Consider the following 57,671-nt stretch of genomic DNA (forward strand, 5'->3'; position numbering starts at 1 on the left):
GGATAAAACATTCACTATTAGAGTATTATTATAGTAAGTTCCTTGATTTATTTTAAAATTATATTTGATGAATAACCTTAATATTAATCCGAAAGTACTCCCCGCTAAAATATGAATAAATGCAAATTTATCCAAAATCTACATTTTTATCCAACCTTTTGTAGTCTTGTTAGGGTGATCTATAAATCGATTTGTTGCCAATTCTACTCTTGCCCAAACATCTCTCTCATTGACAACCCATTTACGTAAAATTGATAATGATTCGCCAGAGTTTAGAACCATTAATTTTTTAGCATGAGTTCTCGGATAAGAATAAAGTGAACAACTTCCATTCAATATTATTTCTTTTGAATTATTAAGAACATTATATTCATTTAAATTCCTTTGAATTCCCCCTGCAGGAAGAGTTATGGGGCCAATTAAAGCAAATCCTATTAAACAAATATTTTTTATCATATTTTTTATCATATATCTAATGTTGCTATATCTAGATTGGCACTATGAGTTTCTATAAATTCTCTTCTTGGTGCTACTTTATCTCCCATTAGAATATTAAATATTCGATCTGCTTCTAAAGCATCTTCTATTTCTACTTTTTTCATCATTCTTGTCTCAGGATTCATGGTTGTATCCCATAATTGTTTTGGCATCATCTCACCTAATCCTTTAAATCTTTGGATATTGTAGTTAGCTTTTTCTCCAAAGTCTTCAATGGTTTTTTTCAATTGACCTTCGTTATAACAATATTTATGATTTTTACCCCTTTCCACTTTATATAATGGCGGACAGGCAATATATATGAAACCTTTTTCAACCAGTTCTCTTTGATATCTATAAAAAAACGTTAGTAGAAGTGTTCTTATATGAGCTCCGTCGACATCAGCATCAGTCATTATCACAACACGATGATATCTTAGAGAATTTACATCAAACTCTTCACCCTTAATGCCAAGGCCCAAAGCAGTTATTAGTGATTGAATTTCTGTATTTTTATATATTTTAGTATCATCAGTTTTTTCAATATTTAATATTTTGCCTCTCAAAGGCAAAATTGCTTGGAATTTTCTATCTCTTCCTTGTTTAGCTGAACCTCCAGCAGAATCACCCTCAACTATATAAATCTCTGAGCCTGAAGGATCTCTTGAGCTACAATCTGCCAATTTACCAGGCAAAGTAGAGCTCTCAAGAACACTTTTTCTCCTTACTAAATCCCTTGCTCGTTTCGCTGCCTCTGCTGCATTAAAAGATTGAATTGCTTTTTCTAAAATCAAATCGAAAACATTAGGATTGAATTCCATATATTTTGTTAGTGATTCGCCTATGAGCGAATCCACTATTCCTCTTACTTCAGTGTTTCCCAATTTTGTCTTAGTTTGTCCTTCAAATTCTGGATCTGGAACTTTTACAGATAACACGACAGTCAACCCTTCTCTGATATTTTCTCCTGATAAATTTTTGTCAACTTCCTTTCGTTTACCTCTTTTTTTAGCAATGGCATTAAAGGTTCTTGTCAATACTGTTTTTAAACCTTCTATATGTGTGCCTCCGTCAATAGTTCTGATATTATTTGCAAATCCTAAAATGTTATCTGAATATACATCTGAACACCATTGAAGAGCTGCCTCTACATAAACATTATCTTTTTGAGAGTCAACATAAATAATCTCTGAATGAATCGATTCCTTTTCTTTATTGATATATTGAACATACTCTTTAATGCCACCATCATATAAGTAAATTTCTTCTTTGAAAGAACCATCTGGTAATTTTTGTCTCTCATCTATAAATATAATTTTGACGCCGCCGTTAAGATAAGCTAATTCTCGTAATCTTGAAGATAAAAGAGCATAATCAAATTCAATCCCATCAGTAAAAATAGTTGTATCTGGCTTAAAACAAATTATCGTACCTTTTCTTAAAGATTTATTCTGCTGCTTCTGAGTTTTTAATTCCCCTTTTGTTATACCTCTCTCGAATCTTTGAGTAAACTCACTTCCTTCTCTAAAGACAGTAACATTAACCCACTCACTTAAAGCATTAACCACAGAAATACCAACACCATGTAAACCACCGGAAACTTTATATCCACCACTGCCAAATTTACCCCCTGCATGAAGAACAGTAAGCACAGTTTCTAGAGCGCTCTTTCCAGTTCTTGGATGTATATCGGTAGGGATACCCCTTCCATTATCAGAAATGGAAGCTGATCCATCATCTTTGAGAACTATTTCAATTTGATCACAATGCCCAGCTAGTGCTTCATCTACTGAATTATCTACTACTTCATATACTAAATGATGCAACCCCCTTGGACCGGTCGAACCTATGTACATACCTGGTCTTTTACGAACAGGTTCTAACCCCTCTAAGACCTGTATCTGTTCAGCACCATAATCATTAGAGATTTTATTAGATCTTTTTTCCTCACTCATTTAATATAAGAATAAATAATAAAACTTTTAAAATGTTATTTTTAAAAGGCCTTTCATTAAATTTACCATCGGTATAAGAGAAAGGCTTGAAGTAAATGCAAAATTTAATCACTTTAATTATATGAATCAATTATTTCTTTTCAAGAGTCACACATGCTTCCTTCAAAACCACTAGTAATAGTTTTAATCGGGCCGACAGCAAGTGGCAAAACTGAGCTAGCAATAGATATCGCTAAATATTTTAATATCCATATACACAATGTAGATTCTAGACAAATTTATAGATTTATGGACATCGGCACAGCTAAACCAACGAAAGTTCAACAAAGAGCTATAAAGCATTTTTTAATAGATGTTGAAGATCCCTCAGTAAAAGTAAATGCAAAGCAATTTCAAGAAATTGCCACAAAATCAATAAATCGAGAATTAAATCAGAAAAAAACACCCTTTCTAGTTGGTGGTAGCGGATTATATATGAATTCAATAATAAAGGGATTTTTTGCACCAGATGTTCCTCCTCAAAGTTTTCTGAGGTCCCAATTCGAAAAATTAGGTCAAGAAAAATGTTGGGAACTTCTAAAAGTTTGTGACCCTGAATTAACAAAAACAATTAATTATGCCGATCAAATAAGAACCATAAGAGGTTTAGAAGTCTTTTATGTAACTGGTAAAAGAATGTCATCTCAAAGATTCCAAAACCCTCCTCCATGGAGAATCTTAGAATTGGGTATAAATAGAGTAGATTTAAAGGAAAGAATTTTCAAAAGAACAAAAAACATGTTTGAATTTGGAATTATAGAGGAGACCAAAAATATCATTAATCAATATGGATCGACTTTGCCTTTACTAGAAACGATTGGATATAAAGAGGCAAAAAATGTAATCAAAGAAAATTTAACAATTGAAGAAGCTATTGAATTAACAACAACTAAAACAATCCAATTTGCTAAAAGACAAAAAACATGGTTCCGTAATAAGAACAATGCAATATGGCTTAACAACAAAAACCTACTAAAAGATGCAATAATTAAGATAGAGTATGCTTTAGGTTAACTTTATAAAGTATTAGATCATGTTCATCATCAAAAAATCATTTTAAGAAACTGAATGCCACCACGTCCACGCTTTGATCGCCGAGCTCCCGTTAGAGAGCTCCCAAATATTAACGAAAGAATAAAATACCCTCAATTAAGAGTTGTTGATTCAGATGGAAAACAATTAGGAGTAATAGATAGAATCAAAGCATTAGAAATTGCTAATCAGAGAGAGCTAGACCTAGTTTTAGTCAGCGAAAAAGCTAATCCACCTGTTTGTAGGATTATGGATTACGGAAAATATAAATTTGAGCAAGAAAAGAAAGCAAAAGAAGCAAGAAAAAAATCTCACCAAACTGAAGTTAAAGAAGTAAAAATGAGATATAAGATTGATAAGCATGACTATGACGTAAGAATAGGGCAAGCTGTTAGATTTTTAAAAGCAGGCGATAAAGTCAAATGTACTGTAATTTTTAGAGGCAGAGAAATTCAACACTCAAATTTAGCCGAAACACTTCTTTTAAGAATGGCTAATGATTTAGAAGAGCAATCAGAGGTTCAACAAAGGCCAAAAAGAGAAGGTAGAAACATGATTATGTTTTTAAGTCCCCGAAAAACACCTTTAATTAAAAAAGAAGAAGATGCAAAAGAAAATAATTAATCTACAAGAAATTCACCCAAAGATTATGACAGATGTTAAAGTGCCACCTAAGGTAATTTAAGAACTAAATTAGGTATTTTCTAAAGTGAGATTCCATATTCAACAAGAAATTGATATTCCGGCTTCGATACAGTTATACAATCAGATTTGCTTTGCAATTGCAGCCAGATATTATCCTCCTGGACACCGTTTGCCAAGTACTAGACAATTAGCGATGCAAACAGGGCTTCATCGTAATACTATCAGTAAAGTTTACAGACAACTCGAGATGGATGGTGTTGTTGAAGCTATAGCAGGTTCAGGTATTTATGTAAGAGACAACCTTAAAAAAAGTGATTTTAAAAAATCTTTTAATTCAAAAAACAACTCTAATCGAGCTCCTGATCAAGAAGCAAAAAAAGCAATTGATAAATTAATAAAACTTGGGTGCACTCTGCAAGAAACACGAAATTTTTTAACTTACGAAATTGATTGGCGTATAAAATGTGGGTCAAGAATATTAGTAAGTACTCCAAGGGAAGATATAGGTGCCTCCATGTTAATTGCAGAAGACCTCTCTCCAAAAATCAATGTCCCAGTTGAAGTTATTCCCATGGAGGAATTAGAAAAAGTTCTTTGCAACTCAAATAATGGAACAATTGTTACAAGTAGATATTTTTTGCAGCCTTTAGAAAAACTAGCAAAAAAATATAGAGTAAGAGCCATAGCAGTTGATTTGAGCGACTTTCAGAAAGAATTAAAGATAATAAAAGAATTACAACTTGGTAGTTGTGTTGGCATTGTGAGCATTAGTCCTGGACTATTAAGAGCAGCAGAAATTATCATACACAGTATGAGAGGAAGTGACATAGTACTTATGACAGCTATTTCGGATAACAGCAGTAAATTACTTACTCTTTTAAAATCTTCAAATTATGTAGTCTGCGACGGACCTAGTTTATCGGTTGTTGAAAATGCTCTTATCAAAAACCGTTCCCAACTAATGAGAATGCCACAAATTATATGTGCAAAAAATTACTTAAGTATCGAAACAATAAATCAATTAAAAACAGAAATAGGAGTGATTAATTAACTATGTTGAGAAATTTTAGATCGGACATTGAAATAATAAGAGAAAGAGATCCAGCAGCAAGAGGTATTTTAGAGATTTTCCTTTGCTATCCTGGTTTCCAATCAATTGTAATGCATAGATTAACTCATAAATTATGGCTATTAAAAGTACCTTTAATTCCTAGAATATTAAGTCACTTGAATAGATTATTTACTGGAATAGAAATACATCCAGGTGCAAAAATAGGGAAAAAAGTTTTTATAGATCATGGGATGGGAGTTGTGATTGGTGAAACAGCTGAAATTGGCAACAATTGCTTACTTTATCAAGGAGTTACTTTAGGGGGCACTGGCAAAAGTCATGGGAAAAGACACCCAACTTTAATGGAAAATGTAGTAGTAGGAGCAGGAGCAAAAGTCCTCGGTTCAATAATAGTTGGGCCTAATACTCGCATTGGGGCAGGTTCTGTTGTTGTTCGTAATGTAGAAGAAAATAGTACTGTTGTTGGCATCCCTGGAAGAGTAGTTCATCAAAGTGGTGTCAAAGTTAATCCACTAGCACACTCTGCGTTACCAGATGCTGAAGCCAGTGTCATTAAAAACTTAATGGATAGAATTGATCAACTCGAGAATCAAGTTCTTAGATTAAATAAAACCTTAAGAACTTTAGTGAAAACAGAATCTATGGATATTACAAAAATCGGTGATGCACAAAATATAAAAGACAAAGAAATAATAGAATTCTTAGGAGATAATTAAATTAATTTCAACTCTTAGTTTCTTTTTCACTTTGCGGTTGAAACATAAACATTGAATAAATAACATTCCTTCTCATATTTGTCATCATTTCAAGAAACATATCATAACCTTCATTTTTATATTCAATTAAAGGATCCTTCTGACCATAACCTCTTAATCCTACAGATTCTCTTAAAGAATCCATCGATTGAAGATGTTCTCTCCATAAATTATCAATTTGTTGAAGAATAAAAAACCTCTCAGCTTCTCTCATTAAACCTGGACGAAATTGCTCTATTTGAGCTTCCTTCAAATCGTATGCGATACGTAATTGCTCTTGAAGATAATTTTTTAATTCTTCAACTGATAGAACACTAACATCAGTTGATTTGAGATTATTTAATAAATAAATAAATTCTTTTACTTTAGAAATCAATTGCTCAATATCCCATTCTTCTGGAGGTAAATCAGGATTTATATAAGCTTCTACAATTTCTTCCATTGTTCTATCTCCATATCCTAAAACTTGTTTCTTCAAATCACTACCTTTTAAAACTCGTAATCTCTCATTATAAACTGCTTTTCTTTGGTTATTCATTACCTCATCATATTCAAACACTTGTTTTCTAATATCATAATAATAAGTTTCAACCTTCTTTTGAGCACTTTCTAAAGATCTAGTAAGCATTCCTGACTCAATAGGCATATCTTCATCTACCCTAAAAGCATTCATTAAATTTGCTACCCTGTCACCCCCAAATATCCTTAATAAATTATCTTCCAAGGATAAAAAGAATCTAGTACTTCCTAGATCTCCTTGTCTCCCTGCTCTTCCTCTAAGTTGATTATCAACTCTTCTTGATTCGTGTCTTTCAGTTCCAATAACATGAAGACCTCCAGCTTTTCTTACATTTTCCTCTTCATGAACTAATACCTTTTCATATTCATTTTTTACATCTGACAAAGCATCTCTAAGAGATTGTATGAGTTTATCCTCAGTAGGTGCCTTTTCAGCAGCAGTAGCAATTCTATCGTCTAATTCCAAAATAGTTAAAGTTCTCTCTCCCCAACTCTTAACAAGTTCATTAGATAATAAAGATAATTTTCTTGTCGTATCTTCTCCTAACTGACATGGGAAAAGACTGGCTCCGCTACTTTTACTATTCTTATTTGAAATTGACTCACTCTTTGAAGCAAAACCTCCACCAGCTTTTGAACTTCTTTGTTGGGGTATCGGTGGCTTATGCTCATTATCTGGTTTAACAAGTAATGGCATTAAAGTTTCTTTTAATTTTAACCTTGCCATATAATCACTATTACCACCAAGAATAATATCAGTACCTCTTCCAGCCATATTTGTAGCAATGGTTACAGCGCCTGATCTTCCTGCCTGAGCTACGATTTCTGCCTCACGTTCAACATTTTCTGGCTTCGCATTTAGTAAATTATGAGGGATTTGCTGTTCAAATAAAAGCGAACTTAATAACTCACTTTTCTCGACACTTGTTGTACCCACTAAAACAGGTCTGCCATTCCTATGTATTTCTGCTGTTTCATTAGCGACTGCTTTCCATTTTCCTATTTCTGTTTTAAAGACTTGATCAGCCCAGTCTTGTCTCTTCCTAACCTGATTAGTTGGAACAACTGTTGACTCTAACTTATAAGTTTTTTCAAATTCCACTTCTTCAGTCTTAGCAGTCCCTGTCATACCAGCTAAACCTGGATACAGCAGGAAAAAATTCTGATAAGTTATTGATGCTAATGTCTGAGTCTCAGGCTGAATTTTGAGACCTTCTTTTGCTTCGATTGCTTGATGTTGGCCATCACTCCATCTCCTTCCCGGCATAACCCTTCCTGTAAATTCATCAACTATTACTGCTTCGTCTTTCTTAATGATATAGTTTACATCCTTCACAAATAATTCTTTAGCCTTTAAAGCATTAGTAATATAATGCGCCCATGGATCTTGAGGATCATATAAATCATTAACCTTGAGTGACTCCTCACATTTAGCAAATCCTTGATCAGTCAATATACAACTACGTTGTTTTTCATCAACTTCATAATCACCCTCAGGATCAATACCATCTTTACTCAACTCTTTTGCCTTAATTAGAGATAAAGCTAATTCTGCAGCTTTTTGATATTTTTCTTGAGGTCTTTCAATTTGACCAGAAATAATCAGAGGAGTTCTAGCTTCATCAATTAAAATTGAATCAACCTCATCTATCACGCAATAATTAAATTTTCTTTGAACTACTTCTTCAATCTCAGTAGCCATATTATCTCTCAAATAATCAAAGCCTAATTCAGAATTGGTGGCATAGGTTATATCACATGCGTAATTTTTTTTTCTTTCAGCAGGACTCATGTCTTGCTGAATTAAACCTACAGATAATCCTAAAAAACGATGCACTTGTCCCATCCACTCTGCGTCTCTTCGAGCCAAGTAATCATTAACTGTCACCACATGTACACCTTTACCAGTTAAAGCATTTAGATAACAAGGCAGAGTGGCAACAAGAGTTTTACCTTCACCGGTTTTCATCTCAGCAATTTGCCCCTCATGAAGAACCATTCCACCAATTAATTGGACATCAAAATGACGCATTTCTAAAACTCTTTTACTTGCTTCTCTAACAATCGCAAAAGCTTTTGGTAATATTTCTTCTAATTTTTCATTTTGTCTTTTGATATTTATTTCTAATGAAACTTTTGATTTAAGATTATGAGTCTCATTTCTTAATTCGTCATCAGTAAGTATTGATACTTCTTCTTCTAATAAATTTATTTCTTCAACTATTGGTTGATATCGCTTTAACTTTCGTGTATTTGGATCTCCCAACAAAAGTTTTAGCATGATCGTTTGTCCTCTAAAAATTAATCCTATTACAAACATTATAAATTAGTACGTTACAACTAAATGAGTAAATCTTATATCTCTTTATTTTTTTAAAAGTTATCGATTAAGGTATTTAAGTCAAAATTCCCAAATAAGATATTACATTTATCTCAAAATTCTATAATCTCACATTAATGAACAAAGTATTTTTAATTAAGCATTCTAAAGGAGCTCTTGGATTGAGATTGTTTGGATTAGGTCCAAATCTTAAGCCCACCAACGGATTATTTAAACTAAAGCAATTTTTACATCGTAATACATTTTGGGCTAAGGATAGAACAATTAATGACCTGAAGAAATGTCTTGCTAACAGCGATATCATTATTAGTATATGGTCTAATAATCAACCAGTTGGCTTTGGGAGAGCCTTATCAGATGGTATCTACAGAGGTGTTTTATGGGATATAGTAATCGATCAAAATCATCAAGGAAAAGGCTACGGAAAAATGATTGTGAAAAATATTTTAGAGTCAAAACAAATTAAACATACAAAGAAAATTTATTTAATGACTACGAGCAAAAAATTATTCTATTCTCAACTTGATTTTAAAGAAGTTAACTCTCAAACTCTTTTAGTACGCGAAATATAAATTTCTTTTAAACTATAAGCCATTCTAAAACCAAATAATTATGTATGACATTTCTTAAACCCCTAAAAGTAAGTAGGGATCTTAAGATTTTATTTTTAAAAATTGAATAAAAAAATAACTAGACTAACCAATTAGTACTCACTGAAATTCACTATTAAGGAATAAATCTAAAGATTTGAGATTAATTTCCTTTAAAAAGTTTTTCAATAATTTAGAAATTTTTTTATCAAATTTCAATTTAAGATATAAATTTTGAATAAAGCCATCTTATGAATGGGCCTAAAACAGGTAGTGGGCCAAATGTAGGACCACAAAAATCAAAATAATCTCTATGTTCTTTTATTAATCCATTTTTTGAAAATATTAAACGTGTAATGCCCGGATAAATAAATTCTTTACCCATTATCTTTAAACCCATAGTCCACTCTATGAATCCACAATCCTCATTGATTGAAATTGCATGAGTTTCTAAAAAAATATCATCACATCTTTTAATTAACTTTTCTTGAGCCGCAATATATGCATCTAATCCTCTTGTTTCCTGAGTAGGGTCAATGAAGGTAATATCATCGTTATAGAATTCTGCCCATTTTTGTTTAGAAGGAGCATCTTGCCCATAAGGCTTATTAAATAATGCTTTTAATTCCTCTATAGAAATAGTTTTTGTCATATTTAAAACAGGATCAATTTCATCTTACACATTTTAAATAAGTTAATGACATGAATAATTTTTTTATTTTTTCTATTGATCATTATTAGGATCCCAATAACAACCTCTATCAATGCCAAAGTAACCTTTTGGTTTTTCATTCATAGAGGGATATTTCCAAAATTCATTATAAAAATTCATAAATACTGGTTCTTGGTCCCATCTCTTACCCTTGATTCCAAACATTATTTGAGTTGCGCCACCTAAATGGATACTTTTTTTTCCTAACTTTTTAATTCTTGAAGCCAAAGGAAAGCCATACGCTCCACAACCAATTAAAGCAATGTCAAAATCTGTTTGACAAGTTTCTTCTGTTAAGGCATCTAATGTTTCAAACCAATTCGAAAACCTATAACTATCACCGGGAAGTGTTTGAGGTGCTTTTATTAATTTCAATTCGAATTTAGGAAGAACTTTTTTATCTTTGAAAATATTAGAACGGTTTTGTTTATATTGATCGTAAATACTTTCCGTAAAAGGATGGACTACTAATACTTTTAATCCTTCTAGGGCTTCAGACCAAGGATTATTTGATAGATAAGGTTCAATACAATCTAATTTGCAAACCTGCGCATTTGGCAAATACTTTTGATATTTAGACTCACCTTTAACCCAAGAGGCTAATAGATCAACACTCTTCATTGAAGAAATCATTTCCTCTCTAAACAAACCAATATTTTTTTGGGTAACTGGATAAAACCCAGATTGTCGATGAATATCATTCAAAAGACAATTTTTAGAGAAAGGATATCTCAAAGTTAAAGACCATTCATGTAATTTTTCTAGTGAATTCATTTTTAGAAAATTTTCATAGTGAATGAGAGTATCAATCTCTGTCCAACCAAATCTTCCAACCATAAAAGGTTCATGTGATTTGATAAACTTAAAAATTATTTTGTTTGTATCAGTCCTAGATAATTTCTTAGGTTGAATATCAATCAATCTTTGATAATTAGAATATGTATATAACTCGGACCTTATAAATGGCTTAGTCAAGAGCTTGACAATAAATCTTAGAGATTTTTTTATTAACCTCTTTAGTAATTTAATCATTGGTAGATAAGAACCTAAATCAATAAAATATACTTACCTTATTATGGTGTAATAATTTTATTCTATTTACTTTTCATAGGAGATTTTAAGTTCAATTGATTTATTTGTTGGAGTTAAATTTTTTCTTAAAAAGATACCAATTCCAAGCAGTCCGTATGATGCTTTCTAAATCTTGGAATTCTGGTTTCCATAACAATTCCTTCTTCGCTTTTTCAGGCGAGGAAATAAGTACAGGGGGATCGCCTTGCCGTCTTTTGGATTGTAATATTCTAATTTCTTTCCCAGTAACTTTTTTTGAAGCATCTATAACTTCCATTATTGAATATCCTTTACCATTTCCAAGATTATAAATTGATAAACTTTTATCATTCATTATTTTATTTAAAGCCAAAACATGAGCTTTTGCTAAATCACTTACATGTACGTAATCTCTTATACATGTGCCATCAAATGTTGGATAATCAATACCATTAACCTTTAAAAAACCCTCTTTATCAGAAAGAGCCTCAAGTACTAAAGGAATCAAATGTGTTTCTGGATTATGATCTTCACCAATGTCCCCATTAATGTCCGCGCCTGCAGCATTGAAGTAACGAAGTATGGATACAGGCAGCTCATAAGCTTTGTGATAATCAATTAAAATTTTCTCCATCATTAATTTACTCCTTCCATAAGGGTTGATCGGATTCTGTGGAGTCCTTTCAATTATGGGGATTTCGGCTTCTAGAGGTATCCCATATGTCGCACAAGATGAGCTAAAAACAATCGGGATTGGTTGAGAGTTTCTTTTTTTGGAATCTTCCAACAAAGCCTCTAAGAGGCTGATTGTTTCTACTAAGTTGTTTTTATAGTATTTAGCAGGGTCAACAACAGATTCCCCCACATAAGCGTAAGCAGCAAAATGCATAATCCCCTTTATATCTTTACCTCTAGTTAGGGGATGTTCTCCTGAAAAAAGTTTTTTTAAAAGTGGCTTGTCGCCTACTTGACCAATTACTAAAGGAACTGCTAAGACATCCTCGACAATATTTCTATGACCATAAACTAAATTATCTAGTACGATAGGTTCAAAACCTTCATTCTGAAGTTCTCTTACAGTATGAGAGCCAATATAACCTGCACCTCCAGCAACTATTACAGTAGACATATATCAACCTGTCTTTAACATAATTTTTGAAAAGCGGATGAAGAGATTCGAACTCTCGACATTCTCCTTGGCAAGGAGATGCTCTACCACTGAGCTACATCCGCACAACTCTATTATTTTATCTTAAAAAAGGAATGAAATGAACATAATCTTACTTTTTTTGAAACTAATTTAAATTTTTGATTAGAGAACCCATTTCTATTGCCTGTAAAGCATAATTCCAACCAAGATTATTTTTTATACCAGCTCTTTCTAAAGCCTGCTGCATACTATCAGTCGTTAAAACACCAAAAATAATTGGAACATCATAATCATATGAAACTTGCGCAATTCCCTTACTTGCCTCAGAAATAACAACATCATAATGAGAGGTTTCTCCTCTAATAACAGCTCCAAGAGAAATTAAAACATCGTAGTTTGATTTTTTCAAAAGTGTTTTCGCTGCTATTGGTAGTTCGAATGATCCAGGTACCCAGACTATATCAAGTGTTTCACTTGTTTCTGAGGTATCTAAACCATGCCTTTTCAAACAATCAAGGCAACCAGATAATATTTTATTAGTAATTAAATCATTAAACCTTGCAACAACTATGCCCACTTTCAAGTTTGAAGCAGTAGTAAAAGATCCCTCAAAGATAGCCATTAAATTTTCTTCGTTATATAACTAGACTCTCATGAAAAGGTATTAAGTTCAAACTAAAGATGAAACAATCCCTGTAGCAAAAACTAAAACCACCCAAACTGCAGCAATAGAATATATTTTTCTTCTACTTTCTTTCTGGCCTTCTTCAGTAGAGGGTTGAGTTACATATAAAACAGGAACTCCAACTACTGCAATAAGAGAAGAAAATAAAAGAGCATTTACAAAGAAAAAATTAACTGCCTGCATGATTAGACTTACTTTTGAAATATTATAGATACTATGATCTCACGAAAATGAATATTTTTGGAGAAAATTTACATACGTTTAGTCAGTTATAAAATGCAAAACTAAAATTAGTCCCTAATATCTATTTATAAATAATAAAAAAATGCAAGACGAAACTATAATTCAGAAAGAATTATTTGCAATCAATAATGAACTTAAACTTCCAAAGAGCTCGAGTAAAATTTCTGATAATTTATCGACTGAAGAATTAAAAAAAGAGTCACAGAGAAGGCCGAGACAAAGAAAAAATGCCACCAATGTAATTAACAAATTCAAGAATGAGTTACATAATAAAAGCAGGGATAATTGCATTAATGAAAAATCTTTCAGTTATAAAACAGTTGAAAAAGAAAAATTAACTCCAATTCTCAAGCATTATGTAAAATTAAAAGAAGAAAACAGCGATAGATTGTTGTTATATAGATTAGGTGACTTTTTTGAATGTTTTTTTGAAGATGCTGTACTTATATCTAACCTATTAGAAATAACATTAACCAGCAAAGATGCTGGGAAAGAAATTGGGAAAATCCCTATGGCGGGGGTCCCTCATCACGCAATGGAGAGATACTGCGCAGAGTTAATTAAAAAAAATAATTCGGTTGTTATTTGCGATCAGTTAGAAAAAAGTACTGGAAATTATGGTACACCATTAAAAAGAGGAGTAACAAGAATAATCACCCCTGGAACTGTAATTGAAGAAGGTATGCTGGTTGCGAAAAAAAATAATTGGATAACAGCAATCCACTTATCAAAAAATATTTCTGAAAATCTAGATGAATGGGGTATTTCAAGAGCAGATGTGAGTACAGGAGAGCTATTAACAATGGAAGGTAAATCACTTCCAAAGTTATTCGATGAACTTGTTAAGTTAGATACATCAGAGATCATAATTGGAAGCAATGAAGAGAAAAGTTTATTAGAAGAACAAAATGAAAACATCACATATACCGTTACGCAAGAGACTTTTTTCAGTATTAATGAAGCAAGTTCAACTATAAAAAACTATTTCCAAATTCTAAGTCTAGAAGGTCTAGGGCTCAAAAATTTAAACAATGCGACCAAAGCACTTGGTGGCCTACTAAATTATCTAGAGAAAATCAATCCTTCCAATTTAGAGAACGATTCTTCTCTAAGAATTTCTTTAGATTTCCCACAAATACAATTTCCAAAAGATCATTTAATTATTGATTATCAAACTCAAAAAAATTTAGAAATAAAAAATACACAACGAGAAAACAATTATGCAGGTTCGCTTCTTTGGAGTATTGACAAAACATATACCTGCATGGGCGCAAGATGTTTAAGAAGATGGATAGATTCTCCATTATTAGATATTGATGAAATTTGTAAAAGACAAAATATTATTTCAAACTTTTTAGAGTCTAAAAAGTTAAGAATAGATACCCAAAATATACTTAGAGCAATGGGCGATTTAGAGAGACTTTCGGGAAGGGCATGCGCTGGTCATGCAAGTCCAAGAGATTTGATAGCAATATCTGAAGGCTTAAAAAAATTACCTAAATTAAAGTCAATTGTTAATTTATTTAAGTATAAAATCCCATCTTGGACGGATCAATTAAAGAATGTTGATAATGAACTTCTAGAATTAGCAGATCTAATAAGTTTCAAACTTGTAGGAAATCCCCCTTTAAATACTAGTGAAGGCGGAATTATCCATGATGGAGTTGACAATGTACTAGATGGCTTACGTAATTTAATCGACGATTACTCAGATTGGTTAAATGAAGAAGAATTAAAAGAAAGAAAAATTAGTAAAATCTCGAATTTAAAGATTCAATTTCATAAAAACTTTGGTTATTACATTTCAATAAACAAATCAAAAGTTAATTTAGCACCAGACCATTGGATTAAAAGGCAAACTCTTACTAATGAGGAGAGATATGTAACTACAGAAATAAAAAATAAAGAAAGTAAAATATTTCAAGTAAAAAACCGGGCAGCGGCAAAAGAGTATGAATTATTTTGTGAGATAAGAAATCTTGTAGCTTCAAAAACAAAAAAAATTAGATCCATCGCAAAATCTATAGCGTGTATAGATGCATTACTCGGTTTATCCATTACATCATTAGAGAATAATTTCATAAAACCTACTCTTTTACCCATTCAAAATTCAACGACCCAACAAAGTACAGAAATTATTAAAGGACGGAATCCCATCGTTGAACAATTATTAACTAATAAAGAATTTATATCTAATGATATTTTGTTTAATAATAAGCAAAAATTAATAATATTAACTGGTCCAAATGCTAGTGGAAAAAGCTGCTTTATTAGACAAATAGGTTTAATTCAAATTTTATCTCAAATTGGTAGTTTCATCCCTGCAAGTAAAGCAAATATACAAATTGCGGATCGAATATTTACAAGAATTGGAGCTGTAGATGATCAATCTTCCGGGCAGTCAACATTCATGGTAGAAATGTCAGAGACAGCATCAATACTAAACCAAGCGACATCAAACTCTCTTGTTTTACTTGATGAGATCGGCAGAGGGACATCTACTTTTGACGGATTATCCATAGCGTGGTCAGTGAGTGAATATCTTGCAAAAAAAATTGTATGTAATACCATTTTTGCTACTCATTACCATGAACTTAATTATCTTAAAAATACAAATAAAAATGTAGAAAATTTTCAAGTATTAGTTAAACAGAAAAAGGATCAACTATATTTTTGTCATAAAATAACAAAAGGTGGGGCAAACAAAAGTTACGGTATTGAAGCTGCAAAGTTAGCTGGGGTTCCCAAAGAAGTTATCGATAAAGCTAAATTAGTTTTAGATTATTTAGAAAAAAATAATCAGTTAAATTCTCAAATACAAATTTAAAAAATAATATAAACAATAGTTTAAATAGTTTCTCTCAATAAGGCATTAACCGCTGCTGCCGCCATTGCAGCGCCTCCTCTTGTTGATTGGACGACAATCCTTGGATAATTGGTATTAAGTAATTTATTTTTACTTTGTTTTACCCCAATAAAACCTACAGGCATTCCAATAATTAAACTAGGAATCTGTTTTGAATTTGTCAGAATCTTTAATAAATTAACTAATGCTGTTGGAGAACTTCCAATCACAATAATTGGTGATTGACTTCCTACATTTTTGGTAGACAATTCAATCCAACCTTTTTCTATCCCATAAGCAGTTTTAGTCAATCCTAAAAAGTTTTTATCATCAAACCATTGTTTCGCCGAAACAACTAAGTTTCCATTTGTATTTTTTGCCATTGATTTTATAGCTGCTGCTGCCATATCAGTATCAGTCAGTATTGGTGCGCCGTCTTTTAGGGATTTCACAGCTTTTTCACAAGCACCTTCGCTAAATTCCAAGAGTTTCTGAATATTAAAATCACCTGAGGTATGCACTAATCTTTCTAAAACTTTATTTTCTAAATAATTAAAATTATTTTCAATCAAATTAGATCTTATAAATCTAATACTTTCTAAAAAAATAGGATGATCTTTTATCATTAAAATTAAATTTATCTTATATTAAAAGTAAGCATAATTGTAATAAGGCTCTTTTTTATCCAATATGCCAATACAAATAATTTGGGGAAACGATTTAAATGCATGTAATAAGTTTATTAAAAAAATAATTGATCAAAAGGTATCCAAAATTTGGATAGAAATAAACGTTAGCTATTTAAATGGTGATGACGATAACCAAATAAAACAAGCATTTGATGAAATACTAACACCTCCTTTAGGCGATGGATCAAGAGTAGTTGTATTAAAAAATAACCCAATATTTACTAACAAAAATGAGGATATAAGGATCAAATTCGAAAAAATTTATCAAAATATTCCAGATAATACTTACTTTATTTTGCAAAACATCAAAAAACCAGACTCAAGACTAAAAAGTACCAAATTCATTCAAAATTTAATTAAAAAAGATTTAGTACTTGAAACTTCATTTTCATTACCAGATATCTGGGATTATGAAGGCCAGAAAAGATACTTAGAAGTCACAGCAAATTCAATGAATATTCAACTAGGGGAAGGAGCTGCTGAATTAATTATGAAATCAATAGGAAATGATAGTTTTAACTTAAGGAACGAATTAGCTAAAGCGAAGATATATTTATCTGCATCCAATAGGAACGAAACTAAAGAGCTTATTCTGAAAGTTGATGAAATTAAAAATATATTTAATGATCATCAATCAAATATTTTTAAAATAATTGATCATCTTTTACAAAATAATATTAACGAAAGTCTTATCGATATTCATTATTTATTAAAAAAAGGCGAGCCTGCTTTAAGGCTTAATGCAGGATTAATAAGTCAAATCAGAATTCATACCATAGTAAAGTTACTTCATAAATCAGGTGAGCAAGATTTACCAACAATATGTAAGATTGCTAATATATCAAATCCAAAAAGAATCTTTTTTATCCGTAAGAAAGTAAATAATACATCCTCAAATTTCTTAATTAAATTGATGAGTAATTTATTAGATATTGAATTCTCACTAAAAAAAGGTAATAATCCCTTTAATGTTTTTACAGAACATCTCGTTAACTTAAGTTAACCAAATATTAAGTTAGAAAATTTATATTATGATTAAAATATGGCTTTATTAATCAAAAAATTTGGCGGCACTTCGGTTGGTGACATTACAAAAATTAAGGCTATTGCGCAAAGTATTGCTCAAAGTAAAGAAGCTGGGAATGATATCGTCGTAGTTGTATCTGCAATGGGCAACTCTACAGATAAATTAAATAAATTAGCAGAATCAATCAGCAAAAATCCAAATAGGCGGGAATTAGACATGCTCCTCTCTACAGGTGAGCAAGTATCTATGGCACTTCTATCAATGTCATTAAACGAATATGGGATCCCTGCAATATCTATGACCGGTAGCCAAGTTGGCATTATTACTGAATCTATTCATGGGAAAGCAAGAATTCTAGATATCAAAACAGAACGTATAAAAAATTATATTAATCAAGGTTATGTTGTGGTTATTGCTGGTTTTCAAGGTTCAACTCTTAGTCATACAGGAACAACGGAAATCACAACTTTGGGCAGGGGCGGTTCAGATACTTCAGCAGTAGCCCTTTCCACAGCATTAGGTGCAGAAACTTGCGAGATATATACAGATGTTCCTGGAGTTCTTACAACTGACCCAAGGATAGTATCTGATGCGAAATTATTAGATGTTATAAGTTGTGAAGAGATGCTAGAACTCGCAAGTGTTGGTGCATCAGTACTCCATCCAAGAGCTGTAGAAATTGCTCGCAATTATGGAATAAAATTATATGTTAAATCTAGTCAAACCCTCTCAAAGGGCACTCTTCTACATAGCAACATTAAGCCTTTGGCTCTCAAAAGAGGAGGGTTAGAATTAACAAAAACCGTTAATAGTCTTGAAGTATTAGAAAAACAAATCGTTTTTAGTATTTCCAAACTACCTGATAGGCCTGGAATTGCAGCTCAAATATTTGAAACCTTGTCTGAAGCAAGCATCAATGTTGATTTAATAATCCAAGCTACACATGATGGAAATAGTAATGACATCGCATTTACCGTTAATCAATTTGATTTAACCAAAACGATTGAGCAATGTAAATTAATAACAAATCAATTAGGTGGGGAATATAATTTCAAAACAAATATGACAAAGTTAAGTATTCAAGGCGCTGGGATAATGGGAAGACCAAGTGTCTCGGCTGATTTATTTGATACTCTATCCCAAGCAAACATAAATGTAAGATTAATAGCAACAAGCGAAATCAAAGTCAGCTGCGTAATCGACATAGATAATATTCCAAAAGCTATAAGATTTGTAGGTGAAAAATTTAAATTATCTGATAAACAAATATTTATTAATCCACTTTTTGAAAGAGAGGATCAACCCGAAGTCAGAGGAATTGCATTAGATAAAAATCAAGTTCAAGTTAGCTTTCGAAACCTACCGGATAAACCTGGTGTTGCAGCTTCGATATGTTTAGCTCTAGCAGAGAGTAATTTAATTTTTGATACTATTGTTCAATCTGAAAGCTTAACATCTTTCAAAACTAAAGATATAAGTTTTACTATGAATAAACAAGACAGAGCAAGAGCTAATAAAATTTTTTACTCTTTAACAAAAAAATTATCAGGAGCATTCGTTGAAGATGGACCTGCGATTGCCAAAGTAAGCACAGTTGGAGCTGGAATGGCATCTAAGGTCGGAACAGCAGGGAAAATATTTAGAGCACTTGCTAATAAAAACATTAATATTGAAATGATTGCCACAAGTGAAATCAGAACTTCTTGTATTGTCTTAGAAAAGGATTGTGACCAAGCAGTAAATGCTATTCATTCTTATTTCGAATTAGATAAATAAAAAAAATTAATTAATTATTCCTAGATAATTTTTGCCTAAGTTTCTTAATTCTATCTCTAAGATTTGCTGCCTCTTCGAAATTTAGTTCTTTTGCTGCTTCTTTCATTTTATTTTCTAACTTATCAATTAAATTAGGCATCTCTTCCAGTAAACATTGATTATCTTTAGCATTTAAAATTTCATCTGTTTTATTACTAACAACATTGATCAAATCTTTAGAGAATCCTCCAGTTTCTAATTTTCTGGAAAGTTCTAAAAAAGATAATATTGAATTTTCAATTTTTTTACCTGCAGGTTGTGGAGTGATGCCGTTGATCTGATTATATTTTTTTTGGATAGTCCGTCTTCTATCAGTTTCGTCTATCGCTCTTTTCATTGATTGGGTAAAATTATCTGCATAAAGCAAAGCAACTCCCTCAACATGTCTTGCCGCTCTTCCAATAGTTTGAATTAGAGAACGCTCTGCTCTCAAAAAACCCTCTTTATCTGCGTCTAAAATAGCGACTAAAGAAACCTCAGGCAGATCAAGTCCCTCCCTTAGCAAATTAACTCCTACTAATACATCATATTCACCCAATCTAAGATCTTGAATAATCTCTATCCTTTCAATAGAGTGGATTTCAGAATGTAAATATCTGACCCTAACTTTATTATCTGATAAAAAATCAGTAAGATCTTCTGCCATCCTTTTTGTAAGAGTAGTAACCAGTACTCTTTGATTCTTTTTAGCTCTAACTCTTATTTCTGATAAAAGATCATCTATTTGTCCATCACTAGGCCTCACATCAATGATGGGATCTAAAACGCCTGTAGGTCTAATAACTTGTTCAATAAACTGGCCTTCGCATTGATCCAACTCCCATTGGCCAGGAGTTGCACTGATGAACAATGTCTGTTTAGATTTTTCCCAAAATTCTTCGCATTTTAAAGGTCTATTATCTGCAGCACTAGGCAACCTAAAACCATGATCTATTAACACTTTCTTTCTAGCTTGATCCCCATTATACATTGCATGCAATTGAGGACATGTTACGTGACTTTCATCAACTACTAATAACCAATCTGTTGGGAAATAATCTATTAAACATTCTGGTGGTGTACCTTCTTCCCTACCAGCCAAATGTCGTGCGTAATTTTCAACGCCATTACAGTATCCAACTTCTCTTAGCATTTCTAAATCATATTTTGTGCGTTGCTCTAAGCGCTGCGCTTCCAACAACTTTCCTTCACAAGCAAACTTATCAAGTTGTTCTTTTAATTCATTTCTTATAGCAGTAATGGCAGCCTCTAGTCTCTCTTTTGGAGTAACAAAATGCTTTGCTGGGTAAACACTAACTTGATCAAGACTCTCAAGAATCTCTCCAGTTAATGGATCAACAAATCTTATAGCCTCAATCTCATCTCCAAATAATTCAATTCTTATCAATCTATCTTCATAAGCTGGTCCAATTTCTAATACATCTCCCTTAATTCTAAATCTGCCTCTAGTAATTTCTACATCATTTCTTGTGTATTGATTATCTACAAGTGCTCTTAAAGACGAACGTAAATCTATAGATTCACCAACTGCAAATTTAACAGCAGCTTTTAAATATTCACTTGGTATTCCTAGACCATAAATACAACTAATAGATGCAACAACAATTACATCTTTCCTCTCAAATAATGAACGAGTAGCGGAATGCCTAAGCATATCAATTTCTTCATTAATTGAAGCAGTTTTTGCTATGTATGTATCACTTACTGGAACATAAGCTTCAGGTTGATAATAATCGTAGTAAGAAATAAAGTATTCAACCGCATTTTTAGGAAAAAACTGCCTTAATTCATTACATAATTGAGCTGCTAAAGTTTTATTATGAGCCAAAATAAGCGCTGGTCTTCCAGTTTGCTGGATTACATTAGCAATAGTGAAAGTTTTTCCAGTACCAGTTGCTCCCAAAAGAGTTTGAAACTCTTTACCACTATTAACTCCTTGAACTAACTTTTTAATGGCTTTAGGTTGATCACCATTTGGTTCATAGGGTGCTTGAAGCTTATAGTTATTCATTCAGCTAATAGCTTAAGTTTTTATATGTTAGGAAATTTTTTCTTTAATCATTGAATTTTTCAAAGATTCTTTTAGGCCTCTAACAACAGCAATCATTGATAATAAATCATCTAATTTATTAACGACGGATCCCACTCCAACTGCTGAAGCTCCACATGACACTGCCAAAGGACATGTTACTTCGCTTAAGCCAGAAGCACTCATGATTGGAATATTAATAGATTGTTGCTGAAACTCCTTAAATATTGCATAAGTAGCTGCCAATGTAGGGACTGACTTTTCTAATAATCCTTGAATTCCTGAACTGTACGGATTAGAACTTTTACCTCCTTCAGTTTGAATAATATCAGCACCTTCAAAAACTAATTTCACTGCAAGATCAACTTGCTTATCAATAGGCATAGTATGAGGGACTGTAACTGATAGAGGAATATTAGGTAAAAAATCTTTAGTTTCTTTTGTAAGATTTAAAATTTTGTCCTCCGAAAAAGTAATACCTTTCTCATAAAAACTATCGTAATTTCCTATTTCGATTAGAGAAGCTCCTGCCTTTACAGAATTTATAAATAATTTAGGCTCTATTGAACTCACACAAATTGGTAATGATGATATCTCGATCGCGGATTCAACTAATTCAGGTTTACAAGCTATATCAATTAAATCAGCTCCACCCATAAAAGCTGCTTCTGAAATTTTCTTAACAGATTTGATTTCAAAATTACTTAATCCAGAAATAACTTTTAGTAAAGTTTTACTTCTAAGCTCTTCTTGGATTTTTTGTGGCAAAAGATTAATCAGACTCATAGACTTGATGAATTTATTACCTGATTGTGACATTGTTTTATTAAAACAGTGAATTTTTTTAAAAATATTATCTGAGTTAAACAATATGTCTAATAAAAATTCAACGCAAAAAAATTGGACATCCTGGCATCATCTCCTACAAAAAGAGATTTTGAGCAATAAAACATTCATTCCAGATGGAGCAAAACTATTAATATCAGTTTCCGGAGGACAGGATTCGATGGCTCTATTAAACCTAATCAATGACATGAAAATGCAACATAATTGGTTTGTGAATATTTGGCATGGTGATCATCAATGGCACGAAAAATCTGAAACATATGCACTTGAATTGAAAAATTACTGTAATCAAAAAAATATTTCATTTTTTTTTGATCGCGCTAATAAACAAACTATTTCTTCTGAAGAAAAAGCACGCGATTGGAGATATAAGAAATTAACTGAAAGGGCAAATCAATTATTTATTGAGAACCAAAAAGAAATTGATATTTACTTATTAACGGGGCACACTAATACAGATAATGCTGAAACATTTTTACTAAATTTAGCTAGAGGAAGCAATTATGCTGGACTAAGTTATATCGAAAAAAAAAGATTGCTCGAACCTCACATTTTTTTAATAAGACCATTGTTAATATTCAGCAGAGAAGATACTAAGAAATTTTGCCAACTTCAGAAGATTCCTATTTGGGAAGACCCAACTAACTATGATCTAAAAATAAAAAGAAATTTAATCAGAAAAAAAATTATTCCAACTTTAGAAACTATGTATCCTGGTTGTTCTACAAGGATAAATAATTTTGCTGAAAAAATGAGAAATTTTAAAAATGAACAAGACGACCTCAGTAAACTTGCATTCCTATCTTGTAAAGATACAAATGGTGTAAAGAGAGAATTATTAAATGGCTTATGCGTGGAAGCAAGATGTACTATTTTAAATACTTTTATAAAGAAGGATTGTGCAAAACAATTAAGCTCAAAAAATATAACTTATTTGGTCTCTTCGATTTTTAAAAAACATAGAGGCCAAATAAATTTACCAAATGGATTAAAGATTATTTGGGATAAGAATTACATTAATATTGAGAAAACTAGGAAGTAACTGCCGATCTTCTTCTCCTAGTCCTACCCGCAGGCGCATCTTCCGTCTTAGCTACTGAAGGTGATACAGAATCTTTTTGAGGTTGGTTATTACTTACTTGATTTGTATCTTTAGTAGATTGATTATTTTTAAAATTATTTTGATTTCGATTTATATTTTGATTATTAACATTTGGATAATGTTTATTTTTAGGATGCTGCTTTTGTTCATTAACTATTTGAGGCTTGTAAGCTCGGGTTCCGCTTGGTGCTGGTTGAGCTAAGCATAAAATTAATGGCTCGACTTGTAATTCTCTACGCATTCTTCTAGTTAAACCATTTTCAATCTCTCTTTGGACCCCAATCCAATCAACTTCAAAATTATTGGGACTAGTCTGTCTTGATAATTGTTTCCAACGGTTTTCTAATACCCAATTTATCTCTCTTTCGGTCCACATGGACATTTTTCGTGGATCAGCTGAAATCACCACGCCTCTCAAACTTACTCTTGGTGGAGCAACCATATTACCATCAGTGCTTATTGGAGCTAAAACGGTAACTATTCCATCATCGGCTAACTGCTGTCTCTCTTTAAGAGCTCTTGCATCTACGACACAAGTCCTCGTATTATCTAACATTTCAATTCCAGACTTTACTGGATCTCCTTGTATCATGGAATCGGATCTAAGCTCAATTGTATCTCCGTTATCAAGGATTAATATATTGTTGGGATCTACACCCATCGATTCAGCTGTTTTACCATGCAAAACCTGCATTCTATACTCACCATGAACAGGTACAAAGAACTTTGGTTTAATTAATGCCAACATCAATCTTTGATCATCTCTACATCCATGGCCAGACACATGAATTCCATGCTCTTTACCATAAATAACTTTAGCTCCCAATTTAATTAATCTATCAATACTATGAGCTACAGAAATTGTATTACCTGGTATTGGACTGGAAGAAAAAATAACTGTATCAGTAGTTTTGAGTTTAACGTGGGGATGTTCATCTCTTCCAATTCTGCTTAAAGCAGCCATCACCTCTCCTTGACTACCTGTCATTAAGAGCAAAGTTTCTCTATCTGGTAAATCTCTTATACTTTTAATTGGAAAGAAAAGATCATCAGGACACTTTATATAACCTAATTCGCGACATTTACCTACAACGTTAAGCATAGATCTTCCCATCAATCCAATTTTACGTCCATGCTTCATTGCTAATTGGATCACCATCGCAACCCTATGTGTTGAACTAGCGAAAGTGGTAAGCATAACCCTACCTTTAGCTTCAGATATTATTCGATCTAAATTTGGAAAAACAGAAATTTCTGAGGGAACAAAACCCTTCACTTCAGAATTTGTAGAGTCTGAAAGTAAACAAAGGACACCTTTATCTCCATAATAAGCCATTCTTTCAATGTCAGCATGTTTTTTATCCGGTGGGAGATGATCAAACTTAAAGTCTCCAGTAAAGAAAACAACACCTACTGGAGTTGTTAAAGCCAGAGAAAAACTATCGCCAATAGAATGAGTATTACGTATGAATTCCAACGAAAAATGCTGACCAAGTCTTACAACTTGCCTTGGTTTAATAGCCTGTGTTGTTGTCCTGTTCGCCACACCAGCTTCTTCCATTTTTCCTTTAAGCATGGAGATTGCCAAAGGTGGTCCATAAATCACAGGAATATTAAATTTCTTTAAATGATGAGAAATTCCACCAATATGATCCTCGTGACCATGAGTAACTATCATCCCACGAAATCTATTTAAATTAGCTTGTAAATATGAAGTATCAGGCATAACAACATTCACGCCATGCATGCCATCACTTGGGAAAGCCAGTCCGCCATCTATCAAAATAATGTCATCTTCATATTCAAAAACACATGTGTTTTTACCTATTTCATGAAGACCCCCTAAAGGAATAATTTTTAACGCAGGTTCATTCGATCTTTTTGCTTTAGATAAATTTTGATTATTATTTGATTTGGTTTGATTTGAATTCATGATAAGAGTATTTTAACAAACTAAAATTGTGGGCATTTTATTCAAAGTAACTTTATTAAAGCTCTAAGAGAAGCATTTACAAAGACAGATTTTGAATTATCTGAAATAAATTGTCTTTCTTTTCTTTAATAAGAGGTGTTAATGGATTCCTAGGAGAACCTACTTGCCAACCTGTTAGTTCTAAAGCAGCTTTGATGGGAATTGGATTTGTCGTTTCAAATAGTGCTTTAAAAAGTGGTTGCAGCTTTTCATGAATATCAAGGGCAATAGAGAATTCTCCTTTTTGAAACGATTCAATCATCATTTTTAGCTGCAACCCAACAATGTGGCTAGCAACGCTTACTACACCAACAGCACCTACTGATAGCATAGGAAGCAATAATGAATCATCGCCACTATATATAAAAAGTTTAGGGCCGCACGCTGCCCTTAACTCAGTCACTTCTTCTATTCTACCGCTTGCTGCTTTAATACTGAGAATATTGGGAAAATTCATAAGTTTGTTTACAGTCGTAGGTAATAAATTACAACCAGTTCTTCCGGGAATGTTATATAACATTAAAGGTAAATCACTTGCGGCAGTAGCTATAGAACTAAAGTGGTTATAAAGACCTTCTTGAGGAGGCTTATTATAATAGGGAACAACCACTAAAGCACCATCAGCACCAAATTCATAAGCTTTTTTGGTGGCTTCTATAGCCTCACTTGTACAATTACTACCTGTACCAACAATAACTTTCGATCTAGAATTTAAAGAACTTTTTACTGCAACGAATAAATTATGCTGTTCATCCCATGAAAGAGTTGGAGATTCTCCTGTGGTACCACAAAGCACAATGCCATCAGAGCCATTTTCACAAAGGTGATTAGCAAGTTTAATAGCTAACTCATAATCAACCCCCCCATTTTCTTTAAATGGAGTAACCATCGCAGTTAATATTCTTCCAAATATTGGATTAGAAAATTGTGTATTGTTGGGAATCATTTTTTTGCAATCAATAGTTCAGCTATTTGAACAGCATTTAGTGCTGCTCCTTTCCTTATTTGATCTCCACATAACCACAATTCTAATCCATTCGGATTACTTATATCAGTTCTTATTCTGCCAACAGCAATATTATCTCTTCCCATCACATCGTTGGGCATAGGGAACCTATTTTTTGCATAATCTTCAATAATTTCTAAACCTTGTGCTTTTTTTAATTGATCAATAGCATATGAAGGTTTAACAATGTCCTTAAATTCAATATTAACTGATTCAGAATGTGCCCTAAGAACTGGAACCCTTACACAAGTTGAAGAAAGTTTTAAGTCAGTATTATTCAATATTTTGCGAGTCTCATTTGTCATTTTCATCTCCTCTTCACAGTAATTATTTGAAAGCATTGGTGAATTATGTAGAAACAAATTAAAAGCTAATGAATATGGTAAGACTTCACTTTCTTTTGGATCTCCCTGTAAATATTTCTTAGTTAAAAACTGTAATTCTTCCATTGCTAATTGCCCTGCTCCACTTACAGATTGATAAGTTGAAACGATTACTCTTTTAATAGGAGAAATATTATTCAAAGGAGCCAAAACTAAAGTAAGCAATATAGTTGTGCAATTCGGATTAGCTATAACACCATTATGCTTTAAGGCGTCAGAAGCATTGACTTCAGGAACAACAAGAGGAACATCATCTTCTAATCTGAATGCACTTGAATTATCAATCAATAAAGCATTCTGATCTTTGACTGTTGATATCCATTGTTTCGAAACACTTCCGCCGGCAGAAGCAAGGACTAAATCAACATTTAAAAATTCTTCTTTTGTAGCTTTTTTAGTTATAAGTTCTTCACCTTTCCATTTAATTATTTTTCCTTCTGAACGCTGAGATGAAAGCAAAATCAAATCTGAGATAGGAAAATCTCTTTCTTCAAGAATTTTGAGTATCTCTGATCCAACAGCACCCGAAGAACCCAAAACAGCTATTTTTAAAGGCCTGTTTGGCAAAAATGGAGATTTTCTCACTATATAATTTAAAAAATTACAGAATTTAATATTTCTCTTACTGTATCAAAAAAGTTAACTTCAAGGAAATCACTTAATGTGGAATAATTAAGTTTCTGCTTATTGTAATAATTTAAAAAAACTCAAACATGATTAAAGAAGCATTAATAGTAAAAACAACCGCACTGCCTCAAAGTAGAATTGCTCTTGAATTAGAAATCCCATCTAATACATGCAAATCATTCGTCAGTGAAACAATAAATTCAATTAGTCGTTCAGCCAAAATCCCAGGATTTAGGCTTGGCAAAATTCCAAAACAAGTATTAATACAAAGAATTGGTATAAACCAACTATATGCCTCTGCTCTAGAAAAAATAATTGATAAATCTTGGAAAGAGGCCATAGAAATGGAATCAATAGAGCCACTAAGTGAACCGGAATTAGTTGATGGATTTGAATCATTACTTAAGAATTTCAATCCGGAAAAAACTTTAAAAATTAATCTTCAAACTGATGTTGCACCCACATTAAAATTAAAAAAATCAAAAGGCCTATCAGTTGAGATTATAAAAAGAAAATTTGACCCCAAATCCATAGATGAAGCTTTAGAAAAATCAAGAAATCAACTAGCAAATATTATTCCAGTTATTAATAGACCCGCTAGATTAGGAGATATCGCTGTAGTGAGTTTCAAAGGCATTTATAAAGATTCCAAAAAAGCAATCGATGGAGGATCTAGTGACTCAATGGATCTTGAATTAGAAAAGAACAAAATGATTCCAGGGTTCGTTGAAGGTATTGTTGGTATGAAAATCGATGATAATAAAACTCTTAATCTCAAATTTCCTGATGACTACTCTCATGAAGAGTCCAGAGGGAAAGAAGCAATCTTTGAAGTCAGTCTAAAAGACCTTAAAGAGAAAGAATTGCCTGAACTAAATGATGATTTTGCAAAACAGTCTGGAAATAAAGATTCATTAAAGGAACTTAAAAAAGATATTGAAAAACAATTAAAGGAAAATTTTGATAACACTCAAAAAAATATCAAAATTGAAGCTTTAATGGATGCATTATCCAAAGAATTAGATGCTGAGATTCCAAAAGCAATGATTGATATTGAAGTAAGAAATAATATTGAACAAACAGCGCAAAGATTTGCCCAACAAGGAATGGATATCAAATCAACTTTTACCCCGGAATTAGTTAAAACTTTAGCAGAATCAACTCGTCCTCAAGCTGAAAAAAATGTTCAAAGAAATTTAGCTTTAAAAGCATTATCAGAAAGTGAGAATATTACAGTCGAGGATAAAGAAATAAATCAAAAAATGAAGGAATATGATGATGAAATTTCTAAATCACAAAAACAAATTGACATTCAGAAATTAAAAGAAGTAGTTCTTAACGATCTTCTAAAAGAAAAGTTAATAACTTGGCTTGAAGAAAATTCAACGGTTAAAGAAATAAGTGAAAAAGTAACAAAATCAACTACAAAATCAAAGACAAAATCAAAGACAAAGAAAGAAAGCCAAGCTAAAAGTGAACCGAATAAAAAGAAAAAAGAAAAAAAATAATTTATAAAAAATTTAACTAATCAAGAAAAAAACTTCTAAATTAGATATAAAAGAGATTAATTTAGTGAATTCTAAACAAAAACATTTAATACACAGCTCAATGAGTCCTCTTGAAAGTGTCAATAACACGAAATCTGCTATTCCTACTGTTGTGGAACAATCTGGAAGAGGAGAAAGAGCATTTGATATTTATTCGAGATTATTAAGGGAAAGAATAATATTTTTAGGAACCGGAATTAACGATCAGGTAACAGATTCACTTGTTGCACAACTTCTATTTCTAGAAGCCGAAGATCCTGACAAAGATATTCAAATATATATCAATTCTCCCGGTGGTTCTGTTACTGCAGGATTAGCTATTTACGACACGATGCAACAGATCTCTCCAGATGTTGTCACGATCTGCTTTGGCGTGGCTGCAAGTATGGGGGCATTCCTTCTTTCTGGTGGCGCAAAAGGGAAAAGGTTGGCTTTGCCTAATTCAAGAATTATGATTCACCAGCCTCTTGGAGGTGCTCAAGGCCAAGCAGTAGAAATTGAGATACAAGCAAAAGAAATATTATTTCTCAAAAAAACTTTAAATTCTCTTTTGTCAGAACATACTGGTCAATCTTTAGAAAAAATTAATGAAGATACTGAAAGAGATTATTTTCTGTCACCTGAGGAAGCTGTGCAATATGGATTAATTGATAAAGTTATAAAAAATGACAAGTAAAACTAATATTTTAAGAATATGATGACGAATCCAAATTTATAAGCAATCCTAATAATAAGGGATAGTTACCCTTTTTTATTTTTCACAAGCTTTGATAATCGATGGCTAAATTTGACGCCCATCTAAAATGTTCATTTTGTGCCAAATCACAAGATCAAGTTAGAAAACTTATAGCAGGTCCTGGGGTATACATCTGTGATGAATGCATAGACCTATGTAATGAAATTCTCGATGAAGAATTAATTGATACTCAGGCAAAACTTAATAACTCCACACAAGTCAAGAAAAAATTACCGATTAATAATCCTGATACATCTATCCCTTTCGAATTAACCTCCATTCCCAAACCACTGGAAATTAAAACTTTTCTAGATAACCAAGTTGTAGGTCAAGAATCTGCAAAAAAAATACTTTCAGTTGCTGTTTATAATCACTATAAAAGGTTAACTTGGAGATTAAAAGAAGAAAATAAGGACAATAATTCTAACGATTGTCATGCAACTAAACTTCAAAAATCAAATATCCTACTGATTGGTCCAACTGGAAGTGGTAAAACATTATTAGCACAAACTTTAGCTGAGTTTCTTGATGTTCCTTTTGCAGTGGCTGATGCAACGACTCTAACTGAAGCTGGATATGTTGGAGAGGATGTTGAGAATATTCTATTAAGACTTCTACAAAAGTCAGAAATGAATGTAGATTTAGCTCAAAAGGGTATTATATATATTGATGAGATAGACAAGATAGCTAGAAAGAGTGAAAATCCATCAATTACAAGAGATGTATCTGGAGAAGGAGTTCAACAAGCATTATTAAAAATGCTTGAGGGAACAATTGCAAATGTCCCTCCTCAAGGAGGACGAAAACACCCTTACCATGATTGTATACAGATAGATACAAGTCAGATTTTATTTATATGTGGAGGTGCATTTATAGGTTTAGAAGATATTGTTCAAAAACGCTTAGGAAGACACTCTATAGGATTTACAACCAACTCAGACGAAAGCAAAATAGATGCAAAAAAATTAGTTGATTCTCGAGATGCTCTCAAGAATTTAGAACTAGATGATTTAGTCAAATATGGATTAATTCCAGAATTTATAGGGAGAATTCCTGTATGCGCAGTATTAGATCGTCTCACTAAAGAAACTCTTGAATCGATCTTAACTGAACCAAGAGATGCACTAGTAAAGCAATTTAAAACTTTATTAAGTATGGATAATGTTGAATTAAATTTCGAACCCGAATCTGTGGAAGCAATCGCTAATGAAGCTTTTAAAAGAAAAACAGGTGCTAGAGCTCTTAGATCAATAATTGAAGAATTAATGCTTGATTTAATGTATACACTCCCATCACAAGAAGAAGTAACTAAGTTCACCATTACGAAAAAAATGGTAGACAACCTGTTCTCATCTAAAATTGTTAAACTTCCTGCAGGTTCACATAGGATTATTAAAGAATCTGCATAAAAGTAAGGTTAACTCTCTATGATTTCAAGATTATTCATATAATTAATAATCATAAATGCTTAATATACATAAACCTTTTCATCAAAAATATAGGCCTAGCAACCTTGATGAGCTAGTTGGTCAAGAATTTATATCAATAACCCTTAAACAAGCACTAATATCTAAGAAAATTGCACCTGCTTATCTGTTTAATGGGCCTAGAGGAACTGGAAAGACATCAAGTGCACGAATATTTGCAAAATCATTAAATTGTCTATCATGTGAACAGCCTACGGCTAATCCTTGTGGCAAATGCGAATTATGTAAACAAATTGCAGATGGTAATGCCCTTGATATTATTGAAATTGATGCTGCTTCTAATACTGGGGTTGATAATATAAGAGAAATAATAGATGGAGCAAGATTCACTCCTACTCAAGCCAGGTGGAAAGTATACGTTATCGATGAATGTCATATGCTCTCAACTGCAGCATCAAATGCTTTACTCAAAACTATTGAAGAACCTCCCGAAAGAGTTGTTTTTATTCTTGCTACTACAAATCCGGAAAGAGTAATAAATACTATTCAAAGTAGGTGTCAAAAATTCGATTTTAAAAGAATCAGCTCAAATACTATTTTCCACAACCTTTCAGAAATAGCGAATAAAGAATCAATTAAATTTGAAGATCAAGCACTAAAATTAATTGCAAAAAGATCTAATGGTGGAATGCGTGATGCACAAAGTTTACTAGATCAATTAAGTCTTCTTCCTAATGGCGTAACTACTAAAAATGTTCAAAACTTACTTGGAGAAGTATCCGAAAATGATTTAATTAATTTAATAAATGCCTTAATTTACAATGAACCAGAGTCGTTATTAATTAGTTGCAATCAATTATATGATTCAGGAAATGAACCTCATGAGATATTAGTTGGTTTATTAAATATTACTAGAGACCTATTATTGAAAACTTTAAATAACAATTATTCAGATATTTTCTATACCTCCATTGACTTTCAAAATGAATTAAATAAATTTTCTAAAAACATTAGTAAAATGAGGATAATTGATTGGCATAACAAGCTTAAAAATATTGATTATCAAATCAAAACAAGTGATAATCCAAAATTATGGTTAGAAGTACATTTAACAAGCCTTATTGAAAATAAGATCGAAGACAACATAGTTAATAATGGACAAAGTAATAAAGAGACTTTAAATCAAAAGGTTATTAATAAAGATGAATTAATTAATAAAACAATCATTTCTAAAAATGCAAATCAAACTGAATCAGAAGATATTAATAAAAAGGAATTAATTAATAATCAAGATATTCAGCCTAATTATGAAAATGCAAATCAAACTGAATCAGAAGATATTAATAAAAAGGAATTAATTAATAATCAAGATATTCAGCCTAATTATGAGCATGCAAATCAAACTGACTTTTTAAAAGAAAAGTGGGAGCTAATTCTATCTAAATTAGAATTGCCTTCGACAAGAATGTTACTTTCTCAGCAAGCAGAACTAGCAAGTATTGATTCGAATGAAGTTTTAATAGCATTATCTCCCAACTGGGAAAACATGATCAAAAGTCGAAAAATAATAATTGAAAATGCTGTAAAAAAAGTTTGTGGAGATAAAGTAAAACTTAACTTTTCTAGCAAAAAAATTAATATTAATAATACTGCAAAATCTCAAGAGAAAATAATTAAAAAATCAACTAGTAATAGGGAAATACAAAATACCAATTTTCAAAATTCCAACACCCCTATAGAAAAACCTCAAAAAGAATTTTATGATGACAATTCCAAAAATCTAGCAAATTTTTTTAACGGAGAAATTATTGATTTGGATGAATAAGTTAAACACCAGTATGAAGTGTTTTCTTCCAGAGAATCTTTTTCGGAAAAATAGACATTTTTATTGTCACCCAGGGTATTACAACAAACCAATGAGACAAATATAAAAGAGAAACCAACATCATCATCAAATTGAGATTTTGTAAAATTGGACCTTCACTTTTGCATGAAGAACCATACCAAACGGCAATTCCCGACAAAGTAAATGCCGTTATCGAGATTGGCAAATAACTGGGCGATTCAGCTAGAGCAATACTCAAAATCAAATCAATCATAGAGATAATAGGTAAGGCGTATTGCAAAATAAAGAAAAAGGTTAAATCAAATTTTTGAATAAGTTCAATTTTTTTTGATAATAATTGTTCGCCATAATCAAAAAATCTTTGCAAACCTCCTTCAGCCCATCTTTGTCTCTGTGAAAATAAAGCAGATATATTTTCAACGGCTTCTTCCATAACAGGAGGATCCCATAGAATCCCAATTTTTGCTTTAGTAAGTAAAAGCCTGAGACTTAAATCCAAATCATCAGTAACTGTATCTTCATTAAACGAACCACATTTAAGTAAAACTTTTTTATTAATTAATTGACCATTACCTCTCAATTCAGATACTCCAGCAACAGATAATCTTCCATATTGAAAGATTGCATCCATGGCCATTTCCATAGATTGACAACTGGTTAAAAAATTCTTACTCACATTTATGACTGATTTTCTTAATTGCACTGCTGACCAAGATCCCTCATAAACAAAACTAAATAATCTTCGTAATGTGCCTTTTTTCAGTTGCGCATCAGCATCTAATATTAATATCCATTCTCCATATGTAAACTTTAAAGCATAATTTAATGCTCCTGATTTACCACCTCCAGCATTTGCAGATCTACTGATAATTTTTAATTTATCAAACTCTCTCGATAACCTTTCCAAAATTAAAGGTGTCTTATCAGAACTGCCGTCATCAATAATATAAATATTTAACTTATTAGTTGGATAGTCTAAATTAAATAATCTTTCGACTAATCTTTCAATTACATTTTCCTCATCTCTTGCAGCAACTAAAATATCTAAAGTAGGTAAGTTATCATCAGAAATTTTCTTATAGTTCTTTGTTGAACTAACATTTCTATCTAGATTTTTTGAAATTACATATAATCCATAACATGCGATTAAAAAAGAAATCGCAAATGTAAAAGATAAAAAGTATTTAAAATGAAAAATGTGAGGAATCGTACTTACTGATAAACAAACAACAAAAAATAATAATGATTTTAATCTTCGATTTTTGTAAAAACCGTTGTTCATGAATGCTTTCTTATGTTTATTATTTTAGTTAATGAGACAATATCTCAATTTTTTTAATTTTTGTTCCCTGATAATAATGATTCAATATTTGTTCATAAGTAAAACCCAATTTAGCCATTTCGATCGCTCCTGATTGAGACAAACCTACACCATGACCGAAGCCACCTCCTTTAAAAAGCCAAAGATTATCATTTAATTTATTAATAATAAATAAATTACTTGGTAAAAAACTCAATATTCTTCGAATATCATCTTTTATAAGAACTATGGGTTTTTGAACATTTTTCAGCTTAATTTCTAATTTTATTACTCTTCCACTGGAACCTCTCTCAATAATATTTAGATTAACCAAATCTGCTTTCTCCTTAATCAATTGATTATTTATTAAATTATTTTGGATTATTTCACTAGAAACTTTTTTCTGCCATCGATAAAGAGAATGCCTGTCACCATAAACCTTCTCATCTGCAAAATCAAGAAATTTGTTTAATTCATCTCCAGTTTTGATTGGAAGCTTAAAAGTTTTTTTTAAAGGATCTAAACCATCAATCATTGCATTAAGATAGCGGTAATCTTTTATTTGCCAAGATTCGCTTGCACTAGCTGATAAACCACCATTAGAGCCATGATAAAAGGAATTAATTGGTTTGTTTTTATAAGTAATTATTAAATTAGAAGTATCTATAATCGCTTTATTCACATTTTTATATTTAATATTAGGGGGTTTATAAACTTGACATTGAGTACTGATACACAAATGATAATTATCGATATTAAATCTTTCTGAATTATAAAGAGCCCAAGTCCTGGCAATCACTGCTTGTGCTTTTAAAGCTTCTAAAGGTGAATTAGAGCCTATCTCATATGGCAGGACACCTTTCAGATAATCATCAAATTTAATTTTCTGAATCAACGTCCAAGTTCCGTATGAATCTTTGGCTAAATAAAACTTTTTCCCAAAATTAATATCATTAATTCTTATCTCATCTGATGAAGATAGGAATATCGGGCCCTGAAGTTGTTTTTGAGAATATTCACTGATAAGAAAAGGAACTATTTTTGAACTATAAGATTTTTTGAAAATTTTATAGTTCAATTTATTGGGAACATTTTTACTTATTGGTATCCAAACTTCCCAATTTTTTGGATACGCTACGAGAGCTTCATAACCTTTTTCTTTTAAGTTTTTAGCTTTCCTTTGAGCAGATTCAAAGCTTGCAAATGGACCAAATACAATTCTCTCAATTACGACAGGAGTTTTCAAAGGAATCTTCTTAAAAAGAATATTTATTTTTTTAGATTTATATTTAAGACCATTAGAGGAATGGAGTGTAATGAAATTTTTGTTTGTTATAAACGTGATATTTTGTTTTTCAAAAAAACTATCCGTATTAGCTCCTAAATATTGTTTTAATCCAATTAAAAAATTACCTTTTTTTAATTCTTCAGTAAGATTTATTTTTAAAGATTCTTTTGCATACAAATTTATTTTAAATATTGGTGTAATACAACATAGTAAATAACAGCTATAAATAATATGTAAAAAGTTAAATCTGCGCAGCATACGATGGAAATTTCCTTATCAAATCAAAACTTTAATTTGCACCAATGCATATAAAGGTTTAGATTATCTAGAATAAACGTTATCAAAGGAAATGTCTAAACTTAAGACTCGTAAATCAGCAGCAAAAAGATTTAAAGCTACTGCTACGGGTAAATTCATGAGAAGAAGAGCTTTCCATAATCATTTATTAGATCACAAAAGCTCAAAATTGAAGAGACATCTATCTACAAAAGCTGTTGTTGATGAAAGAGATGCTGATAATGTAAGATTAATGATTCCCTACGCATAAAAGCGCTCAAGTTACTTTCAAAATAAATTTATGGCACGAGTTAAAAGAGGCAACATAGCCAGAAAAAGAAGAAACAAAATCCTTAATCTTGCAAAAGGTTTCAGAGGAGGAAACAAGAATCTATTTAGAACTGCTAACCAAAGAGTAATGAAAGCTCTATGTAATGCTTATAGAGATAGAAGAAGAAGAAAAAGAGATTTTCGAAGACTTTGGATTGCAAGAATCAATGCCTCAGCAAGAATCAATGGTACGAATTACAGCAAATTAATTAATGGATTAAAGACATCTGAGATAATTATTAATAGAAAAATGCTTGCACAATTAGCTTTGAACGATCCACAATCTTTTGAGAAAATAGTTTCTGCTGTAAGCAAATAAATTATACGAATATAATTTTGAGCAATATATTTTATCAGTAATGGAACTATCTTCCTTTCAATCATATTTGATAATACTTTTTGTAGTACTTGTAATAATTTCTGTTTTTGTCTTTCGACAATTTCTTAGAACAAGAAAGGAAGAATTAAATTTAGTTACATTTGAGCAAAAAGGTCTAGATTCATTCACAAAAGCTAGTGAACTTTATGAATTTGGCTCTATACAAATTAAAAAAAGGTTGTATTCAGAGGCCACTAAGACTTTTTTAAAAGCTGTTGATTATTATGATGATGAACCTAATGAGGCAAAAGCTATCATAGAAAATGCTCTCGGTTTTTCCTATGCTGCGCAAAATAAATTTAAAAAAGCAATCATACACTATAATTCAGCTATAAAATCTCTTCCAGAATATACAGTAGCTTTAAATAATCTTGCTTCAGCACAACAACGATTACTCGAATATGAATTAGCGTATGCAACTTATAAAAAAGTTTTATTAATAGATCCAAACAACAAAACAGCAATCAAGAAGAGTAAAGAACTACAACAAAGGAATAATTACTCTCCTTATAAAGGAATAAAAGATAAAGGGTTTTAAAAATGAAAGAAGATTCAGCCTTAATTATTGGAGGTAAAAACTTTTCAAGCCGATTAATGGTAGGCACAGGAAAGTACACATCTGCAGAAGTAATGGTAGAAAGTTTATTAAATACTGAATCTGAGATAGTAACTGTTGCAGTTAGAAGAGTGCAAAATCATCAAAATGGTGAAAATTTATTAGAAAAAATTGATTGGGAAAAATTCTGGATGCTTCCTAATACTGCTGGCTGCGCTAATGCAGATGAAGCAGTGAGAATAGCAATTTTAGGAAGAGAACTTGCAAAATTATCAGGTCAAGAAGAAAATAATTTCGTCAAATTAGAAGTGATTCCCGATAAAAAATATTTATTACCTGATCCCATAGAAACTCTGAAAGCAGCTGAAATTTTAATAAAAAAAGATTTTATTGTTCTACCTTATATAAATGCTGATCCAATATTAGCTAAAAAGTTAGAAGAGATAGGTTGTTCAACAGTAATGCCATTAGGATCACCTATCGGCTCCGGCCAAGGTCTTTTAAATCTATCTAATATTTCCATAATTATTGAAAATTCCAATATTCCAGTAATAATTGATGCTGGTATAGGTGTCCCGAGTGAAGCTTCTCAAGCTATGGAACTGGGAGCAGATGGGGTTTTAATCAATAGTGCAATTGCCTTGGCTAAAGACCCTTTAAAAATGGCTAAAGCCATGAATCATGGGGTAAGAGCTGGGAGAGAAGCCTTTCTGGCTGGAAGAATTGAAAAACAGAGGTTGGCAAGCGCTAGTTCTCCTTTCACAAACATCTCGAAAAAGTAATATTAAAGCCTTTAAATATTTTATCAAAAACTAAAAAAAAGGTTTATGAAAACTAATTTATATATTGAAAAAAAAGATTTGAAACTTTTTACAATATTTTTTCGCATTTTGGAAGCACTCTGTAGTAATTTAATAAATATAAGATGACCTTTTCAATTCTGGAGTTTTGAGTGAAAGTAATTGTTCTTGGCGGAGATGGTTTTTGCGGTTGGCCTTGTGCGGTAAATTTAGCTGAACAAAATCATGAAGTAATTATAGTTGACAACCTAAGTCGAAGAAAAATAGATATTGATCTTGAAGTGGAGTCTTTAACCCCAATTTCATCAATAAACGAAAGACTTTCTGCGTGGGAAGAGACTGGTGGTAAACCAATAAAATTTCTCAATATTGATCTTTCTAAACAATACCAAAAATTACTTAATTTACTTATTGAGGAAAAACCTGATTCGATTGTACATTTTGCTGAACAAAGAGCCGCACCTTACTCAATGAAATCAAGTTATACGAAAAGATATACAGTTGATAATAATGTCAATGGTACACACAATTTACTTGCTGCAATTGTAGAAAGTAATTTAGATATTCATATCGTTCATTTAGGAACTATGGGTGTATATGGATATGGATCACATAGAGGCGCAACAATCCCTGAAGGCTATTTAAAAGTTGAAGTTCCTCAACCAGATGGAAGTCGTTTTGAAGAAGAAATTCTTCATCCTGCAAGTCCGGGCAGTGTTTATCATATGACAAAAACATTAGATCAATTATTATTTCTTTATTACAATAAAAACGATTTAATTAGAATCACAGATCTTCATCAAGGGATTGTTTGGGGCACCAATACAGAAACAACATTAAAAGATCCAAGATTGACAAATAGATTTGATTACGATGGCGATTATGGTACTGTTCTTAATAGATTTCTAATGCAAGCAGCTATAGGATATCCATTAACTGTCCATGGAACAGGAGGACAAACAAGAGCTTTTATACACATAAAAGATTCAGTGAAATGTGTTCAACTTGCTTTAGAAAATCCTCCAGAATCTGGAGAAAGAGTCAAAATTTTTAATCAAATGACAGAAAGTCATCAGGTTGGTGAATTAGCTAAAAAAGTTGCTTCGCTTACTGGAGCCGAAATTAATTATTTACCAAATCCTCGAAATGAAGCAGTCGAAAATGATTTAATAGTTGATAACAAGTGTTTCATAGAATTAGGGCTTAATCCCACCACACTTGATAATGGCTTATTAGAAGAGGTTCTTGAAGTAGCTAAAAAATATTCTATGAGATGTGATAAAAAAAGAATTCCTTGTATTTCAACTTGGACGGAGAAACAAGCTAAAGCAATAAAAAATAATTAAAAATTGTTTTAATATCTAATTTAAACAAGTGAAAATAGCATTCTTTACTGAAACTTTTCTGCCTAAAGTCGACGGAATAGTAACAAGATTAACTAAGACAATCGAATTTCTAACAAAAAATGGAGATGAAGTCATCGTATTTTGTCCCGAGGGTTGTCCTAATACTTATCAGGGAGCGACAATAGTTGGTGTAGCTGCTATGCCATTACCATTATATCCTGAATTGAAATTAGGCCTTCCTGGCCCCGCAGTCTCTGATAAGCTAGAACAATTTAAGCCAGATTTAATACATGTAGTTAATCCAGCAGTACTTGGTCTAGGAGGTATATGGCTAGCTAAAACAAATAATATTCCCCTAATTGCAAGCTACCATACACATCTTCCAAAATATCTTGAACACTATGGAATGGGAATGTTAGAACCGCTTTTATGGGAATTATTAAAAGCAGCTCACAATCAAGCCTTATTAAATCTTTGTACCTCATCTGCAATGGTTAATGAACTTGAAGACAAAGGCATACAAAGGACTGCTTTGTGGCAAAGGGGCGTAGATACTGAAAACTTCAAACCAGAATTAAGAAGCGAAAAAATGAGAGAAAAATTATTTGGTAAATATAAAGATGCCGATTCACTTTTGATTTATGTAGGTCGATTATCTGCAGAAAAGCAAATTGAGAGAATTAAACCAGTTTTAGAAAGCATACCAGGAGCATGTCTAGCTCTTGTTGGAGATGGTCCATACAGAAGTCAGTTAGAAAAAATTTTTGAAAACACTAAAACAAATTTTGTAGGTTATTTGTCTGGAGAAGAACTTGCCAGTGCTTATGCATCTGGAGACATTTTCTTATTCCCGTCAAGCACGGAAACTCTTGGATTAGTATTATTAGAAGCAATGGCAGCAGGATGCCCAGTGATAGGAGCAAATAAAGGAGGAATTCCCGATATTATCAACGATGGAATAAACGGCTGCTTATATGACCCAGATGAAAAAGACAATGGAGAAAAAAGTTTAATTGAAGCCACGAAGAAAATTTTGGCAGATAAAAATAAAAAAGAAGCTATGAGAATAGAAGCTAGAAAAGAAGCTGAACAGTGGGACTGGAATCAAGCTACTCTTCAATTACAAAAATATTATTCAGAAACACTAGAAAATATCTCTTAATGTTCTTTGAATTAAGCTACATGAGGTGGTGGCGTAGGATTAATAAATGTATTGATTGGAAGTATTAAAGTAGCTATATTTTGATTCTTATCAGGCCTCTGTTTTTTTGGAAATCTTTTCCCAAAAGGCACCCTAATAACATTAGTACCTTCAACAGAACCAACTTTTAAATTATTTACTGATAAATTATTAACAAAATTTGGTAAATCCAAATTCTTGATTGGCAAGAGTTTAACTTTGCCATCCTTAAGATCTTTGCTCATAGCTTCAAATACCCCAAATAAATTTGATGCTTGATAATAATAATCAAAAAATTTAAAAAAATTCTATAAGAAAATATTAAATTTTTTATTCAAATTGACATTAACTAAAAAAACAAGAAAATGCCAGTCTTTTAAGCACATTTTTTCTCCTCTAAGAAATCTTGATCATTGACATTACAAGAACAAATTAAATTTCTATCTCCATAAGCATTATCAATCCTTGATACTGAAGACCAAAATTTATATTCGTATTTACCTTTATAAGGATATGCAGCCTTTTCTTTTGAATAAGGATAATTCCAATTATCTGAGATCAATTCACTTATGGTATGAGGAGCATTACTAATTAGATTATTATTTTTAAGATCAATATTGTTTTCAATTTCTTCAATTTCTTCGCTTATTAAAAGCATAGCTTCACAAAATCTGTTTAATTCTGTCAAACTTTCACTTTCTGTCGGCTCAATCATAATAGTCTCAGGAACCGGCCAACTTATTGTTGGAGCATGAAAACTATAATCTATTAATCTTTTGGCTATATCATTTACACTTAAACCTGTTTTTGACTTCAAATCCCGAAAATCAAGAATGCATTCATGAGCAACGAAGTTATTTTGTCCTTTATATAAAATCCTAAATTTATTTTTTAATTTATTAGCAATATAATTTGCTGACAATATTGCATGAGTACTCGCCTTCCTTAAACCGCTTTGACCGGCCATCTTAATATACATCCAGCTTATTGGAAGAATACTTGCACTTCCGTGCTGTGAAGAAGATACAGAATATCCAAGGTGACTAAAAATGTTATCTGTTAAAGAATGGGAAGGAAGGAAAGGACTTAAAATATCAGATGTTGCAACTGGACCAACACCTGGTCCGCCGCCGCCATGAGGTATACAAAAAGTTTTATGTAAGTTCAAATGGCAGACATCCACGCCATAATCTCCAGGCTTACACAATCCGACCTGAGCATTAAGATTGGCCCCATCCAAATAAACGAATGCGCCAACTGAATGAATTAATTCACAAATTTCTTTGATTTTTAATTCAAAAACTCCATGAGTAGAGGGATAAGTTAGCATTAATGCACCGATTTTATTATCTAGTTCTTTGACCTTAATTAATAAATCCTCATATGAAATATTACCCTCAGAATCACATTTTATAGTTACAACATCAAAACCTGCCATAACAGCGCTAGCAGGATTTGTTCCATGAGCACTTTGTGGAATTAAGCATTTTTTTCTTGCTAAATCGCCTTTTGAAGCGAAATAAGAATTAATTGCCAATAGACCCGCAAACTCACCTTGAGAGCCTGCATTTGGTTGGAACGAAACTGAATTCAAACCAATAAGTTCACTAATCCATTTCTCAAGATCACTTATTATTTTTGAATAACCTCTAGTTTGATTAGCTGGAGCGAAAGGATGAATTGAAGATAAATTAGCCCATGAAATTGGACTAAGCTCTGCTGCAGAATTTAATTTCATAGTACAACTTCCCAGCGGAATCATTCCATCAACCAGTGAAAAGTCTTTCTCAGCAAGTTTAAAAATATACCTCATTAAATCAGTCTCACTTTGATAGTTCTCAAATATATTTTGTTGCATCCATTCTTTATTTCTTAGAGGAATACCTTCAAAATGAAAAGAATTATTAACTTTAATGTGTTTAAAATCTTCTTTTTTACCGACACCATTTGCTATTAAGCTAACTATTTTACGGATTTCATTTTCATCAGTAAGCTCATCTAGGGAAATTCCAAATCCTGTAGAATCCTCAATCGACGAACCCAAAGGTAAAATTCTAAAATTAAATCCGTTTTTCAAAGCTTCTTTATGAATCTTTTCAGATTCCTCGCAGTAAATATCCACACTATCAAACCTATTCCCAAGAGGTATTTTGAAACCTAACTCACAAAGACACGATTCTAAATATCTTCTTAATAAAACTAACCTCTTAGCCATTTTTGTTAAGCCATTAGCACCATGATAGATGGCATAAAAAGAGGAAATTATTGCTAGCAACGATTGAGCTGTACAAATATTACTAGTCGCTTTTTCTCTTCTTATATGTTGTTCTCTTGTTTGTAGTGCCAATCTCAGTGATTGTTCTCCGTTTTTAGATAGAGTTTGCCCTACTATTCTTCCGGGTATAAGTCTTTTATATTTTTCACTACATGCAAAAAATGCTGCATGAGGACCACCAAAGCCCATTGGGACCCCAAATCTTTGAAGACTTCCAACAGCTATATCTACTCCAAATTCGGCTATTGGTTTTATTAAAACTTGCGCAAGAGGATCAATAATTGATGTAACAATGATTTCTGCTTTTTGAGCTTGGGAAACTAAAAATGTTGGATCAAATAATTCTCCATTTTTCCCAGGAAGCTGAATTAAGAGACCAAAAACATCATCATAATTTTTAAGGTGCTTTTGATTAAAACGTTTTAAATCAATTCCTAATGGTTTAGCTCTCGTCAATAAAACATTAAATGTATGATCAAAAACATTTTCATCTACTAAAAAAATATTTGAGGACTTATTTTTCCTGGCGGAAAAACTCATTGTCATTGCTTCTGCAGCAGCTGTTCCCTCATCTAAAAGCGAAGCATTAGCCACTGAGAATGCTGTCAATTCACAAATTAAAGTTTGAAAATTAAATAAAGCTTCTAATCTGCCTTGCGCAATTTCTGCTTGATAAGGGGTATAAGCTGTATACCATCTGGGGTTTTCTAATACATGCCTTTGGACAACCTTTGGAGTATGGGTACCATAATATCCAAGACCGATTAAGGATCTTATTTTATGATTTTTATTAGATATTTCTTCTAATTCGTTCAATGCCTCAATCTCAGAACAGCCTATTGGCAGGCTATTTGAATATTTTTCTTTAAACTGAATATCTTCAGGAATAACTTGATTAATAAATTCGTCTATGTTATTAAAGCCAAGTTTTTGAAGCATTTTTTTCTCATCATTCTCCTTCAATCCAAGATGCCTTCCAATAAATAAATCCGAGTTAATTGAGGGATTCATATTTAATTTATTTTTCTTTAAAATAGCCGGTTTTTAAAAATTTGCTTTAATTTGGTGAAACCTTTGATTTATATTCATCTGAATTCATTAATTCGTCTAATAAAACATTCGATTCTGGTTTAATAATTAGCAACCATCCATTGCCAATTGGATCATTTTGCAAAATTTCTGGATTATCAATAACACTTTCATTTACAGAAAGCACTTCTCCTGCGAAGGGAAGATATACTTCTTCAACTGCCTTAACAGACTCTATTGTTCCAAAAGTTTCTCCCTTTTGTAAATTAGTTCCTTTTTCAACTAATTCAACAAAAACAATATCTCCTAATTGATCAATTGCAAATTCACTAACACCAATTTTTAACAATCCATTTTCTTCCTTTACATATTCATGTGTATCGGCATACTTTAAATTATTCGGAAACTTATAGGACATAATAAAATTTATGAAAAAATGAGAGATTCCCTTTCAATTAGATTTTCTTCTAATAACTCAAATACTAATTGAATTAAAGCAATTTTGATGTGAGCCATGTGAGAACCACCTTGAACAAAAATATTATATGGATCTCGTAAAGGAGCATCAGCTGAAAATTCACTTGTACTTCCTTCAATAAACGTGCCTCCTGACATTAATAAATTTGAATCATAACCACTCATTGGAGAAGGAATGACACTTAAAAAAGAATCTATCGGTGAAGAATTTTGAAACGATTGACATACTTTTTGTATTAAGTGTGGATTATTTAATCTAACTGCTTGAATTATGTCTGACCTGTAAGACTTTGGCTTTGGTAAAACCATAAAACCTAGTTTTTGAAAAACGGCAGCAACCAAATCGGCACCTTTGAGAGATTCATGCACCATTTGAGGTGCTAAAAATAATCCCTGCAGAATTAATCTGCCACAACCAAAGTTAATTCCTGCATCGGCTCCAATTCCTGGTGCAGTTAACCTACAACATGCCATTTCAACTAATTCAGAATCACCTGCAATGTATCCACCAGTAGGAACAATTGTCCCACCCAAGTTTTTAATTAGTGATCCAGCGATTATATTTGCACCGTTGGTAATTGGTTCACTTTCTTCTACAAGCTCTCCATAACAATTATCAACAAAACAAATACACCCAGGACTAAGAGAATGAACGAGATTGCAGATATGTTTGATTTGATTATTATTTAAAGATTTTCTCCAACTATAACCACAACTTTTCTGGATAAATACTAATTTACATTTATTATTTTTAAAAAAAGTTATAAGTTTTTCATCGTACGAATTTGTTTTTTCATCAATACTAATTTGTCGATATTCAACTCCTAAATCTAATAAAGAACCTTTTCCCTTTCCTCTAATACCTATCACTTCCTCCAAGGTATCGTAGGGATTGCCTGTAACAGATAACATTAAATCACCGGGACGCAAAATTCCAAAAAGAACGGAACTTATCGCGTGAGTCCCGCTTACAAATTGCATTCTTACAGCTGACTTTTCTGCAAGAAAAAATTTTGCAAATACATCATCAATCTTTTGTCTAGATAAATCATCATGCCCACTACCTGTTGATTGATTGAAATGAATAGTTGAGACTTTTTCTTCATTAAAAATTCTCAAGATATTCTGTAATTTGTCATAAATTTGATTTGATCTTTCGTGAAAAATATCTTTTAAATCTTCCTCTAATGCAATAACCATCTCTTTGGCTAAATTAAAATTATAATTTTTATTATTTTTCATTCTTTAAAACTCTCTTTTTTTGAAAAGCTATATCTCTTAAATGCATAAGAAAAGCGTTAGGTCCTCCCTCACTAAAATAAGAAAGTTTTTTTGATGTCTCATAAAGATCAAGTAATTCTCCATCTAATTCCTCTGCCGTATAATCTTTTATTCCAGCTATCACTTCCGCGAAACGCTCTCTTCTTAAAGGCTTTGAACTTGTATATGCCTCCATAACGACAACTTTACAATATCTCCAAGGCCTGTTTTGACAAAAATGATCAGAAAGAGCATCGCTTAATGTAGAGGCTTCATGATCTTCGATATACCAATCGAAAGATGAAGGAAGAGGTTTCAATCCTGAAAAAATTTCAAATAATTCTCCTGCTGACAATGGCTTACCAGAGTCATTTTTTAGTGGCAGAGCAGAATCTTCCAATGATCTCCATAATTCTGGGTGATTTTCTTCTAATTGATCCCTTATCGAATCTATACCTTGATCAAGAATCGTATTAACTTGTGCCAAAGCAAGAAAAACTTCTGGCCCTGGGGATGACAACTTTCCATTCCTTAAATTTGAAATCTGAGAATTATGCACTCTACCTAAATCAAGTATTTCAGAAAGCAGAGGCAAAACCCTGTGTGACCATGCATTTCTCTCATGCCAAAGATGAATCAAATGAGCCATAGCTCTTCGACCCTTCAATAATTTCTCCCGATATCCTAAACTCACGGATAATTAAAATAATCAATAGTATAGTATGATAATATTACATATCGGCCTTTTTGAAAACAGCTCTTCCAATATTATGAAATCAGTTATCTTCCAAGAAACAGCCAAATTAAAAAGACCTGTACCTGCAGAAAAGGTTTTAGAACTTCACTACAAATTTTTAGCTCCATCTAGCCACTCTAAAAATTACCCTCCTAGATTACATAAGACATGGGGGACTATATTTTTTATGATCGCAATACATGTATTATCTTTTGTAGCGTTACAACCACAGTTTTGGAGCTTACCCGCGGTAACTGCATTATTTTTCTTTTACTGGTTAACTGCATGCCTTGGAGTCACTTTGGGTTATCATCGATTGCTTTCCCATAGATCATTTGTTGTTCCAAAATGGCTTGAAAGATTTTTTGCCACGTGTGGTGCCATAAGCTGTCAGCATGGTCCTATTGATTGGGTTGGTTTACACAGACATCATCATTCATTCTCGGATACAGAAGTCGATCATCACAATAGCAAGAGGGGATTTTGGTGGAGTCACATGGGATGGATGTTTAAAGATGTTGAAGCTCTTAAAGCAGTACCAAAGTTAAGTGCAGATTTAATAAAAGACCCCTACTATAGATTTTTAAATAAATATTTTCTTTTTCTTCAAATACCAATTGGCTTATGCTTATTCGCAATAGGACAAAAACTAGAAGTTGGAGGCTGGGCAATGGTCTTATGGGGGATACCTTTAAGACTTGTAGTCGTTTATCACATAACTTGGTTAGTAAACTCAGCTACTCACTGTTGGGGTAAGGCTCCTTTTGAAAGCGGTGATGAATCAAAAAATAATGCTTGGGTTGCAGCTTTAACATTTGGAGAGGGATGGCATAATAATCATCACGCTTTCCCTAATTCAGCAAGACAGGGTTTATTCAAAGGGCAAATTGATTTGACTTGGGAGCATATTAAACTTCTTGCTAAATTGGGATATGCAAAAAAAGTAAAATTACCCTCTAGGACTTATTATTAAATATATAAACTAATAATTTTATGGCTAAAAGAGTAAAAGTCGTTTTAACAGAATCAATTGCCACACTCGGAAGAGATGGTGATGTTGTTGAGGTTGCTCCCGGTTATGCAAGAAATTACTTATTACCTTTCGGTAAAGCATCTAATGTTACCCCATCTATTCTGAAACAAATTGAACGAAAAAGAGCCAAAGAAAAAATTGCTGCAGAAAAATTAAAACAAGAAGCTATTGACTTTAAAACTGCTTTAACAACCATTGGTAGATTTACAATTAAAAAACAAGTTGGTGAAGATGGGGTTCTGTTTGGAACTGTTACAAATGGAGATGTTGCAGAGGCAATACAATCAGCTACCAAAAAAGATATTGATAGAAGAGACATAACAGTACCGGACATTCATAATTTAGGTTCATTCGTCGCCAAAATAAAACTTCATCAAGAAGTAAGTGCGGAAGTTAACATTGAAGTAACAAGTTAATAACTTTGTTGCATTATTTCTAAAAGTAGTCAGAGTATATATCTAAGTCTTCAATTATATGGTTTCGGTTCCTTTCCCAAATAATGGGTCTAATAAAAATTTCAAAAAAGACTATAGTAGCGAAAATGCAGGATTAGTTCCTCCCCAAAATATTCAAGCAGAAGAAGCTATTTTAGGTGGTATTCTTCTTGATCCGGATGCAATTGGAAGAATTGCAGATTTAATTAAACCAGAAGCTTTTTATATAAATGCGCATCAAGATATTTTCAAAACAGCCCTAATGTTACACACGCAAGGCAAACCTACAGATTTAACATCAATGAGTGCGTGGCTTGCAGACAATGGATCACTTGAAAAAATTGGAGGAAATTCTAAATTAGTAGAACTAGTAGAAAACGTTTCTTCCACAGCTTCAATAGAACAAGTAGCGAATTTAATAAGTGATAAATTTATACGGAGACAACTAATCCGATCTGGGAATGAGGTAATTCAGCTAGGATTTGATCAAACACAAGAAACTAATGAAGTATTAGATAAGGCAGAGCAAAAAATTTTTGAAATTAGCCAAGAAAAACCCACTAAAGGTCTTACTCAGGCGGCAGAAATTCTTACAAGTACTTTTAATGAAATAGAGTCAAGGTCGTTGGGTAAATCTGTTCCTGGTATTCCGGTCAATTTTTATGATCTTGATGCAATGACTCAAGGTTTTCAAAGAAGTGATTTAATAATTGTGGCAGGAAGACCATCGATGGGTAAAACTTCCATGGTTTTGAACCTAGCAAAGAATGTAGCTCAATCTCAGGATCTTCCTGTTTGTGTCTTCAGCCTTGAGATGAGTAAAGAGCAACTTACTTATAGATTACTTTCTATGGAAGTGGGTATAGAAAGTGGAAGATTAAGAACAGGTAGACTACAACAAGATGAATGGCCTTTACTTGGAGAAGGAATCAACTCATTAGGTCAACTTCCCATTTTTATTGATGATAAACCTAATTTAAGTGTTTTAGAGATGAGATCGCTATGCCGAAGATTAATAGCTGAGCAGAAAAAAGAACTGGGTTTAATAGTTATTGACTACCTGCAACTAATGGAAGGTACAACACCAGACAACAGAGTTCAAGAGCTATCTCGTATTACTAGAGGTCTTAAAAGCATGGCAAGAGAGTTAAAAGTACCAGTAGTAGCCTTATCTCAGTTAAGTAGAGGAGTTGAGTCAAGAACAAATAAAAGGCCTATGTTAAGTGACCTTAGAGAATCGGGTTCTATAGAACAAGATGCCGACTTAGTATTAATGATTTATAGAGATGAATATTACAATCCAGAAACTGAAGATAGAGGCATAACTGAAATTATTGTCACTAAACATAGAAATGGACCCGTTGGAACTGTTAAATTATTATTTGAACCACAATTTACAAGATTTAGGAATTTAGCTAATTAATTCATCACGAAAATGAAAAAGCAACAATCCTCCAATGAATCTTTTGACGTTATTGTTATTGGAGGAGGACATGCAGGATGTGAAGCTGCCATTACGACAGCTAAATTAGGCTTTTCAACCGCATTATTCACAATAAATTTGGATAGAATTGCTTGGCAACCATGCAACCCCGCGGTAGGTGGACCAGCAAAAAGTCAATTAGTACATGAAGTTGATGCTTTAGGTGGAATCATTGGGAAACTAGCTGATGAGACAGCAATACAGAAAAGAATATTAAATGCGAGCAGAGGGCCAGCAGTTTGGGCATTAAGGGCTCAAACCGATAAAAGAGAATATTCGAAACGAATGATAGAGATACTACAAAACACTGATAATCTATCTTTGAAAGAAGCCATGATTACTGAATTATTGATAAAAGAGGTTGAAACTTTTACCAAAAACTCAAAGAATACGACAAAGCAAATTAAAGGTGTGAAAACTTTTTTTGGAACCTGCTATTCTGCAAAATCAATAATAATAACTGCCGGAACTTTTTTGGAAGGGAGAATCTGGATAGGTAATAAATCGATGTCTGCAGGGAGATCCGGAGAGCAAGCGGCTCAAGGTTTAACTGAAAGCTTACATAGTCTTGGAATAAAAACTGAGAGACTAAAAACTGGAACTCCTGCAAGAGTGGATAAAAAAAGTATTTCTTTTGATGCATTAGATATTCAGCCAAGCACAGCTTCAGATAAATATTTTTCATTTGATCCCAAAATAAAAAACGACATGCCACAAATTTGTTGCCACATAACACGAACAACTCAAAAAACTCATGAATTAATTCGTAATAATTTGCATTTAACCCCAATTTATGGAGGATTTATAGATAGTAAAGGACCTCGATATTGCCCTTCTATAGAAGACAAAATCGTAAAATTTGCAGATAAAAATTCACATCAAATTTTCTTAGAACCTGAAGGGATAAATACGCCTGAAATTTACGTACAAGGATTCTCAACTGGGTTACCTGAAAATATTCAATTAGAACTTTTAAGAACATTACCAGGTTTAAATAAATGTAAAATGCTTAGGCCTGCTTATGCTGTCGAGTATGAATACATTCCTGCAACTCAACTTAAGTTATCATTGGAAACTATTGAGATAGACAATTTATTTAGTGCTGGACAAATCAATGGTACAACTGGCTATGAAGAGGCTGCTGCTCAAGGATTAGTAGCTGGAATAAATGCAACTAGAAAACTTAATATGAAAGATCCAATAATCTTTTCAAGAGAGAGCAGCTATATAGGCACTATGATCAATGACTTAATAACACGAGATCTAAAAGAACCATATAGAGTTCTCACAAGTAGAAGTGAATACAGACTTACTTTACGAGGAGACAATGCCGATAGGAGATTGACTCCTTTGGGTTTTGAAATAGGATTAATTGATGAACGAAGATGGTTTGCTCATAAAGAAAAAATGAAATTACTTAAAGAAGAAAATTCAAGATTAGAAAATACACGTTTAAAATGTACTGATGAAATCGCCAGAAACATAGAGTTAGAAAGTGGCTCAAAAATTAAAGGATCGACGACATTGAAAGATCTTTTAAAAAGACCAAATGTTCACTACTCTGATTTTATAAAATATGATTTGGCAAACAAAAGTCTACCAATAGCAGTTATGGAAGGAGTTGAAATAGACATTAAATACGAAGGTTACCTTAAAAGACAACAAAATAATATCGATCAGATAAATCGTCAAAGTCTCAAATCACTGCCAATCGAAATTAATTATGACCTAATAGATACTCTATCTTTAGAGGCCCGCGAAAACTTAAATAAAATAAAACCTACTAATTTTGGGGATGCCTCCAAAATACCCGGTGTCAGTAAAGCTGATTTAACAGCATTACTAGTTTGGCTTAAAATAAAAGAAATAAAAAAAGAAAAGACAAATAGTTTTGTTGAAAAAAAGTTATCATCTTAAAAGAAATTGGTATCATCACTGAATAATAAACTCTTTAACTCACCAAGAATTTTATGGGAAGAGAAAGCTACTGCTTTCTTAGTTGAAAATTCTTTACCAAAAATATCTGGCTCATGGAAATTAATGTTATTAGGTGATGGTAGTCCAACAAGACATTTACAACTTTTAACTAATCAAGAAACAAAAATCAAATTAATATCTATGCAAATAGATCCTCTCTTTAATAAAGAAGGTCCAATAGAAATCAATCAATTAAAAGAACCTTTAATTAGAAGGCAAGTTTGGATTAAAAATCAAAACGAAAGTCTTGCGTGGGCTGAAAGTTGGTGGAATTCACAACAAGTCAGTGAGAATTTAAAAGCAAAAGAAGAACCAATTTGGAAAAACTTAACTCAAGATAGATCAGAATTGTTTAGAGAAGTCGATAGCATTTCAATAGTTAATGCGAATTGGTTGGAGGAAGAATTTTGTTTTAAAGGTCCATTTTGGTCAAGAAATTACAGATTTTTTCGTAATAAACAACCTTTAACCATTATTCGTGAGGTCTTCAACCCTCAATTAGAAACTTGGTTAGGTTCCTCAGGAATTCAAAATTTTTCTAATCTATATTCTTCTTCTTCGTCTTGACCTTGGAAGACTTCTCCCATTATTTAAACCACTTGTTATGTTATCTTCATCACCATTAAGATCATCAATTTTTTCAGCAGATCTTTGCCATCTATTAACTTTTAAGTCTGAATCATCCGGCCATTCATCAAAATAGTTTGATTTTCCATAAGGCAACTTCTTTTGTTCATCTATTTGAATATTTTTAGGTTGTCTTAAAGATAAGGCCTCTAAAGGACGTTTTGAGGATATCTTTGCTAATTCATCAGATCTAGATTCTCTTGAAAAAGATTTAATATCTTGTACATGTGCATAACTATTTTCCTGATCTGACAAATCTTCCTCTTCAAAAAACACATCCATTTTATCTGAAACCCATTTACCAACATTTTTAACATTCCTGCGAGATATTCCTCGGAAATCAGTACTCCTTTTATTTCCGGGTCTTGAACCTGATACCCCATCAACAAATTGTCTTCCTGTTTCAACAATTTTATCAACTTGCTTATCAAGTATTGTTCTATCAAAATTATTTCTAAAGTTTCTAGGCCTGCGAGAATCCATAAATTATCTTTGTTTTAAATATCAAGTTACAACAACATAATAGGAAATTCTAAATAAAGAAACATAATCACATTTTTAAATTGTCAATCAAATAAAATTAAACAGTTTTTATTCCAAGATCCATTAAAAAACAAATTACAGCATTTTTTACAAGCGATATTCTTCATCCTTTTTCTATACATATATTTCTCCCCGCAATTTAAGCATTTTCCTATATATTTTAATGCTTTTCTTTCAACTGGAAAATTATGTCTAATACTTATCTGAAAATTTTTTTCTTCTTTGTTGATTTGGTTCATTTTACTTAGAAAATTTGGCCCGTGTATCTCATTAATATTCAAAATCCTATCTACCCAGGCATGAATCATTTCATGGCAGAGCGTACTATAAATTTGATTAGACGATAATTTACTTAAAATTGGCTTTGATAAAATAATCTCAGAATCAATAACTCCATTAAATTGTTTTCGCTTATAAAAACCTGCAGTTGTTTTTAATCTGTTATCACTCCATCTAACCTTTACTAAAGGCTCTTTATTAATTGTTAGAGATTGATCAAAAAATTGCTTATTAAATTTATGGAATATTGGTAAAAGAGGAATTACAGACATTATCGATTAAATTTAGTATTATTTTGACAAAAAAAGTCATCAAAAACGATTTATTTTCTTAAAATTAAAAAAAATCAAATTTTAAAATGGATGCATTACTAGTAAAAGATATTGGTGTCAAAGCTTTATTAATAGGTGGAGCAGTACTTGTTTCTTTTTGGACATTCAATGCTGTTAAGCTTGTTATAAGTGCAAGAGGAATTAATCCATTAGTTCGAAAATTCTTTGATCAAGTAGCAGCAGGAAGAATAGACGCTGCCTATGGACTTACTACAAAAACTTACAAAACACATGTAAAACGTCAAGACTTTTTAAAGTTTTTAGCTGGCTTAAATTTAAATAAATATAGAAATCTAAAGTCAGGAAGACCTAGAGTTCAAGAAGATCAGATCATAATTACTTTAAATTTAAAATCTGAAGATAAAAAAGAAGAGCTTCCACTAGATTTTACTTTTTCAAAAACTGACAAAGATTGGAAGATAGACAGAATTGCCAAAGTAAATTAGTAAAGGTTTAAATACTTGTGAAACATCAAGAACTTCGGGAAGAAGAAATAATAAAAAAATTAGAATTAAACCCAAGCAGGTTAGATAAAGAACAAATCATTTTTGAAGCAATGAAAAAAGGGCTTAATGATTTTTTTGATGGAATACGTATGGCCTTAGATCCCTTAGTAACTTTTGGTGTAAAGCAAGTGCCAGAGAAAGTAGAAGAGACATCTAATAAAGGATGTAAATGGAGTGATTTTAAAGGATTAACAACTCAATTGATCCAAAGAGAACTGACTGGGTATGCCGCTAGAGATGCGATCAAATCAGTTATGAACTCTGCGACTAAAGAGCAATGGAACGGATTTTACAGACGAGTATTAATTAAAGACCTCCGCTGTGGTGTTTCTGAAAAAACAATTAACAAAGTTGCAAAAAAATTTCCACAGTATGCGATACCTATATTCTCGTGTCCCCTTGCTCATGACAGCGCAAACCATGAAAAGAAAATGATAGGCAAAAAACAAATTGAAATTAAACTAGACGGAGTCAGAGTATTGACAATTATTAGGAATAATAAAGTAGAAATGTTTTCGCGCAACGGCAAGCAGTTTCATAACTTTGGTCATATCATTGCAGAAATAGAAAAAGTATTAGAAAAACATCCTGATCCCCAAGATTTAGTATTAGACGGTGAAGTGATGAGTGCTAATTTCCAAGACCTGATGAAGCAAGTTCACAGAAAAGATGGTAAAGAATCAAAAGATGCAGTCTTACACTTATTTGATATATGTCCACTTAAAAATTTCAAGGAGGGTTTATGGAAAAAACCCCAAACCACAAGAAGTATGCTGGTAAAAGATTGGGTAACAAAAAATTCAACTTTTTTAAAACATGTCCAAACACTCGATTGGGAAGATGTGGATTTAGATACTACTAAGGGACAAATGAGATTTATAGAACTTAATAAAGAAGCAGTAGAGGGAGGGTATGAAGGCGTTATGATTAAAAATCCTAATGCTTGGTATGAATGCAAAAGAACACATAGTTGGTTAAAAGCAAAACCATTCATAGAAGTTACATTGAGAGTTGTAGCAATAGAAGAAGGAACAGGCCGAAACGAAGGTAGGCTTGGAGCCATCCTGGTTGAAGGTGAAGATGATAAATATAATTATCGACTTAATTGCGGGAGTGGATTTAGTGACTCTCAACGTGAAGAATATTGGAGTGAAAGAGATCAAATAATCGGCCAATTGGTAGAAATCAGAGCTGATGCAAGAACTAAATCTCAAGATGCTGAAACCTTTAGTCTTAGATTCCCAAGATTCAAATGCTTTAGAGGATTCGAACCAGGTCAAAAAATCTAATTTTCAATGGGATTACTTTTGTGATAGTGAGTATTTAAACTGGTGGTAAATCATGCAATAAAGTATCTATTATTAATAAATTACAATTGAAAATTATTCGTCTTTATGGATAACAAAAATCTTTTCAAATATATTAAAACTCCCTGCGGTCAATCAAAATACATCGAATTAGAAGCTAATAAAAGTGTGCTTGGGAAATTAAGACTTTATTGGTTTATCATCATTGCGTCTATAAGAGATTGGAATATTAAGGATTAATTTCTTTTGACTCATTAATATATTCTCTAGCGTACTTTGCTGAAAAATATACAACCATCAATGTAGAAATCACACTTATAGTAGTAATCAGTATATTATTATTTGGTTGTAAATTTTTTAAATCCTGCAAACTTTTTGCCAAGCTACCTATAGAACAATAAAGAAATGTTCCTGGAATAATTCCAAGAAGACCTAAAGCAAAATCTCTAAATTTAATATTATTTAACCCATAAAAATAATTAAGAATACTAAAAGGAAAGAGTGGGGAAAGTCTTGCTAAAAGTATTAATTTAAGACCACCCTTCTGCACTACTTGTTCCATAAGACTTAATCTTGGATAACGATTAATAATTTTTTTCAGCTTTTTTGATAAAAAACTTTTTGAAATAAAGTATGCTATTGAAGCACCAATAACTGCCGCACAAAAAACTATGATTGAGCCGAGATAGGAACCATATAAAAAACCAGATAATAAAGATAACCAAGAGGCGGGAAGAATTAATAAAATAATTAAAATATAAAGAAAAATAAAAGCAAAAATACCAATATTTGTATTAAAAAAAAAGGCTAAATCATAAATATTTTCAAAAAAAGAAGACATATTACTTTAATAAGTTAAGTTTCTTATTGATTCTTTCAGATTGCAAATTTCCCTCTTTTAACTTAACAAAACATTCATCAACAATATCTCTTGGAGCTTTATCAATAAAGTTTTTGTTAGATATTCGCTTATTTAAAGATTCTATTTCAAGATTAACTTTTTTCAAATCATTAGTGAGCCTATCCTTCAAAGCCTCTAGATTAACAAAATCATTAAAAGGCAAATAAACCTCTAGATCACCAATAATACCTGAAAAAGACTTGACAAAAGTATTTTTGTCGATCTCATTAGATTTACGGAGAACCACTTCAGATGACTTAGTAAAAGTTTTAAGATCTACTAATAGAGTTTTAAGGAAATTAGTTAATTCAACATTATCTGAAATTAAATAAACAGGAACGAGTTGAGATGGCTTAAGTCCTAATTCCACCCTAAGATTTCTAATCAATCTAATTATTTCAAAGAGCTCTTGAAAAGATTTATCTATATGATGATTTATGTGTTTTTTTTCTACAACAGGCCATTGCTGAAGAGATAATAAAGTCTGTTCGGGTTTTAGTTGTAATGCATGCCATAGTTCTTCAGTAATATGCGGCATAAATGGATGCATCATTACTAAAACATCAGAAAGTACCTTGATTAATATTTTTTCCGATATTTGTCTATTCTGTAATTCCTTATTACTGAACTTTTGCTTTGAAAATTCAACATACCAATCACAAAAATCATTCCAAGTAAATTCGTATAATAATTTCGCAGCTTCACCTAATTTGTATTCAATTAAAAGATTAGATACTTTGGAATTCAATTGATTTAATTTTGATAAAATCCATTTATCAGATAATTGAAAATATTTTTCATCACTCTCGCTTAATAAATAATTTTCAGAAAAAGTTTTATTTATCAAAACAAATTTAGTAGCATTCCAAAGTTTATTTGCAAAATTCCTTGATGCTTCAACTGTTGAAGAAGTATCATTTTTTCGATCAAAATCTAGCCTTATATCCTGTCCAGCTCCAGCGACTTCTCGAATTAAAGCAAACCTCAAAGCATCAGAACCGTATTTATCAATCAAAAGCAAAGGATCAATACCGTTACCTGCACTTTTACTCATTTTTTTATTATTTTCATCTCGAACTAAACCATGAATATAAACATCCTTGAAAGGTATTTTATTCGTAAAAGTTTTACCCATCATTGTCATTCTGGCTACCCAAAAGAAAATGATATCGAAACCGGTCACTAAAACGCTATTGGGATACCATTTTTTAAAATCTTCATCATTTACGTTAGGCCAACCTAATGTAGAAAAAGGCCATAAACCACTTGAAAACCAGGTATCTAGTACATCTTTATCACGAATAAGTTGAAAATCAGCTCCAAATTCTTTTGTAGCTTTGTTTAAAGCTTCTTTCTCATTCCTTGCAACAATATATGGAGTATTTTGATCGATTGAATCCTCTGAATGTTTCAAGATATACCATGCAGGAATTTGATGTCCCCACCATAATTGCCTACTAATGCACCAATCATTGATATTATCTAACCAATCTTTATAAACTTTCTCCCAGCGATTAGGAATAAAAGTAGGCTTTTGAGAATCAAGTTCTTCAAGACAACTTGAAGAAATATTTTCCATTTTTAAAAACCACTGGGTTGACAATAATGGCTCAATTGGCACTTTCCCCCTTTCGGAAAAAGGTACAGTATTTTTATAGTCTTCTATTTTTGTTAACAAACCTAACAAATCTAATTCCTTTATTATTTGTTTTCTAGCTTCATATCTATCTAAATCCTGAAATTTTCCTGCATTAATATTAAGAGTTCCATCTTTATTCATTATATTTATTTGCTTTAGATTATTTCTTTTGCCCATAGCAAAATCGTTAGGATCATGAGCTGGAGTTACCTTTAC

General features: G+C 32.0%; 52 protein-coding genes and 1 tRNA gene (2 of these 53 only partly in view). 26 read left to right on the forward strand and 27 right to left on the reverse strand.

Features of this window, described 5'->3' with window-relative positions; genetic code table 11:
* The 3 genes in view from P9515_RS08735 to gyrB are tightly spaced (at most 3 nt apart) and all read right to left on the reverse strand, a layout consistent with a single transcriptional unit that may run on beyond the window.
* Window positions 1–135, reverse strand: the 5' end (the start) of a protein-coding gene (locus P9515_RS08735; protein ID WP_041710664.1) for a FluC/FEX family fluoride channel. It extends 237 nt beyond the left edge of the window; only the first 135 of its 372 coding nucleotides appear in the window; the start codon lies at window positions 133–135; its stop codon lies off the left edge, out of view.
* A 3-nt stretch (window positions 136–138) separates the two neighbouring features.
* Complete coding sequence (locus tag P9515_RS08740) at window positions 139–468, reverse strand: hypothetical protein (protein WP_011821114.1); 330 nt, start codon at window positions 466–468, stop codon at window positions 139–141.
* Complete coding sequence (gene gyrB, locus P9515_RS08745) at window positions 465–2,432, reverse strand: DNA topoisomerase (ATP-hydrolyzing) subunit B (protein ID WP_011821115.1); 1,968 nt, start codon at window positions 2,430–2,432, stop codon at window positions 465–467. Before gyrB ends, P9515_RS08740 begins: the two co-directional genes overlap by 4 nt.
* Window positions 2,433–2,585: 153 nt before the next feature.
* On the opposite strand from gyrB, the gene miaA reads away from it, so the two are divergent.
* The 4 genes from miaA (at window position 2,586) to cysE (ending at window position 5,936) form a co-directional block, all read left to right on the forward strand.
* Window positions 2,586–3,485, forward strand: a complete 900-nt coding sequence (gene miaA, locus P9515_RS08750) for a tRNA (adenosine(37)-N6)-dimethylallyltransferase MiaA (RefSeq protein ID WP_011821116.1) — start codon at window positions 2,586–2,588, stop codon at window positions 3,483–3,485.
* 54 nt (window positions 3,486–3,539) lie between these two features.
* Window positions 3,540–4,127, forward strand: coding sequence for a translation initiation factor IF-3 (infC, locus tag P9515_RS08755; RefSeq protein WP_011821117.1), 588 nt, complete (start codon window positions 3,540–3,542; stop codon window positions 4,125–4,127).
* A gap of 85 nt (window positions 4,128–4,212) precedes the next feature.
* Entirely contained in the window at window positions 4,213–5,199 is a 987-nt protein-coding gene (locus tag P9515_RS08760) for a GntR family transcriptional regulator (protein ID WP_011821118.1), read from the forward strand.
* A gap of 2 nt (window positions 5,200–5,201) precedes the next feature.
* Complete coding sequence (gene cysE / locus P9515_RS08765) at window positions 5,202–5,936, forward strand: serine O-acetyltransferase (protein ID WP_011821119.1); 735 nt, start codon at window positions 5,202–5,204, stop codon at window positions 5,934–5,936.
* A gap of 7 nt (window positions 5,937–5,943) precedes the next feature.
* On the opposite strand, the gene secA is transcribed toward cysE, so the two are convergent.
* Complete coding sequence (gene secA, locus P9515_RS08770) at window positions 5,944–8,775, reverse strand: preprotein translocase subunit SecA (RefSeq protein ID WP_011821120.1); 2,832 nt, start codon at window positions 8,773–8,775, stop codon at window positions 5,944–5,946.
* A gap of 176 nt (window positions 8,776–8,951) precedes the next feature.
* Here secA and P9515_RS08775 point away from each other — a divergent pair, with 176 nt between their 5' ends.
* On the forward strand, window positions 8,952–9,407 hold the full coding sequence (locus P9515_RS08775) for a GNAT family N-acetyltransferase (protein ID WP_011821121.1): 456 nt from the start codon (window positions 8,952–8,954) through the stop codon (window positions 9,405–9,407).
* Between the two features lie 238 nt (window positions 9,408–9,645).
* Here the strand turns inward: P9515_RS08775 and P9515_RS08780 are convergent, their stop codons facing one another.
* From P9515_RS08780 to psbZ, 6 genes are all read right to left on the reverse strand, one after another.
* Window positions 9,646–10,077: a nuclear transport factor 2 family protein gene (locus tag P9515_RS08780; RefSeq protein ID WP_011821122.1), complete on the reverse strand. Its 432-nt coding sequence runs from the start codon at window positions 10,075–10,077 to the stop codon at window positions 9,646–9,648.
* A gap of 72 nt (window positions 10,078–10,149) precedes the next feature.
* Window positions 10,150–11,112 carry a hypothetical protein gene (locus tag P9515_RS08785; protein WP_041710802.1) on the reverse strand — a complete coding sequence of 321 codons (963 nt, stop codon included), beginning with the start codon at window positions 11,110–11,112 and terminating at the stop codon, window positions 10,150–10,152.
* 157 nt (window positions 11,113–11,269) lie between these two features.
* The gene (gene galE, locus P9515_RS08790) at window positions 11,270–12,316 is read right to left on the reverse strand and encodes a UDP-glucose 4-epimerase GalE (RefSeq protein ID WP_011821124.1); all 1,047 of its coding nucleotides are present in this window, start codon (window positions 12,314–12,316) and stop codon (window positions 11,270–11,272) included.
* Window positions 12,317–12,348: 32 nt separating this feature from the next.
* A tRNA-Gly gene (locus P9515_RS08795) sits at window positions 12,349–12,420 on the reverse strand.
* A 62-nt stretch (window positions 12,421–12,482) separates the two neighbouring features.
* The gene (gene ribH, locus P9515_RS08800) at window positions 12,483–12,959 is read right to left on the reverse strand and encodes a 6,7-dimethyl-8-ribityllumazine synthase (RefSeq protein ID WP_011821125.1); all 477 of its coding nucleotides are present in this window, start codon (window positions 12,957–12,959) and stop codon (window positions 12,483–12,485) included.
* Window positions 12,960–13,007: 48 nt separating this feature from the next.
* The gene (gene psbZ, locus P9515_RS08805) at window positions 13,008–13,205 is read right to left on the reverse strand and encodes a photosystem II reaction center protein PsbZ (protein WP_011821126.1); all 198 of its coding nucleotides are present in this window, start codon (window positions 13,203–13,205) and stop codon (window positions 13,008–13,010) included.
* A gap of 142 nt (window positions 13,206–13,347) precedes the next feature.
* Here psbZ and mutS point away from each other — a divergent pair, with 142 nt between their 5' ends.
* Window positions 13,348–16,092 carry a DNA mismatch repair protein MutS gene (gene mutS / locus P9515_RS08810; protein WP_011821127.1) on the forward strand — a complete coding sequence of 915 codons (2,745 nt, stop codon included), beginning with the start codon at window positions 13,348–13,350 and terminating at the stop codon, window positions 16,090–16,092.
* A gap of 20 nt (window positions 16,093–16,112) precedes the next feature.
* Here mutS and P9515_RS08815 read toward each other — a convergent pair whose 3' ends face one another.
* On the reverse strand, window positions 16,113–16,736 hold the full coding sequence (locus tag P9515_RS08815) for a precorrin-8X methylmutase (RefSeq protein WP_011821128.1): 624 nt from the start codon (window positions 16,734–16,736) through the stop codon (window positions 16,113–16,115).
* 64 nt (window positions 16,737–16,800) lie between these two features.
* On the opposite strand from P9515_RS08815, the gene holA reads away from it, so the two are divergent.
* Both holA and P9515_RS08825 read left to right on the forward strand, forming a co-directional pair.
* The gene (gene holA, locus P9515_RS08820; protein ID WP_011821129.1) at window positions 16,801–17,802 is read left to right on the forward strand and encodes a DNA polymerase III subunit delta; all 1,002 of its coding nucleotides are present in this window, start codon (window positions 16,801–16,803) and stop codon (window positions 17,800–17,802) included.
* Between the two features lie 39 nt (window positions 17,803–17,841).
* Window positions 17,842–19,602 carry an aspartate kinase gene (locus P9515_RS08825; RefSeq protein WP_011821130.1) on the forward strand — a complete coding sequence of 587 codons (1,761 nt, stop codon included), beginning with the start codon at window positions 17,842–17,844 and terminating at the stop codon, window positions 19,600–19,602.
* Window positions 19,603–19,612: 10 nt separating this feature from the next.
* Here the strand turns inward: P9515_RS08825 and uvrB are convergent, their stop codons facing one another.
* Together uvrB and P9515_RS08835 are read right to left on the reverse strand one after the other, a co-directional pair.
* The gene (uvrB, locus tag P9515_RS08830) at window positions 19,613–21,652 is read right to left on the reverse strand and encodes an excinuclease ABC subunit UvrB (RefSeq protein ID WP_011821131.1); all 2,040 of its coding nucleotides are present in this window, start codon (window positions 21,650–21,652) and stop codon (window positions 19,613–19,615) included.
* A gap of 27 nt (window positions 21,653–21,679) precedes the next feature.
* Window positions 21,680–22,456, reverse strand: a complete 777-nt coding sequence (locus P9515_RS08835; RefSeq protein WP_041710804.1) for a DUF561 domain-containing protein — start codon at window positions 22,454–22,456, stop codon at window positions 21,680–21,682.
* An 85-nt stretch (window positions 22,457–22,541) separates the two neighbouring features.
* Here P9515_RS08835 and tilS point away from each other — a divergent pair, with 85 nt between their 5' ends.
* A complete protein-coding gene (gene tilS / locus P9515_RS08840; RefSeq protein WP_011821133.1) occupies window positions 22,542–23,558 on the forward strand; it encodes a tRNA lysidine(34) synthetase TilS in 1,017 nt (338 codons plus the stop codon).
* Here the strand turns inward: tilS and P9515_RS08845 are convergent.
* The 3 genes from P9515_RS08845 to P9515_RS08855 all read right to left on the reverse strand — a co-directional run bounded on the left by P9515_RS08845 (window position 23,548) and on the right by P9515_RS08855 (window position 27,564).
* Window positions 23,548–25,551, reverse strand: coding sequence for a ribonuclease J (locus P9515_RS08845; RefSeq protein ID WP_011821134.1), 2,004 nt, complete (start codon window positions 25,549–25,551; stop codon window positions 23,548–23,550). The two genes, tilS and P9515_RS08845, sit on opposite strands and share 11 nt — an antisense overlap.
* Window positions 25,552–25,627: 76 nt before the next feature.
* Complete coding sequence (gene dapA, locus P9515_RS08850) at window positions 25,628–26,536, reverse strand: 4-hydroxy-tetrahydrodipicolinate synthase (protein WP_011821135.1); 909 nt, start codon at window positions 26,534–26,536, stop codon at window positions 25,628–25,630.
* Complete coding sequence (locus P9515_RS08855) at window positions 26,533–27,564, reverse strand: aspartate-semialdehyde dehydrogenase (RefSeq protein ID WP_011821136.1); 1,032 nt, start codon at window positions 27,562–27,564, stop codon at window positions 26,533–26,535. Before P9515_RS08855 ends, dapA begins: the two co-directional genes overlap by 4 nt.
* 128 nt (window positions 27,565–27,692) lie before the next feature.
* Here P9515_RS08855 and tig point away from each other — a divergent pair, with 128 nt between their 5' ends.
* The 4 genes from tig (at window position 27,693) to P9515_RS08875 (ending at window position 33,141) form a co-directional block, all read left to right on the forward strand.
* Complete coding sequence (gene tig, locus P9515_RS08860) at window positions 27,693–29,114, forward strand: trigger factor (RefSeq protein ID WP_011821137.1); 1,422 nt, start codon at window positions 27,693–27,695, stop codon at window positions 29,112–29,114.
* 100 nt (window positions 29,115–29,214) lie between these two features.
* The gene (gene clpP / locus P9515_RS08865; protein WP_011821138.1) at window positions 29,215–29,829 is read left to right on the forward strand and encodes an ATP-dependent Clp endopeptidase proteolytic subunit ClpP; all 615 of its coding nucleotides are present in this window, start codon (window positions 29,215–29,217) and stop codon (window positions 29,827–29,829) included.
* A 101-nt stretch (window positions 29,830–29,930) separates the two neighbouring features.
* Window positions 29,931–31,298 (forward strand): ATP-dependent protease ATP-binding subunit ClpX, encoded by a 1,368-nt coding sequence (clpX, locus tag P9515_RS08870; RefSeq protein ID WP_011821139.1) that lies wholly within the window; start codon window positions 29,931–29,933, stop codon window positions 31,296–31,298.
* Between the two features lie 55 nt (window positions 31,299–31,353).
* Window positions 31,354–33,141 carry a DNA polymerase III subunit gamma/tau gene (locus P9515_RS08875; RefSeq protein ID WP_011821140.1) on the forward strand — a complete coding sequence of 596 codons (1,788 nt, stop codon included), beginning with the start codon at window positions 31,354–31,356 and terminating at the stop codon, window positions 33,139–33,141.
* A 1-nt stretch (window position 33,142) separates the two neighbouring features.
* Here P9515_RS08875 and P9515_RS08880 read toward each other — a convergent pair whose 3' ends face one another.
* On the reverse strand, window positions 33,143–34,444 hold the full coding sequence (locus tag P9515_RS08880) for a glycosyltransferase family 2 protein (protein WP_011821141.1): 1,302 nt from the start codon (window positions 34,442–34,444) through the stop codon (window positions 33,143–33,145).
* Between the two features lie 28 nt (window positions 34,445–34,472).
* A complete protein-coding gene (locus P9515_RS08885) occupies window positions 34,473–36,008 on the reverse strand; it encodes a SpoIID/LytB domain-containing protein (RefSeq protein WP_011821142.1) in 1,536 nt (511 codons plus the stop codon).
* Window positions 36,009–36,099: 91 nt separating this feature from the next.
* On the opposite strand from P9515_RS08885, the gene rpmI reads away from it, so the two are divergent.
* The 6 genes from rpmI to P9515_RS08915 all read left to right on the forward strand — a co-directional run bounded on the left by rpmI (window position 36,100) and on the right by P9515_RS08915 (window position 40,599).
* The gene (rpmI, locus tag P9515_RS08890; RefSeq protein WP_011819271.1) at window positions 36,100–36,297 is read left to right on the forward strand and encodes a 50S ribosomal protein L35; all 198 of its coding nucleotides are present in this window, start codon (window positions 36,100–36,102) and stop codon (window positions 36,295–36,297) included.
* A 30-nt stretch (window positions 36,298–36,327) separates the two neighbouring features.
* The gene (gene rplT / locus P9515_RS08895) at window positions 36,328–36,675 is read left to right on the forward strand and encodes a 50S ribosomal protein L20 (protein WP_011821143.1); all 348 of its coding nucleotides are present in this window, start codon (window positions 36,328–36,330) and stop codon (window positions 36,673–36,675) included.
* A 40-nt stretch (window positions 36,676–36,715) separates the two neighbouring features.
* The gene (locus tag P9515_RS08900) at window positions 36,716–37,273 is read left to right on the forward strand and encodes a hypothetical protein (RefSeq protein WP_011821144.1); all 558 of its coding nucleotides are present in this window, start codon (window positions 36,716–36,718) and stop codon (window positions 37,271–37,273) included.
* A 2-nt stretch (window positions 37,274–37,275) separates the two neighbouring features.
* Complete coding sequence (locus tag P9515_RS08905; protein ID WP_011821145.1) at window positions 37,276–38,073, forward strand: thiazole synthase; 798 nt, start codon at window positions 37,276–37,278, stop codon at window positions 38,071–38,073.
* Window positions 38,074–38,243: 170 nt separating this feature from the next.
* Window positions 38,244–39,437 (forward strand): NAD-dependent epimerase/dehydratase family protein, encoded by a 1,194-nt coding sequence (locus P9515_RS08910; protein ID WP_011821146.1) that lies wholly within the window; start codon window positions 38,244–38,246, stop codon window positions 39,435–39,437.
* Between the two features lie 28 nt (window positions 39,438–39,465).
* Entirely contained in the window at window positions 39,466–40,599 is a 1,134-nt protein-coding gene (locus P9515_RS08915; RefSeq protein ID WP_011821147.1) for a glycosyltransferase family 4 protein, read from the forward strand.
* Window positions 40,600–40,610: 11 nt separating this feature from the next.
* Here P9515_RS08915 and P9515_RS08920 read toward each other — a convergent pair whose 3' ends face one another.
* From P9515_RS08920 to P9515_RS08940, 5 genes are all read right to left on the reverse strand, one after another.
* Window positions 40,611–40,862 carry a hypothetical protein gene (locus P9515_RS08920; protein WP_011821148.1) on the reverse strand — a complete coding sequence of 84 codons (252 nt, stop codon included), beginning with the start codon at window positions 40,860–40,862 and terminating at the stop codon, window positions 40,611–40,613.
* A gap of 131 nt (window positions 40,863–40,993) precedes the next feature.
* Window positions 40,994–43,903 carry an aminomethyl-transferring glycine dehydrogenase gene (gcvP, locus tag P9515_RS08925; protein ID WP_011821149.1) on the reverse strand — a complete coding sequence of 970 codons (2,910 nt, stop codon included), beginning with the start codon at window positions 43,901–43,903 and terminating at the stop codon, window positions 40,994–40,996.
* 46 nt (window positions 43,904–43,949) lie between these two features.
* Complete coding sequence (gcvH, locus tag P9515_RS08930; protein ID WP_011821150.1) at window positions 43,950–44,339, reverse strand: glycine cleavage system protein GcvH; 390 nt, start codon at window positions 44,337–44,339, stop codon at window positions 43,950–43,952.
* An 8-nt stretch (window positions 44,340–44,347) separates the two neighbouring features.
* Window positions 44,348–45,640: a methionine gamma-lyase family protein gene (locus P9515_RS08935; protein ID WP_011821151.1), complete on the reverse strand. Its 1,293-nt coding sequence runs from the start codon at window positions 45,638–45,640 to the stop codon at window positions 44,348–44,350.
* Window positions 45,630–46,352, reverse strand: coding sequence for a hypothetical protein (locus P9515_RS08940; protein ID WP_041710666.1), 723 nt, complete (start codon window positions 46,350–46,352; stop codon window positions 45,630–45,632). Before P9515_RS08940 ends, P9515_RS08935 begins: the two co-directional genes overlap by 11 nt.
* Window positions 46,353–46,428: 76 nt before the next feature.
* Here P9515_RS08940 and P9515_RS08945 point away from each other — a divergent pair, with 76 nt between their 5' ends.
* The 5 genes from P9515_RS08945 to P9515_RS08965 are packed head-to-tail and all read left to right on the forward strand — an operon-like array spanning window position 46,429 to window position 51,888.
* A complete protein-coding gene (locus P9515_RS08945; protein ID WP_041710805.1) occupies window positions 46,429–47,367 on the forward strand; it encodes an acyl-CoA desaturase in 939 nt (312 codons plus the stop codon).
* A 20-nt stretch (window positions 47,368–47,387) separates the two neighbouring features.
* Window positions 47,388–47,843, forward strand: coding sequence for a 50S ribosomal protein L9 (gene rplI, locus P9515_RS08950; protein ID WP_011821154.1), 456 nt, complete (start codon window positions 47,388–47,390; stop codon window positions 47,841–47,843).
* A 58-nt stretch (window positions 47,844–47,901) separates the two neighbouring features.
* A complete protein-coding gene (dnaB, locus tag P9515_RS08955) occupies window positions 47,902–49,284 on the forward strand; it encodes a replicative DNA helicase (protein ID WP_011821155.1) in 1,383 nt (460 codons plus the stop codon).
* 12 nt (window positions 49,285–49,296) lie between these two features.
* Entirely contained in the window at window positions 49,297–51,261 is a 1,965-nt protein-coding gene (gene mnmG / locus P9515_RS08960) for a tRNA uridine-5-carboxymethylaminomethyl(34) synthesis enzyme MnmG (protein WP_011821156.1), read from the forward strand.
* Window positions 51,262–51,267: 6 nt separating this feature from the next.
* Complete coding sequence (locus P9515_RS08965) at window positions 51,268–51,888, forward strand: chorismate lyase (protein WP_011821157.1); 621 nt, start codon at window positions 51,268–51,270, stop codon at window positions 51,886–51,888.
* Here the strand turns inward: P9515_RS08965 and P9515_RS08970 are convergent.
* On the reverse strand, window positions 51,865–52,431 hold the full coding sequence (locus P9515_RS08970) for a hypothetical protein (protein ID WP_011821158.1): 567 nt from the start codon (window positions 52,429–52,431) through the stop codon (window positions 51,865–51,867). The genes P9515_RS08965 and P9515_RS08970 overlap by 24 nt on opposite strands.
* 83 nt (window positions 52,432–52,514) lie before the next feature.
* Window positions 52,515–53,042 (reverse strand): SprT family zinc-dependent metalloprotease, encoded by a 528-nt coding sequence (locus tag P9515_RS08975; protein ID WP_011821159.1) that lies wholly within the window; start codon window positions 53,040–53,042, stop codon window positions 52,515–52,517.
* An 86-nt stretch (window positions 53,043–53,128) separates the two neighbouring features.
* On the opposite strand from P9515_RS08975, the gene P9515_RS08980 reads away from it, so the two are divergent.
* Both P9515_RS08980 and P9515_RS08985 read left to right on the forward strand, forming a co-directional pair.
* Entirely contained in the window at window positions 53,129–53,548 is a 420-nt protein-coding gene (locus P9515_RS08980; RefSeq protein ID WP_011821160.1) for a hypothetical protein, read from the forward strand.
* Window positions 53,549–53,565: 17 nt separating this feature from the next.
* The gene (locus tag P9515_RS08985; protein WP_041710667.1) at window positions 53,566–54,897 is read left to right on the forward strand and encodes an ATP-dependent DNA ligase; all 1,332 of its coding nucleotides are present in this window, start codon (window positions 53,566–53,568) and stop codon (window positions 54,895–54,897) included.
* A gap of 247 nt (window positions 54,898–55,144) precedes the next feature.
* Here the strand turns inward: P9515_RS08985 and P9515_RS08990 are convergent, their stop codons facing one another.
* Window positions 55,145–55,756: a TVP38/TMEM64 family protein gene (locus P9515_RS08990; RefSeq protein WP_011821163.1), complete on the reverse strand. Its 612-nt coding sequence runs from the start codon at window positions 55,754–55,756 to the stop codon at window positions 55,145–55,147.
* 1 nt (window position 55,757) lies between these two features.
* Window positions 55,758–57,671, reverse strand: the 3' portion of a protein-coding gene (locus P9515_RS08995; protein WP_011821164.1) for a valine--tRNA ligase. The gene runs 843 nt beyond the window's last position; only the last 1,914 of its 2,757 coding nucleotides appear in the window; the start codon falls outside the window, past its right edge — the gene reads right to left on this strand; its stop codon occupies window positions 55,758–55,760.

This window comes from Prochlorococcus marinus str. MIT 9515 (assembly GCF_000015665.1).
GTDB classification, from domain to species: Bacteria; Cyanobacteriota; Cyanobacteriia; order PCC-6307; family Cyanobiaceae; genus Prochlorococcus_A; species Prochlorococcus_A marinus_P.

Excerpts from the sequence above, each read along its gene's own strand:
- P9515_RS08740 (WP_011821114.1), bottom strand. The coding sequence starts at position 468 with ATGATAAAAAATATGATAAAAAATATTTGTTTAATAGGATTTGCTTTA.
- gyrB (WP_011821115.1), bottom strand. The coding sequence starts at position 2,432 with ATGAGTGAGGAAAAAAGATCTAATAAAATCTCTAATGATTATGGTGCT.
- miaA (WP_011821116.1), top strand. The coding sequence starts at position 2,586 with ATGCTTCCTTCAAAACCACTAGTAATAGTTTTAATCGGGCCGACAGCA.
- infC (WP_011821117.1), top strand. The coding sequence starts at position 3,540 with ATGCCACCACGTCCACGCTTTGATCGCCGAGCTCCCGTTAGAGAGCTC.
- cysE (WP_011821119.1), top strand. The coding sequence starts at position 5,202 with ATGTTGAGAAATTTTAGATCGGACATTGAAATAATAAGAGAAAGAGAT.
- secA (WP_011821120.1), bottom strand. The coding sequence starts at position 8,775 with ATGCTAAAACTTTTGTTGGGAGATCCAAATACACGAAAGTTAAAGCGA.
- P9515_RS08775 (WP_011821121.1), top strand. The coding sequence starts at position 8,952 with ATGAACAAAGTATTTTTAATTAAGCATTCTAAAGGAGCTCTTGGATTG.
- P9515_RS08780 (WP_011821122.1), bottom strand. The coding sequence starts at position 10,077 with ATGACAAAAACTATTTCTATAGAGGAATTAAAAGCATTATTTAATAAG.
- galE (WP_011821124.1), bottom strand. The coding sequence starts at position 12,316 with ATGTCTACTGTAATAGTTGCTGGAGGTGCAGGTTATATTGGCTCTCAT.
- ribH (WP_011821125.1), bottom strand. The coding sequence starts at position 12,959 with ATGGCTATCTTTGAGGGATCTTTTACTACTGCTTCAAACTTGAAAGTG.
- psbZ (WP_011821126.1), bottom strand. The coding sequence starts at position 13,205 with ATGCAGGCAGTTAATTTTTTCTTTGTAAATGCTCTTTTATTTTCTTCT.
- mutS (WP_011821127.1), top strand. The coding sequence starts at position 13,348 with ATGCAAGACGAAACTATAATTCAGAAAGAATTATTTGCAATCAATAAT.
- P9515_RS08815 (WP_011821128.1), bottom strand. The coding sequence starts at position 16,736 with ATGATAAAAGATCATCCTATTTTTTTAGAAAGTATTAGATTTATAAGA.
- holA (WP_011821129.1), top strand. The coding sequence starts at position 16,801 with ATGCCAATACAAATAATTTGGGGAAACGATTTAAATGCATGTAATAAG.
- P9515_RS08825 (WP_011821130.1), top strand. The coding sequence starts at position 17,842 with ATGGCTTTATTAATCAAAAAATTTGGCGGCACTTCGGTTGGTGACATT.
- uvrB (WP_011821131.1), bottom strand. The coding sequence starts at position 21,652 with ATGAATAACTATAAGCTTCAAGCACCCTATGAACCAAATGGTGATCAA.
- P9515_RS08835 (WP_041710804.1), bottom strand. The coding sequence starts at position 22,456 with ATGAGTCTGATTAATCTTTTGCCACAAAAAATCCAAGAAGAGCTTAGA.
- tilS (WP_011821133.1), top strand. The coding sequence starts at position 22,542 with ATGTCTAATAAAAATTCAACGCAAAAAAATTGGACATCCTGGCATCAT.
- P9515_RS08845 (WP_011821134.1), bottom strand. The coding sequence starts at position 25,551 with ATGAATTCAAATCAAACCAAATCAAATAATAATCAAAATTTATCTAAA.
- dapA (WP_011821135.1), bottom strand. The coding sequence starts at position 26,536 with ATGATTCCCAACAATACACAATTTTCTAATCCAATATTTGGAAGAATA.
- tig (WP_011821137.1), top strand. The coding sequence starts at position 27,693 with ATGATTAAAGAAGCATTAATAGTAAAAACAACCGCACTGCCTCAAAGT.
- clpP (WP_011821138.1), top strand. The coding sequence starts at position 29,215 with ATGAGTCCTCTTGAAAGTGTCAATAACACGAAATCTGCTATTCCTACT.
- clpX (WP_011821139.1), top strand. The coding sequence starts at position 29,931 with ATGGCTAAATTTGACGCCCATCTAAAATGTTCATTTTGTGCCAAATCA.
- P9515_RS08875 (WP_011821140.1), top strand. The coding sequence starts at position 31,354 with ATGCTTAATATACATAAACCTTTTCATCAAAAATATAGGCCTAGCAAC.
- P9515_RS08880 (WP_011821141.1), bottom strand. The coding sequence starts at position 34,444 with ATGAACAACGGTTTTTACAAAAATCGAAGATTAAAATCATTATTATTT.
- P9515_RS08885 (WP_011821142.1), bottom strand. The coding sequence starts at position 36,008 with ATGCTGCGCAGATTTAACTTTTTACATATTATTTATAGCTGTTATTTA.
- rpmI (WP_011819271.1), top strand. The coding sequence starts at position 36,100 with ATGTCTAAACTTAAGACTCGTAAATCAGCAGCAAAAAGATTTAAAGCT.
- rplT (WP_011821143.1), top strand. The coding sequence starts at position 36,328 with ATGGCACGAGTTAAAAGAGGCAACATAGCCAGAAAAAGAAGAAACAAA.
- P9515_RS08900 (WP_011821144.1), top strand. The coding sequence starts at position 36,716 with ATGGAACTATCTTCCTTTCAATCATATTTGATAATACTTTTTGTAGTA.
- P9515_RS08905 (WP_011821145.1), top strand. The coding sequence starts at position 37,276 with ATGAAAGAAGATTCAGCCTTAATTATTGGAGGTAAAAACTTTTCAAGC.
- P9515_RS08920 (WP_011821148.1), bottom strand. The coding sequence starts at position 40,862 with ATGAGCAAAGATCTTAAGGATGGCAAAGTTAAACTCTTGCCAATCAAG.
- gcvP (WP_011821149.1), bottom strand. The coding sequence starts at position 43,903 with ATGAATCCCTCAATTAACTCGGATTTATTTATTGGAAGGCATCTTGGA.
- gcvH (WP_011821150.1), bottom strand. The coding sequence starts at position 44,339 with ATGTCCTATAAGTTTCCGAATAATTTAAAGTATGCCGATACACATGAA.
- P9515_RS08935 (WP_011821151.1), bottom strand. The coding sequence starts at position 45,640 with ATGAAAAATAATAAAAATTATAATTTTAATTTAGCCAAAGAGATGGTT.
- P9515_RS08945 (WP_041710805.1), top strand. The coding sequence starts at position 46,429 with ATGAAATCAGTTATCTTCCAAGAAACAGCCAAATTAAAAAGACCTGTA.
- rplI (WP_011821154.1), top strand. The coding sequence starts at position 47,388 with ATGGCTAAAAGAGTAAAAGTCGTTTTAACAGAATCAATTGCCACACTC.
- dnaB (WP_011821155.1), top strand. The coding sequence starts at position 47,902 with ATGGTTTCGGTTCCTTTCCCAAATAATGGGTCTAATAAAAATTTCAAA.
- mnmG (WP_011821156.1), top strand. The coding sequence starts at position 49,297 with ATGAAAAAGCAACAATCCTCCAATGAATCTTTTGACGTTATTGTTATT.
- P9515_RS08970 (WP_011821158.1), bottom strand. The coding sequence starts at position 52,431 with ATGGATTCTCGCAGGCCTAGAAACTTTAGAAATAATTTTGATAGAACA.
- P9515_RS08975 (WP_011821159.1), bottom strand. The coding sequence starts at position 53,042 with ATGTCTGTAATTCCTCTTTTACCAATATTCCATAAATTTAATAAGCAA.
- P9515_RS08980 (WP_011821160.1), top strand. The coding sequence starts at position 53,129 with ATGGATGCATTACTAGTAAAAGATATTGGTGTCAAAGCTTTATTAATA.
- P9515_RS08990 (WP_011821163.1), bottom strand. The coding sequence starts at position 55,756 with ATGTCTTCTTTTTTTGAAAATATTTATGATTTAGCCTTTTTTTTTAAT.